Below are 51,509 nucleotides of genomic sequence, written 5' to 3' on the forward strand. Positions count from 1 at the left end.
GAGCATGATCAATCGTCGTCGATCAGGCGTCCGCGGCACACCCGCCAAGGTCAATGCGAACGCTGGTCTTGCGGCCAGCGAAGGGGTAAACTCGGGCAGTATCTCGGATGGCAGTCATGAGAGCGTATATCTGTGCCCGTTTTATGTGACGCCCCCATCCCGGTCAGGATCAGCAGGGCAACGATGATCGTTCCTACCAGGGAGAAGCCCGTCAAGGCCTCCTCGGCGAGCGAGACCCGCTCCATATCACCGGTCGCTGCTTTAGGCATAACCAGCGCGAGGAAGGCTGCAAGCGCGCCGACCCAGGCGCCGGCGGCGAGCAGATGGACGAGATCGGCGACCAGTTGCAGCCAGCCCGGATAGCCTTCGCCAGCCGCGCCATGTCCGCTCCAGGCGAGGGTCGCGAGCGCGAGCGCGCCTGCGAGAGTAGAGGCGATGAAGGCGGGACGTGATTGCCGTCGATACAAGAGGACGCAGAATAGGAGGACAAGGAGCGCGACAAGGCGCGCCTTCAACGCCGCCCCCATGGCCGTCTCATTGATGAGATCACCCAGCAGGGCGAAATCAGGCTGTGTGAGCGGCAGTCCGGACATGGCCGCAGCCTGCACCGCAAAGCCCAACGCAGATAGCAGCAGCCCGAAGCAGGCAAGACAGGCCACCATCGCCCCCATCGGCAGATGCCGCTGCACCGTCCGGCCGCCACCTGGGGCATAGAGCGCGAACAGCGGCAGGCCGAACAAGAGGCCGAGATCGGCGTACAGCGCCCAGCGGATCGCGATGCCTGCTACCTCACTCATTGCCCTATCGCACGATGAAGGCGAGATTGCCCTGGATGCGGTGCGTGTCCATCGAGACGACATGCCAGGTGACCTGATAGGTACCAGCGCCAAGCGGCTTGGCCAGTGTCAGCGCCAACGTCTTGTTACCGCCCTCGACCGCGGTCTTGAAGCCGGTCACCGCCATGCGATGGTTTGGCATGCCGGGCATACCGGTCATCACGATCTCGGCACCAGATAGTCTGGCCATCAGGCCTTCACTGAACGTCAGAGTGATACGCGACGGTGCCGAGACTCTGGCGTTGGCGGCGGGCGTTGAAGACACGAGCTTGGGATGTGCATAGGCCGGAGCCGAAACGCTCAGGCTGACGGCGGCGACAGCTGCGAAAGGCGAAAGGAAGCGCATTCGGGAATTCTCCAGTCATTGACATGAGAGAATACGCAGCTGCAGCCTGCACCCCTCTCAAATTTCTTTTCTGTTCCGAGCCAAGGGCTCGTGGGCCAGAATGCGTATTGTGAAGAGAAGACGGAGAAACACCATGGACCACCTTGACGAAATGCTCGCGAAATTGCGCGATGCCCCAATTGACCCCAGGCTTGCCGGCCTGGACAGCCGCGTCCTGACGGAAATCGCTAGGGTCCAGGCCATGCCGCGCTTGGGCGCAACGACGTTTGGTCTAGCCGCCGCAGTCGCGCTTTTCATCGGCATCGCGGGCTCCGCGGTTCCAATCGGGTCGGCGGACGCGAGCCCGATATCGCCTTTCGATGCGCAGTTGGCGCTCGCGCCCTCGACGCTGCTGGGCTCGCAATGATGCGGGACCGCCGCCGGCTCCTGCTCCTCCTACTGTTGACCTTTACCGCGGCGATCGCCGGGGTGGTGATCGGGCGGATCTATGTGGTCTCGGCACCGCCCGTGGAAAACGAACTGCACGAGCTGCTCCATCGGGATCTCAAACTGGATACGGCTCAGCACGCCCGGCTGGAGTTCATCGAGAAGAATCATGCCATTCGGCGTCAGGCACTTGAAGCCGAGCTGCGCGCCGACAATGCTCGCCTAGCAGAGGCGATTGAGGCGGAACATGGCTATGGCCCTAAAGTCGCGGCGGCAGTGGACCGCTCGCACCAAGCCATGGGCGCGCTGCAGAAGGAAACGCTCGAGCACATCTTTGCAATGCGTGCCGTACTTCGCCCCGATCAGACGCAGAAGTTCGACGACGCCGTAGTGAAAGCGCTGACGGCAAAGTCCGAATGACCATAATTCTCCCCGACTGCTCGGACGGGGAGCTTGCCGCTCTTGCACTCGTCGGCCGGCAGGCCGCTTTCGCCGAACTTGTGCGGCGACACCAAGGCTGGGTATTTCGGCTCGTGCGCAGCCATATAGGTGACGGAGAGGAGGCGCTCGACGTGACCCAGGCGAGCTTCGTCGCCGCCTTCGCCGCACTCAACCGCTATGACGCTGCGCGACCCTTCCAGGTCTGGATGTCCCGGATCGTCATCAACAAATGCCATGACTGGCGGCGCCGGCGCGCGGTCCGGAACTTCTTCTCCATGGCCCTGCCGCTGGGCGAGGCGGATGACGTCGCCGATGAGGCGCCGCTACCCGACCAGGCAATCGGCGCCGAGCAGCAACTGGCAGAGGCGATGAAAGCGATCGCCGCCCTGCCCGCCTCTCTCAAAGACACGCTCATCCTGCGGACGATCGACGAGAAATCGGAAGCCGAAACCGCCGAGATTCTCGGCATCAGCCAGAAGGCAGTCGAGACCCGCCTCTACCGCGCCCGCGCACGCCTCGCGGAAATGTTGAAGAAAGTTTGAGGGGGATGAGGCCACGCTGCGTATTTCCAATAGGTCCGCCCTCTTTCTTAAAGCTGAGACAACCGAATGATTTCTGCTCTCGACCGCCGCCAGTTCCTCCGCGGCGCGGCCCTCGCCGGCGGCGGCGCAGCATTGTCAGCCTGGCTGCCGGCCTGGGCGCAGACGATCTCGCCGGGGATGCGACCGACGCTGCCGACCGTGTCGGGCGAAGACATCACGCTCACCATCGCCCGGCAGTCGATGACCATCGACGGGCGCAAGTTCCGGGCAATCGGCCTCAACGGCACGGTCCCCGCCCCGCTGATCCGGCTGCGCGAGGGCCAGCGCGTGCGGCTCAACGTCATCAATCAGCTGGAGGAGGACAGCTCGATCCACTGGCACGGGCTGATCCTGCCGGCCAATATGGACGGTGTGCCGGGCGTGTCTTTTCCGGGCATCAAGCCGGGCTCGAACTACCTCTACCAGTTCTCCGTCGTGCAAAGCGGCACCTACTGGTACCACAGCCATTCAGGCCTGCAGGAACAGGAAGGCCATTACGGCCCGATCATCATCGATCCCGCCGGTGCCGATCCGGTCGCCTATGACCGCGAGCATGTCATCGTGCTCGCCGATCACAGCGCGCTCTCGCCGCAGGCGATCTTCCGGCGCCTCAAGGTCAACCCCGGCCATTTCAATTTCCAGCGCCAGACCCTGGCCGGGCTCCTGTCGGGCAAGGATCAGCCGCTCAAGGACCGGCTCGACTGGGGCCAGATGCGGATGGACCCGGCCGACATCTCCGATGTGACCGGATCCACCTACACCTATCTCGTCAACGGCCATGGTCCGATGGACAACTGGACCGCGCTCTTCACCCCGGGCGAACGGGTGCGGCTGCGGGTCATCAATGCGTCGGCGATGACCACCTTCAACGTCCGCATCCCCGGCCTGCCGCTGACCATCGTTCAGGCCGACGGGCAGAATGTGGTGCCGGTCACCGTCGACGAGTTCCAGATTGGTGTTGCCGAGACCTACGACGTCGTTGTCAGCCCAGGCGATGACAAGGCCTACACCCTTGTCGGCGAGGCGATCGACCGCTCGGGCATGGCGCGTGCCACGCTCGCGCCGAGGGCCGGCATGGCCGGCGAGGTTCCCCCCTTACGCAAACGGCCGCTCGCCGACATGAAGGACATGGGCATGGACATGTCCTCGATGCCGGACATGGAAGGCATGGACATGTCGGGCGGCGCTATGCGGGGCGTCGATCCGACGGCCGAGAAGAACGCGTCCGCGCGCCTCGCGACCGGCGCGGCGGCAGCGATGGCGACCATGGACAATAGCGCCATGGCAGGCATGGATCATTCGGGGATGGATCATGGATCGATGGCCGGCATGGACCACGGCGCGATGGGCGCCGATGGCCAGATGGCGGGCATGGATCATGGCGGGCACGCGATGGGCTCGATGAAGATGCGCGACTTCTCGAACGCGCCGCAGGTGAAGCGCGACCCGAGCGTCCAGACCATCTCGCCGATGCCCGTAGACCGCACCGGCGAGCCCGGCCAGGGCCTCGCCGACGTCGGCCACAAGGTGCTTGTCTACAGGGACCTGATGGCGCTCGATCGCAATCCGGACGTGCGCGCGCCGAGCCGCAGCATCGACATTCACCTCACCGGCAACATGGAGCGGTTCATGTGGTCGTTCGACGGCGAAAAAATGTCGGACCATCACGAGCCGATCCCCTTCATCGAAGGCGAGCGGGTGCGCGTCAATCTCATCAACGACACGATGATGGGGCATCCGATCCATATTCACGGGCATTTTTTCGAGCTGGTGACGGGGCATGGCGATCACAGCCCACGCAAGCATACGGTGATCGTCCAGCCGGGCGGCAAGGTGACCTGGGACTTCACCGCCGACGCGGTCGGCGACTGGGCCTTCCACTGTCACCTTCTCTACCACATGCATGCAGGGATGATGCGGGTCGTAAGCGTCCGTCCGAAGGGAGATGCCCAATGACCCGCATCCTCACGCCGCTGGTGAGCGCGATCGCCCTTCTCTCCGCCGCGCCCGCCTTTGCCCAGGATCATTCGATGCACGACATGCCCGGCATGGCGCCGCCGGGCGGGGCGCGGCCGGCGCAGGAGAAAAAGAAGGACAAGGCCGCCGCGCCGCGCCCCAAGCCCGCTGCCGGGCCGCGCGCTCAGAAGCCAGCGCCGGACGCCACCTCGGCGATGGACCATTCGCAGCACCAGGCCAGTCCTGCGCCGCAGGGAGATGCCGCCGGTCAACCGCAACCCGCTTCTCCCGCGATGGCGGAGATGCCGGGCATGGACCACTCCCAGCATCAGGACGGCGCGATGCCGGACATGCCCGGGATGGACCATTCGCAGCATGGCGAGACCGCCATGCCCGGAACCTCCGCCATGCCCGGCATGCAAATGACCGGCACGGCGCTTCCGGCCGGCAATGCGCCCCCGCCGCCTCCCCCAAGCGACCACTTCGCCGATCGTGATTTTCCCGGCGGCGAGATGGCGCGCTCGCGCGACATCATGATGAAGGATAGCGGCGGCAACAATTTCGGGCAGGTGCTGCTCAACCTGTTCGAGTATCAGGCGCATAGCGGCCGCGATGGCTATCGCTGGGATGGCGAAGGCTTTTACGGCGGCGACATCAACCGGCTCTGGCTCAAGAGCGAGGGCGAAGGCGAGTTCGGCCGCGGCATCGACAGCGCCGAGGTGCAGGTGCTCTACAGCCGGGCCATCGACCCCTATTTCAATCTTCAGGGCGGTATCCGCCAGGACTTCGGCCGCGGGCCCGACCGCACCTACGCGACGATCGGCGTCGAGGGCCTGGCTCCTGGCATGTTCGAGGTCGAAGGCGCGCTGTTCCTCTCGACCAAGGGCGATGTTCTGGGCCGGGTCGAGGGCTATTACGACCAGCGCATCACCCAGCGCCTGATCCTCCAGCCGCGCGCCGAGGTCAATTTCGCCGCACAGGATATTCCGGAGAACGACATCGGTTCGGGGCTGGTCAACATAGAGCTCGGCGCGCGCCTGCGCTACGAATTCAGCCGCCAGTTCGCGCCTTACATCGGCGTTTCCTATCTGCGCAAAGCCGGAGACACGGCGCGGCTGTCGAGGCTTGCGGGCGAGGACGTCCATGCCACCAGCTTCGTCGCCGGCGTTCGCTTCTGGTTTTAGCATCAGGACGGCTGATGGCGGGGGCGAACAAGAGAGCGGGGCGTTACACTCATACCCAGGTCGGCCGGCGCCGAGCGAAGGAGATACGCCATGGACCATTCGTCCCACATGAACACCCGGAAGATGGGCGCCTATTGGAGCCTTGCCGTTCAGACCGTCATCAGCGGCGTCATCATGTATCTGGTGATGTTCGTCATGATCGACGGGCTCGACAGCTTCTACAACAACCTCAACATGCTCTACATGACGCTGATGATGGTTGCGCCGATGGTGGTGCTGATGATCCTCGCCATGGGGCACATGTTCGCGTCGAAGGCCGCCAACATCGCGCTGATCGCCGCGTCGCTGGTCGCCTTCTTCGGCAGCTTTGCACTCATCCGCACCCAGACCACGATCGGCGACACGGCCTTTCTGCGCTCGATGATCCCGCACCATTCCGGGGCGATCCTGATGTGCCAGGAAGCAAAGCTCAGCGATCCGGAAGTCATCCGGCTTTGCGAATCGATCAAGCGCTCGCAGCGGCAGGAAATCGACGAGATGAAGGCCATACTCGCGCGGCGCTGAGTGGCACGGTCGGGCTACGCCCGGATACGTGCGCCCGGCCAGGTATGTGAGCCGGCCGATGGTCGACACGAGGCGCGGGGCGGACGAGATTGCAAGCGACGTAGCGCGGCTTGCGCCGCTGTTCCTGCGACAGGCTGGCGGCCACGTCCTGACGCTGCTCGATCCTTCCGGGATCGTGCTGAGCTATAATGAAGAAGGCGAGCGTGCCGAATGCTGGCCGCTCGATCGCGTTCTGGGACAGCCCCACGACCTGTTCTACCCGCCTGACGAGATTGCGGCGCGTCGTCCAGGCGCAGACCTGGCGGCCGCCCTTCACGAGGGCACGCTGGAGCGCGAAGCGTGGCGGGTCTGCGAGAACGGCGCGGAATATCTCGCGCGCCTGACGATCAGCGCCCTGTTCGAAGGCGACACACATCGAGGCTTCGCCTGCATCAGCCGCGATGTCACCGACGAGGCGGCGGTCCGCGCATCGATCGAGACCCGCGAGCAGCATCTGCAATCGATTCTGGCGACGGTGCCGGATGCGATGATCATCATCGACGAGACCGGCGCCATCACGTCGTTCAGCGCAGCGGCACAACGCCTGTTCGGCTACAGCGAAGCCGAGCTCGTCGGCCGCAACGTCTCCTGCCTCATGCCCCAGCCCGATCGCGACCGGCATGACGAATATCTCGCGCATTATCTGCAGACCGGCGAGCGCCGGATCATTGGCCTCGGTCGCGTCGTGGTCGGCCAGCGCCGCGACGGCTCGACCTTCCCGATGCAGTTGTCGGTCGGCGAGGCCGGTGAAGAGGGCCAGCGGCTTTTCACAGGGTTCATCCAGGATCTCACCGCCAAGGAGCAGGATGAGCTCAGGCTCAAGGAACTGCAGGCGGAGCTGGTCCATGTCTCCCGGCTGAGCGCGATGGGCACGATGGCCTCGACCCTCGCCCACGAACTCAACCAGCCGCTTGCCGCAGTCGCGCTCTATCTCGAGACGATCCGCGACATGCTCGACGAGCGGGACGACGAACCCTTCGTGTCGCTACGGTCGGTGATGGATGATGCGGCACAGGAAACGCTGCGGGCCGGCCATATCGTCCGGCGCCTGCGCGATTTCGTCGCCCGCGGCGAGGTCGACAAGAGCCTCCACGAGCTGCCGCAGGTCATCGCCGAGGCGAGCCAGCTCGCGCTGGTCGGCGCACGCGAGCGCGGCATACGCAGCTTTTTCGCGGTCGATCCCGCCGCGACGCCGGTCCTCGTCGACAGGGTGCAGATCCAGCAGGTGCTGGTCAACCTGATGCTCAATGCCATCGAGGCGATGGCGGAGTGTCCGGTTCGCGACCTCAAGGTGGCGACCAGGTTGCGCCCTGACGGGCTGATCGAGGTGACCGTGGAGGATACCGGCCCCGGCATCGCCGACGAGGTCCGCGAGCAGCTCTTCACGGCGTTCAACTCGACAAAGGCCGACGGCATGGGCCTCGGCCTCTCGATCTGCCGGACCATCATCGAAGCGCATGGCGGCCGTATCTGGATGGAGCGCCCCGACCGCGGCGGCACGTGCTTTCACTTCACGCTGATCCACGCGCGGGCGAAGGAGGAACATGGGGGATAGACGCATCATTCATCTGGTCGACGACGAGGAGAGCATCCGCAAGGCGGCAAGCTTCGCGCTCAAAACCGCGGGCTATGATGTCATCGCCTACACCTCCGGAGTGGAATTTCTCAGGACAGCGAAGTCCGCTGAAGTAGGCTGCGTTATCTTGGATGTGCGGATGCCTGAAATGGACGGTCTCCAAGTCCAGACCACTATGGCTGCGCGTGGGATCAACATGCCGGTCATCGTCCTGACCGGCCACGGCGATGTGTCGGTAGCTGTGCAGGCTATGAAAGGCGGCGCGATTGACTTTCTCGAAAAGCCCTTCGAGAAGGCTGCCCTGCTCGAGGCCGTGAGGCGCGCTTTCGCTCGTCTCGACGATGTCGACCTTCGCGCGCTGGAATCGTCGGAAGCCGAGGTGCGGGTTGCTGCCTTGACCCCCCGCGAGCAGGAAGTGCTGGAAGGATTGGCGAACGGCTTGCCCAACAAGACGATCGCCTATGATCTGGGTTGCTCATCCCGGACGGTCGAGGTTCACCGCGCCAGCCTCATGGCCAAGCTCGAGGTCCGCAATCTCTCTGAGGCGTTGAGGATCGCCTTTGCTGCCGGGTTCGGTCGCAAGACGTGATAACTGCGCCCTCTACGTAGCGACGAGGATGCCGCATCGTGCGAGCCATTGCCGTGATGCAACAGGTCCTCATGTCGCGCGAGATGTCTTCGTTTTCTGACACACAAGGTGATGGGCGCTACACCATCCTCGTCTCCGACGACGACCCGGGTGTTCGGCGTGCCCTTCAGCTTCTCCTTAGATCCCGTGGCTACTGCGTCTGTAGCTATACAAGTGGTAGCGCGCTTTTGGCCGATTCGCGTGCCAAGCGAGCCAATTGCCTGATTGTTGATTATCGCATGCCGGACATTGATGGCTTTTCGATCCTGCGCCAACTCCGATCGCTGGGCTGGTCCGGATGCTCCATCATGATTTCGGGCTTCCATGACGAGGTTCTCGCCCGCCGCGCTGCCGACGCGGGCTTTGATCACATGATCACTAAACCACTAAGGAGCCGTCTACTCCTCGAGGCAATCGGCCGTCACAGACGCCTCTCGTCGAATGAGTAAATGGACCGCGTCCGACCGCCAACGCTAAAGAGGCCAGGTGGGGACACGAGCACGTCGTTTTTCCAGAGGAAACCAACCCAGCTGCGCCCAAGGGCCTTGCCGCGGCTGGGCTCATTTGTCACAGCAACACATCTTGGATAGTGGTGGACGGTACGATTCATATCGATTTACGCGCTCCCCTTATCCGCCTGACGAATTAGCACCTGAAGAGGGCCGTTTCCAAGCTAGTGGCAGGACCACAAGCAGCAGGAGCGACAGGCCGGCAATGCTCCAGAGGACGAGAGGCTGAGCGCCGGGTGCGGCGAAAGCGAGCGCCACGGGCGCCAGTGCCTGCCCGATGCTGGCAGCCGAATGCTGGAGGCCAAGCCTCACCCCTGAGGCCGCCGCAGAACCGCTGATCCAGAAGCTTGTGACCAATCGCAGGCTCGCCGAGCTCCAACCGGCGACCAGGATGAACACGCTCATATCGGCTATGCTTGATGCGAGTGGAAAGGCAACGAGCGCCGCTGCCAGCAAACCGAGCGTCAATCCGGCAAGACGCCCGGGAACCTTCACTAACCAATCGAGCCTTGCATGAAAGATCTGCGCCGCCAGCATGCCGAATCCGCAAAGACTGAGCATCCAGGCGATCTGCTCGCGGCTCAGCGAGACCGCACTGCGCGTCATCAGGAGATTGACGTGCATAGCGGCAAGCCCGGCCCCCGCAGCGATCGTGATGAGTAATAGGACTCCCGTGGCGCAGACTGTCGGCGGCGGCGGATCTCCTGAGTCGAGGCAGTGCGCACAGCGGCCTGGCAGGCTTACAAGGCAAAGCGACCCCGCGACGGTGCCGATGCTGGCAGCAACGATCATGAGCGGCGCGCCGGGCATGATCGCAACGGAGGCTTCCGCCAAAAGCGGTCCGCCGAGGTCTCCCAAAAATACAGATCCCGTCAACCAGGTGAAACGCCGCGCCTGCTCCCCACGGCTGACCGCGGCGAAACTCGCACTGAGCAGCGCAAGCGGTATGATGGCGGCGGCCGCCATCCCCGCGACCGTGCGCAAAACGTAGAGAGTCGGCAGAGCTACGAGGCCAACTGGTGCAGTCACCATCGCGAGGATAATGAGCGCTGTGCGCAACATGACGCGGTAGTCGACCCGGTCGGCAATCCAGCCCCAAAGCGGTGCCGCCACCAGTGCTGCCAGCGGGTGGACGGCGGTCAAGCTCGCGACATGAAAATCATGCGCTGAGGAAAGCCCGCCGGGATTTGGGTCGACCAGGGTCGGAAGGAAAGCGAGAATGGCCGTCTGCCCTGCCGAGGCCGACACCGCCGCGAGCAGCAACACAATGAAGGAGGATTGACCACGCTTGCCATCGTGTGATTCGCCTTGGGGAACAAGCGGGTCAGCGGTTCGTCGGAGAGCCGGTATCACCACCAAGCGCGCAAGCCGATCACCAGCCGGTGTTCGGATGACCCCTCGCCCCGCAGGCGTCGGAAGCCCGCCGTGCCATCGAACGCACGCTCCCAGACGAAGCCGATATAGGGCGCGAACTTGCGCGACACCTCGTAGCGCAACCGTCCGCTCAGCTCGACATTGCTGAAGCCGCTGCCAAGCTGCCGATCTCTCGACCGCTTCGAATAGATATTGGTCTCTACCTGCGGTGTGAGGATCAACCGATTGGTGAACAGGACCTCATAGGAGGCCTTGGCGCGCGCCGCGAGACGCCCATCGGTTCCTACATAGCCGGTGAGCTGGACGTCGAACCAATAAGGCGCCAGTCCCTCGACGCCGGCGGCCAGCCATGTCGTCGCGCCCTTGCCGAGATCCTGCCTGACCCCGAGCAGCGTGCCCCAGAACGGGTTCTTGCTGTGCCACCACAGCGCCTCGACGCTGCTCTCCGGATCGAGACGTTGGTCGCGGGAGTTCTTGAGGCCCTGGCTGCGCAGCCAGAGCTTGTCATTGTCCTGACCCTTGGTGACGAGCACGGTCCAACCCACGCCCTGACCCTCGTTGCCGCTGGCGAATTCGAGCTCATCGACAAGTATCTTGGGGATCGAGAGCTTGTCGGCCATCTCATAGCCCGGCAGCGTCGAGTTGCGATAGCCGTCGGCATAATCGTCCGAGTTGCGCGCGTCCGGCGGGGCCTTGCCACCCTGCATCGAGCCCATGTCCATCGTGGCGCCGTTACCGGACGCCTTCGTGTCGGTCATATCCATGCCCGGCATGTCCATGCCCGCATGGTCCTGAGAGCCTTGCGCGGAAGGGGTGTGCTGAGCGGGAGTGGCCGTTTGGGCAGGGGTGGCGGCGGGCGACGGGGGCGAGGCATCCTGCGCGAGGGCGGGAGCCGTGATCGCCGGCGCCAGGAAGAGGGCAGCGCCAAGAGCGATGCCGCGCGAGGGGAAAATCCGGATCATGCGACCACCACCTCCCGGAACATGCCGGCCGCCATGTGATAGAGCAGATGGCAGTGGAAGGCCCATCGGCCCATGGCGTCGGCGGTGACGCGGAAGCTCACCCGCTGGGCGGGCTGGACCACGACCGTATGCTTGCGGACCTGGAAGGCGCCGTCCGGGCCTTCGACATCGCTCCACATGCCGTGCAGATGCATCGGATGCGCCATCATCGTGTCGTTGACGAAGGTGACGCGCAGCCGCTCGTTTGGCTTGAAATGAAGCGGCCTGGAATCGTTGAGCTTGATGCCGTCGAGCGACCAGATGAACCGTTCCATATTGCCCGTCAGATGCAGCTCGATGTCGCGCTCGGGCTCGCGCGGGTCGGGATCGCCGCCCGGCGTGCGCAGATCGGCCAGCGTCAGCACGCGCCAGCCGCGCCCGCGCAGCCCGGCGCCGGGATCGTCGAGATTGGTGCGCGGATAGTCGACGCGCATGTCGGTATTGGCGCCATATTCGGTGCGGGCGTGCCGTGCCCTGGCCGGCATCTCGGTCATGCCGTGCCCGGCATGCGCGTCGCCTCCCATTGCGCCCATCGTCGCCATCGCGCCCATCATGTCGACCGGCTCGAGCCAGGTCCGGGCATCGAGCGGCGGCACGGCTGCCGCCATGCCCGGGGCCGGTGCGATCGTGCCACGCGCATAGCCGCTCCGATCGATCGCCTGCGCGAAGATGGTGCGGGCGCCGCCCTCGGGCATGGTGAACTCGACGTCGTAGGTCTCGCCCGGGCCGATCCGGAATTCCTCGACCGTGACCGGCTCGACCGGCTGCCCGTCGGTCGATACGACCGTCAGCTCGACCCCGGGGATCCGCACGTCGAAGAACGTCGCCGTCCCCGCGCCGACGAAGCGCAGGCGCACGCGCTCGCCGGGCGCGGCGATACCGGTCCAGTTGCCGGCGGGCGGCGCGCCGTTCATCAGATAGGTGTAGGTCGCGGCAGAGACATCGCTGTAGTCGGTCGGGTTCATCCGCGAGCTGTTCCACATCCGCCGCCGCTCGAGCGCCTTGCCCAAGCCCATGGTGCCGACATCCTTGAGGAAATCGCCGGCGGTCGGCTGCGCAAAATTATAGTAGCTGCTCTGCTTCTTGAGATTGAGGAAGATCTGCAACGGCGGCTCGTCCGACCAGTCGCTGAGCACGATGCAATAGTCGCGATCGGGCGCCCGCGCCGTCGGCACCTGTTTTGGCTCCACGATGATCGCTCCATAGAGTCCCGTCTGCTCGGCGAGCGTGTGAGCGTGATACCAGTAGGTTCCGCTCTGGCGGACCTCGAAGCGATAGGTGAAGGTCTCGCCCGGCGCGATGCCGGCAAAGCTGATGCCGGGCACGCCGTCCATCTCCGCCGGCACGATGATGCCGTGCCAATGGATGCTCGACATCTCCTTGAGGCCGTTGCGTACGCGCAGCGTGACCGTGTCGCCTTCGCGCAGGCGCAGGACCGGCGCGGGCACGCTGCCGTTCACGGCGGTCGCGATACGGCGTTTGCCGGTGAAGTTGACCGGCAGCTCGGCGATCTCGAGGTCGAACTCGGTCCCGCTCAGCTCAGCGGGCAAGGTTGGTGCGGATCGCGCGAGAAGCGCCGGGGCGAAACCGGCGACCGCGCCGCCGATCGCCAGCCCCTGGACGAAACGGCGCCGCGCGATCGGCCGGATATGTAAGGGAGACATGAACTGTACTTTCGCGAAGTCGGCTTCAGGCGAGGTCGAGGACGATCCGGCCCTCGATGTCGCCATGATGCATGCGGGAGAAGACGTCGTTGATGTTCTCGAGCCTGTCCGCATGGACCGTGGCCTTGACCTTGCCCTCGCCGGCGAACGCCAGTGCCTCGAGCAGATCGAGCCGCGTGCCAACGATCGAGCCGCGCACGGTAATGCCGTTCAGCACGGTGTCGAAGATCGACAACGGGAAGTCGCCCGGCGGCAGGCCGTTGAGCGCGACCGTGCCGCCGCGCCGGACCATGCCGAGCGCCTGCTGGAACGCCTTGGGCGAAACGGCGGTCACCAGCGCCCCGTGCGCGCCGCCAATGGCTTTCTTGAGCGCTGCCGAAGGGTCCTCGTTGCGCGCGTTGACCGTCAGTGTGGCGCCAAGGCGTGTAGCGAGGTCGAGCTTGCTATCGTCGATGTCGACCGCGGCCACATTGAGACCCATGGCTCGGGCATATTGCACCGCCATGTGGCCGAGCCCGCCAATGCCGGAGACGACCACCCACTCGCCGGGTCGGGCCTCGGTGGCCTTCAATCCCTTGTAGACGGTGACGCCCGCGCAGAGGATCGGCGCAATGTCGAGGAAGTCGACATTGTCGGGAAGGTGACCAACATAGTTGGGATCGGCGAGGACATATTCGGCAAAGCTGCCATTGACCGAATAGCCGGTGTTCTGCTGTTCGTGGCAAAGCGTCTCCCAGCCACCCAGGCAATGCACGCAGTGCCCGCAGGCGGTGTAGAGCCAGGGCACACCGACCCGGTCGCCTTCCTTCACATGGGTGACGCCTGCACCGACGGCGGCGACATGCCCGACGCCTTCATGGCCAGGAATGAAGGGCGGGTTGGGCTTGACCGGCCAGTCTCCTTCTGCCGCGTGCAGGTCGGTATGGCACACGCCGGTTGCCGCAATCTTGACCAGGATCTGCCCGGGGCCGACCGCCGGGATCGGCGCCTCCTCGATGACCAGGGGCTTGCCGAATTCGCGGACGACCGCCGCCTTCATGGTTTTCGCCATGTCCGCTTCTCCTTTGAGCGAGGGGTCAGAACAGGCCGAGCGCGTGCTCGTCATAGGAGACGAGCAGGTTCTTGGTCTGCTGATAATGGTCGAGCATCATCCGGTGATTTTCACGCCCGAAGCCCGACGCCTTGTATCCGCCGAAGGCGGCATGGGCGGGGTACTGATGATAGCAGTTGGTCCAGACCCGCCCGGCCTCGATCGCGCGGCCGAGCCGGTAGGCGGTGTTGCCGCTCCGGGTCCAGACGCCCGCGCCAAGACCGTAGGCGGTGTCGTTGGCAAGTGCGATCGCCTCCTCGACCGTCTTGAAGGTGGTGACCGACAGGACGGGACCGAAGATCTCCTCCTGGAAGATGCGCATGTGGTTCTGACCCACGAACACCGTCGGCTGCACGAAATAGCCCTGGTCGAGCGCACCGCCCGGCAGCGCCCTGGCGCCACCGACCAGACACTGCGCGCCCTCGGCCTTGCCGATATCGATATAGCCCAGGATCTTGTGGAGCTGGTCCTCCGACGCCTGCGCGCCGACCTGGACCGAGGGGTCGAGCGGATCGCCCTGGCGGATCGCGGCGACGCGCGCCACGGCGCGCTCGATGAAGCGGTCGAAGATCGACTCATGGATCAGCGCACGCGACGGGCAGGTGCAGACCTCGCCCTTGTTGAACGCGAACAAAGTAAAGCCTTCGAGCGCCTTGTCGAAGAAGGCATCGTCGTCGTCGAGCACGTCCGCCATGAAGATGTTCGGCGACTTGCCGCCAAGCTCCATAGTCTGGGGGATCAGATGGTCGGCGGCCGCATGCATGATCTGCTTGCCGGTGACGGTCTCGCCGGTGAACGAGACCTTGGCGATGCGCGGATTGGCGGCGATCGCCTGGCCGACGGTCCGTCCCGGGCCGGTAACGACATTGAGCACGCCGGGCGGCAGGATGTCGGCGGTGAGCTCGGCGAACATCAGCAAGGTGAGCGGCGTCTGGGATGCGGGTTTGATGACGGTGCAGTTGCCCGCCGCCAGCGCCGGGGCGATCTTCCACGCCGCCATCAGCAGCGGGAAGTTCCACGGGATGATCTGGCCGACGACGCCGAGCGGCTCGCGGAAATGATAGGCGATGGTGTCCGCATCGATCGTCGAGATGCCGCCTTCCTCCGCCCGGATGCAGCCGGCGAAGTAGCGGAAATGGTCGATCGCGAGCGGCACGTCGGCAGCGCGCGTCTCGCGGATCGGCTTGCCATTGTCGATCGTCTCGGCAAGTGCCAGCAACTCCAGATTGTCTTCGAGCCGGTCGGCGACGCGATTGAGAATCCTGGCGCGTTCGGCGGGCGCGATCCTTGCCCATTGATCCTTGGCGGCGTGCGCCGCATCGAGCGCGCGCTCGACATCNATCATAGCGGTGTCGGAAGGAGGCCGCCGCGTTAATGGTCCCGATCGCCTTCTCGAACATAACCTGACTCCATCTCTATCGATGGCCTGACGGAGTAATCTCTTTGCCCGGGCGGCCTATAAGTAAGTTCCGCAGAAGTTAGTCTGGCATCGGTGTCGCGGGCTTTGAGTGTCAGACACGCCAACGGAGCCGATGACTATTCATCGACTCCCGAACCTATTCGCGCACGCCTGATCGGAATTATGCCGAGACACGCTTACTCGGCCGATTCTTGTTTAGGTGAGGGCGGCGCTTGGCATTCCAATTCTGGCATTACGCCCGGATGCGCTTTAGGCTCACCCAATCGCCTTTCTGAAGCGTCCCGTCCCTCACGCGGAAATGAGCGTAATGGTCGTCGAAAATCTGGTCGACTTCGACATGACCGACAAGGCGGCGGTGGCGCGGCGTTGCGTGATAGACTTCGAGTATCTGCCCGATGTGCGCGCCATCGGCCTTGCCCAGGCAGGCCACTGTGCCGCCCGCATCCGTACGGACGATCTTGCCGCGCATGAACAAGCTATGGCCGATACCCTGTGCGAGGAGCGGCGTGCTGCCAAAGAGCAGAAAGCCAACAGCAGCACCGACGCCAAGATGCTTTCGCATCACTGTTTCCTCTCTCACGTTAGTTGCTCGGTCCCGGCTTTGAAAGCTGGGAGCACGGGGCGACGCTGGGCATCGTCAAAGAACTGGCCCGCCGCGGGGCGGCGGCGGGCCCTCAGCCCCGGGGGTGTTTTATCGGGGCTGGAAACTTCACATGTCGCTCATCGGCTTGTCGGCCATGGGCTTGGCGGTCTTCTTCTTCGCGGCCGGCTTGGCCTTCTTCATCGGCATCTTGCAGCAGCCACTCTTCGCCTTACCGGCCATGCCCGAGCCGTTCGATGCAGGCGACCCGCCGGACATGCCGGCCATCCCCGACATGCCCTGTTGATCCTGCTGGGCCGGTTGCCCCGGCTGCTTCTGCGCGCCGGCCTGATGATCCTTCATCATCTGATCGTGCATCTGCTGCCCGCCATGATCCATGCCCTGCTGGTGGGCATGGGCCGGCGCAGTCTGCGCGGGCGCGGGCGTCGACTGGGCGAGAGCGGTGCCGGCGGCGAAGGTTAGCGTCGCGAAGAGGCTGATGGTCGCCGCGCGAAATATCGTCTGTCGCATTGAGGGTCTCCGAGTGTTCGTCCTGTTGCCCGATCGACGTTCCGATCCCGGCAATTCCGAAGCTTCAATGCTGCTAGCGAGACGCAGTCTGTATACGTAACTTACGAATCCGCTTTTGATCGCGACAAGCATGCGCGGGATCGTGCGGGGTGGACCATGGTCCAAGGTCAAGCGAATTCATGATCCCGCTTGATGGCGGCCGGCAGCGAAGTGCAAAAACCAATTGGCCCGCCGTGGGAGAACGGCGGGCCAAAGCTGCGGTTGAACCAGGCCACGGTCGTTGGCCACCCAGCCTCGTGGTCGGAGCTGGCTTAATTGCAGGGTCAGCAACCACCCCGCGACCTATGCAACATGCGGGAGGCTCCGTCCTGGGTCCCCATCTCCCGCATAGCGATCCGATGGTCCTGCATCATCTCACCGTGCATCCGCACTTCGCGGTGTCGCATGCCTTGCATCTGGGCCGTGTCGGACCGAGCCGGCGCCGGCTTCGCCTTGAGCGTCTGTTCAAGGTCGGGCATGCCCGGCGGCATCCCATCGGCGAGAACTGGCCCGGCGCCGACGGCAAGGACGCCAAAGGCTGCGAGCGAAGCGATAATCGCTGCTTTCTTGCGCAAATATGATTCCTTCAAGTCTGAGTTTCAGTGCGACCGGACACATGCCCGGTCGATTCTCGCTCCCCAAGGAGCTTGCCGTTGAGATGGTATCGGCCTGGAGGTGGCAGTATACGTAATTTGCGAAGCTGGCGGTCAGCCTGCAATGTCCGCTTTAGTTCGGCTACTAGCAAAAGCTGGGCGCGGATGACCGAAGACGGCGGCCATCAAAGCCTCCGCCTAGCCCGAGCACTGGGAAGCGACGCCGCCTGCTGCAGTGGCGAACAGCGAAAGGTAAATCGCACGCCGCTTTTGCTTCGGCGCGATCGTGGCAAGGCCCACCGCCGAACCAGCCACTCGGACTGGCCCAGGCTAAATTGTCGGAATAGACGCTCGCTCGGATCGGTGTCGCAGTGATTGAACGCTCGCCTGGCTGATTATTGATCAACTGGCGAGGGCCGCAACCAGCTTAGAAGGGCAATTTTGTCTTCCCAGAGGGGGCGGGCACAAAAGCGATCGGTTCGGGTATTACGGATATTGCCCTCCCGCGCGCCCTTTAAGGGAAGAGCGGCGCTTCGCCTCGGTGGATCTCATCGGGATCGAGAAAAGCGCGTTTGCGTCAGTTTCACGATTGCTCAGGAGGGGCTTCGAAATGACTTTTCTGAGCCGGCGAACTGTCTTGGCGGGCGGAGGCCTCCTGCTGGGGGCGGCATGCACGCGCAGATTTGCGACGCCGGACCAAGCAGGCACGCTGCCCATTCCTCGCCTGTTAGATGCACGCGACCATGGGCAGAGAATTGGACTGAGGGCGCAGGAAGGGGAAACCACTTTCTTCCCAGGGCGGCGGAGCGCCACCATGGGATACAACGGAAGCTATCTCGGCCCGACTCTGCGGGTACATCGCGGGGACGACGTGACGGTGACTGTCAGCAACAATCTGTCTGCTGATACCACGGTTCACTGGCACGGGCTGCTCGTACCGGGAGAGCTGGACGGCAGCCCCCACCAGACCATTAGTCCAGGCGAGACTTGGCGTCCGACGCTGCCGATCCGTCAGCCGGCGGCCACTCTCTTTTATCATTCGCATGCACACGGCCGAACGGCGGAGCAGGTCTATGCAGGCCTAGCGGGATTGCTCTTCGTCACCGACGAGGAAGAGCAAGGTCTCGGTTTGCCTTCGGATTACGGCGTCGACGATCTACCAATCTTGATCCAGGATCGGCAGTTCGTGGATGGCCGTCTGGTGTTACCGGCGGGCATGATGGTGGCGCTGGACGGGAGGCGGGGCAACGTTATTCTCGTAAACGGCGCGTACAACCCGCGAGCAGACGTTCCCAGAAGCTTAGTGCGGCTGCGGCTCGTAAATGGTTCGAATGCCCGGACTTACGATCTTTCGTTCAGCGACGGACGAGCCTTTTATTGGATCGGCACCGAGGGCGGCCTTTTGGAAAAGTCCGTTGAATTGCAGTCCCTCACTCTGGCCTCCGGTCAGCGGGCTGAGATCTTGGTGGACTTCAGCGATGGCAAACCGGTCTCGTTGGTATCGGCTCCGGACCAAAGCACCCTCAGGATGCATGGCATGGGCATGATGCATCGGCACGAGGCTAGCGAAAACAACGCAGGGGATGAAACTGTCCTCACATTTTCACCGCGCTTGGCATCGAGTAAGCGAGGTAGCACCACGCTTCCGCTCCTCCTGGCGTCCCGCGCGGTGCCAGATCCGGCGACGGTCGTCGCACGGCGACGTCTGGTGCTCAACATGAGGCTGGAAGGTATGATGGATAGCGACGAAGAGCCGCTAACGATCAACCACAGGCGATTCGATATTGATCGCATCGATGAGGAAGTCGAGCTTGGCGCCGTCGAGATATGGAAAGTCTCCGGGCAGAAAATGGCCCATCCCTTCCACATTCATGGAGTGCACTTCGACGTGCTACGTCGCGATGGCGAGGAACCAGATCTTCTTGATCAGGGGCCACGTGACACCATCGTCGTGGACGAACCGGTCGAGTTATTAATCCGCTTCGACCAGCCTGCTTCAAAAGCGCCCTTCCTGTTCCATTGCCATATCCTGGAGCACGAGGACGAAGGCATGATGGGTCAGTTTTCCGTGACGTAGTGGGAACAACTCAAGAAGCGAAATCCTGCATATGCCAATAAGGGGGCAATGCTCGACGTGTGACTTCGAACTCCACTCTCGTTTTTGTTCCCTTTTCGGGCTTGGGCCAGAACGTTTCGCACATCTCGATCGAAGGCATTCGATCATCCCGGACACTTGTGCATCACATGACGAACCCTGCGGTTCGTCACGGCCACCAGGCGCCGCGGGCCGCGCTCTATAATGACCATACGCTTGTCGGGCCGTCCCGCGGCCGCTGTCAGTACTCGCGGCAATGAGTAATAGATGGTATCGCCGCGTTCATACCACTTTCCTCCGCCAAGCGGCGTCTGGTCAGGCAATCGGATTTCGCTGTAAGATCCGTTGCGATTAAGAACCCAGGCCATCCCCGACTTACAGCCGGATCGGCCATCAAATGACCAGACACCCGCGAGCTTGGTGGTCGAGGTATCTTCCCTTGCGGGAACGACCCTGGCCGGCGAAGGTAGCGTTGGCACAGTGAGCGCGGCGAAAATCGCCCAGATGGAACACGACCACCGTGTGAAAGTGAGCAGCCGGCATCGATATAACCCGTTAAGCGCGATCGTCATACTGTTCCCTTCCGATCCACACTCACTCCGCTGCGAGCTTCGTTGGTTGCCCTGGGCAGACTATGCCGACCATCTGCCGGTGGTAATGCGTATTTGTCGCTAGACAGAAGAGACGCCTGCGATGGCATCTGATCGCAGATCGCCCAGGACAAGGCAGCCGGCGCAGAACTTGGGATGACGGTGATCGTCTCATGCGCAGTGCAAGCGAGCAACCACATGAGCGGTAACGGGGGTGACGAGTTCGCTTCCGGACGAGGAAAAGGTGACCAGGTGACCTTCATTCTATCCCGACATGTTGGTTTGGACGCTCAAGCCGGGTGCCGAGGCGGAGGCATATAGGCCCGCCCGATGTACTAATCGCAAGCGACCGGTTTTCGGTTCTGATGCTCTTGCGCCCCAGTCAACCGACCGATCGCCATTCGTATATATCACAATTTCGCGGGTCGTTCCCCCCAGATAGGGTCAGAGCAGGTTCGAGTCGTGGAGGGGACGCCAGGCCGAAATGCCGGTTGTTCCCGCTGTCCTAGCCGCCACGAATTCGATGGAGATCCAAGGCAAGAGGAGCATTTGATATCAGCCGCTTCAGCATTTCCAGCTCTGGCGCAGGCGTCCCCCCGACCGCAGTCCGGGATTGTCGCCTGTATCGATTGCTCCGATCATGATGCGTGGATCTACTCACACGCTCGTGCGCTCGCGACAACGCTCGACGTCCCTATTACCCTGCTACAAGTACTTGACGGCGAGGGCTCGACGCGCTCTCGTCCAGACCCGATTGAATGTAACCTCCGGCGGCGCGAAGCCCTGCGCGCCCTCGATCGATGCGCCGCCGCGACCAGCGCACCTCCAACCAAAACCTCCATCGAATTGGCCGAAGGCCAAACCGCGGAGGAAATTTGCCGCTTTGTCCGAGAGTGCGACGACGGCATGGTCGTACTGGGAAGACGAGGCAGGCAAGAGGCCGGTCGCCCGGGCATGGGGGCAACCGTGCACAAGGTGCTCATGCAGACGCCAGCCCCGGTCCTGCTCGTACCGGTAGAGGCCCCGCTTCCGGCAGCGCCCTACAGAAGGGTTGTGGTGCCGCTTGACGGCTCTCGTTGGGCTGAGAGCGTGCTGCCCCTAGCTGTGCGTCTTGCGAAGGCCTCGGAAGCGGAACTCCTGCTCGTCCATGTCGTCCCTACGCCCGAGATGATCGAGGCACGGCCCCTGGAAGTCGAGGACAAGAAGCTTCAACAAGCCCTTATAGAGCGAAATGAGCAAGCAGCACGCAGCTACCTGGATCGAACGAAATCCAACCTCTCGGCGTCCGGTCTACGAATGCGTACGATTTCGATCCGTGGCGAGGATGTACGCGAGGTGCTGTGCGATCTTATTCAGCGCGAGAGGGCCGATATTGCCGTCCTGTCCGCGCGCGGCCACAGCCATCGGCATGTTTCCGACGTACCCTATGGAACGGTCGCCTCCTACCTGATGACGCATTGCAATGTACCAATGCTCGTAACGCCTGCGACAATCCGCTCGGGAAAAGCGCAGATCGCCGTAGGGCATAATTGCCTCCGGCTACCCCTCGCCGCCCAAGCCTGATCATGGCCGATATTGAGGGGACCGACCCTATTTCGGGGGCGGCCGACGAGACCGCCACACGCCATCAGCTGACAGGATTGATCGGTCGCTCAGCGCCTCTTCCCATCTGGGCGCATCTCGACGCCATGAAAGACTGGCTGGCTCGAGCCCGCCAGGCAGCCACGCAAGCCGACCAGCGCGGCAGCGCCGCAGCCGAATGGCTACTCGACAACGACTATCAGATCCAGCGCGCGATCCTGCAAATTGGTGAGGGTCTTCCGAAGGCTTTCTACGCGAAACTTCCCGGTCTTGCTGAAGACGGCCTCAGGCGACCACGCGCCCATCAAGTCGCGCAGTCTCTGCTTCTGGCGTCTCACCTGCAAGTCTCACTGTCCTCGGCTGTCGAATTCGTCGTTCGATATCAGAATAAGATGCCGCTCAGCATAGCTGAAACCTGGGCGATTCCTACGATGCTACGTATCGTTTGTCTTGAAATGATCGTTACGGGTTTCACCCAACTTTTTCCTCAAGTCGCTCCCCCTTTTGCACTAACGAACGCCATGGGCAAGGCGCCTGAGGAGATCCGTAGCGCAGCGCATTACATTTCAACCAGCAACGACAAAGATGGCATCGCCGATGCCATCGACGCATTTCTGCTGCCGCTTGTGGGAGGATCATCATGAAGCGACTGGCCGCTTTCGACCTCGACGGAACGCTCGCGCTCAGCAAGCAGCCGCTCGACGATGAAATGGCGGATCTGCTTACCCGCCTGCTCGACGTGACGATGGTAGCGATCATCTCCGGAGGCGACTGGCCGCAATTCGAGAAACAGGTGGTGTCGCGCATGCCCGCCCGGGCGCGGCTCGACAATTTCATCATCCAGCCGACCACGGGCACCAAGCTCTATCGTCACGCCGACGGCCAATGGACGCGTATCTATGCCGATCTGTTCACCGGCGACGAAAGCCAGCGCATCCGCGAAGCACTGACGAAGGCGGTCGAGCAGGCGGGCTATCCAAACGAGAACATCTGGGGCGAGCAGATCGAGGATCGCGGCAGCCAGATCACATTCTCCGCGCTCGGTCAGGAGGCGCCGCTCGAGGCCAAGGACACGTGGGATCCCGATCACGCCAAGCGCAAGAAATTGCAGGCCCTGCTCCAGCCGTTGCTGCCAGGCTTTGCCATCAATATCGGCGGGGCGACATCGATCGACATCACGCGCGAAGGGATAGACAAGGCCTATGGCCTTAAGCGCCTTTCCGAGCAGACCGGCGTCGCGCTCGACGAGATGATCTTCTTCGGTGACGCGATCTTCCCGGGCGGAAATGATTATCCGGCCAAGCACCTCGGGCTGGATACCGTTCGAGTCCGCGACGTTGCCGAAACCAAGTCGGTGGTTGGCGCGATCGCTGCCTGGCTAGTCTAAAAGCGCTACCGCCGATACCTAACCAGTCCCGCTTTCGCGCCCGTACGACCCAGCTTCGCAGCGGTCCCACATTGTGGAGCCGACGGATCGCTTCAATCGTGCCGGAGCTGCTTGACCCCACTACGCCTGGGCGCGTTCTAGGACACTCAGCTGGCCATGTCCGCCATCATCCGACAGCTGGCGGCGCAATCCTTGCAGGTAGCCGAGCAACGCTTGATCCGCTCGCCCACGACGTGGCTCAGGCATTCCCGCGCACATCGTTCGCAGCCGTCAGCGCAGGCGCGACACAGGATGGTATGGAGGGAGGATTCGCGCAGCATCGAGTTGGCGGTCGCCTGGCACAGTTCCGCACAGTCGTTCAGCATGGCGATCAGCGACGCCGTGGCTGACGCGCCGCCTTGCTTCGTCAGCCAGGCGGCGGTCTCCAGGCACATGCGGTGCGAAGCCACGCAATCGTCGATGCAGTCCGTCATCGACATCGCCATCCCTTCCATTCGATGCTGCTGCGCCGCCGCCGGCCCAGCCTGCGTTCCAGCGGCGGCAAGGCCGGCGCCGGCCATCAGCAATTCGCGTCTCTCGATCATCATGCACCTCCCATCTGCTATCCCTTGAGCGCTGCGCCGCGTCCGGCGGCCTCAGCCGTCATAGGCGACCCATCCAACGCCGCAGCACGCGCCTTCTCCCGCGCCGTCCGGGTTTCCTCCCAAGGCCAGTGGCCGTTGATCTCGACCCCAAGCGAGATGCTCAGGAAGGTCCGCACCAGCACAAGCCCGGCCAGCACGATGAGATCGTCGAGCGTCGGGTTGATCACCAGCGACTTGACGATGTCGCCGGCGACCAGAAATTCCAAACCGAGCAGGATGCTGCGGCCGAGCGCCGAGCGGAACGCGCTATAGGCCTCGGTCCGGTCGCCCGCCCTCGCCCGCCGCGCAAACAGAAAGGTTGCGAGCCCCGCGCCGACGAGGATGGTCAGCGTGCCCGCCAGTTCCAGGCCGATCACCGCAAGCCGGAAGAAGGCGCTCAGCCAGTCGGCCTCAATGGTGATCATACCAGCCTCGCTTGCGGATATTGTTGAAGCTGTCGGTGGCGTGACAGGCATAGCATTGGTCGACGCGCGCTTTCGATCCGGCTGCGCGCTGCGAGACCATGCTGAAATGCTCCATGAAGTGACTGGGCGGCGCCTTGTGGCACTCGGCGCACTGCGTCGAATTGACCGACGGATGGCGATAATTGGCGATCTTCCAGCTGTCGGTCTTGTGGCAGCTCGCGCAGTCGGTGCCGAACAGGCCCTGGTGCGGATCGCGGAACGCATGGCAGCTCGCGCAATTGAGCGCGGTCTCGGGGGTCAGGCTTCGAATGTTTGTCGACATGCCCGCCAACGGCTGCCGCCACTTCGCCATGTCGAGCAAGGCGGCGTGATCCATGCGGATGATGCCGCGCTCTCCCTCATGTTCGACGTGGCAGGAGGTGCACTGCGTCGCTTTCGCGTGGAACTGAGTCGACTGCTTCGTCCCGAAATCCGTGCCTGCATGGCAGGTGAGACAGGTCCGGGTTTCGACGCCCTTGCCCGGCGTGTGACAGGCCGTGCATTGGCCGGCGAAGGACTGGTGCGCGCTCGAGAGCGGGCCGGGCGAGACGAGCTGCGCCACCAGGCCGGCATCCCTCGGCGCGTCCGATCGCATCCGGATCGCGACCGCGGCGACCATCACCAGCAGGGCTGCGATGAAGACGGCGTAGGAAAGACGCTGCCAGCTCATAGCCAGCGCAGCCCGTAATAGATCGCCGCGCCGACGTGGAGCGCGAGCAGCGCGAAGATGAGACAGCCCAGCAGGATGTGCAGGAACCGCCATCGCGCGAACAGGGTGTTGGTCGCCTCTTCGGCGCGGATCGCGAATTCGGTATCGGCCAGCGCCGCGGCGATCCCCGCCTTGTCCTGGGGGTGCTGGCCCGCGGGCGCATCCCCGGCGACGAACAGATAGCGCTTCCAGCCCGACAGCGGCGCGGCTGCGGTATCGGCCTGCGTCGGCGCCGCCGGCTCCTCGAGGAAGGCGGCGCGAAGCGAGGCCAGTTCCGACCTGCGTCCGCGCAGCGCCCGACCAAGCTGGGCAAGCAGGTAACGGCCGATGAAGCCGGTGATGACCGTCATCAGCAGGAGGACGGTCAGAAGCAGTCCGACCGGGCTTTCGAGCTTGTGCGCGGCGTGGACCAGACCCAGGATCGGCGCCAGCACGCCGGCATAGATGTGGATGGCGAGCAGGGTCGGCTTGCTGACGAGCCGGGAGAGCGCCTTGTCGACCCAGGCGATGTGCTTGGCCGCGACATAGGGAAGCGTCAGCAGCATCAGCACGAGCGCTGCGATCCCGATGATCCCGCCAGCGAGGCTACCCGGAAAGCGGGGCGACACATGCACGAGATAGCCGAACGGGAACAGCAGCAGGAACGCGACCAGCAGGCCCACGGCAATGTCGCTGCGTTCGCGCATCAGGCTTCGACCACGAGCGGCGTGCCCGTCCCCTTCGCCTGGCACGCGAGCACATAGCCTTGCGCCTTGTCGGCGGGCGCAAGGCCGGATTCGACCTCCATCGTCACTTCGCCCTGCAGCAGCTTGACCACGCAGGCGCCGCATGTGCCCGCACGGCATGCATAGGGGATCTCGACGCCCGCGCCCTCGGCCGCCTCCAGCACGGTCTCGTCCGCGGGCAAGGCCGCCGACACCCCCGACACGGAGAAGGTCACCGTGCTCGGCGCCACCTCGGCGCTCGGGGCCGGCTTATCCGCTGGCGGGGGCGCGGGCTTGACCTCGAGATCCTCGTGGTCGGCCGGCAGCGAGGCCGGACCGAACGCCTCGGTGTGCAGCTGCGCTTCGGGGACGCCGAGTTCGGCCAGCACGCCGCGCATCGCGCCCATCATCGCCGGCGGGCCGCACATATGGATGCGCCGGCTCGCGATCTCCGGCACCGCGGCCAGGATCATCTCGCGCGTGATCGGCCCTTCGGGGCCCATCCAGACGGTGCCGGGCGCGCGCTGCATCGCGGCGACGACATGGAGGTTGGGAAAACGGCGTTCGAGCCGCTCGAGCTCGTCGCGGAACACGAATTCCTCGGTCGACCGTGCGCCGTAGAAGAAGAAGATATCACCCTTCCACGCGGTGTCGGTGAGATAGCGCAGCACCGACATCATCGGGGTGATGCCGACCCCGCCCGCGATCAGCACGATGCTCTGGGCATCCGTTCCCGTGAAGGTGAAGGCGCCGAACGGTCCGCTGACCTTCAGCAGATCGTCGGCGACGACCTTGTCGTGCAGGTATCGCGAGACCACGCCCTGCTCCTCGCGCTTGACCGTCAGTTCGACATAGGCCCGCTGGGTCGGCGAAGAGGCGATCGTGTAGGAACGGCGCGCGGTCTTGCCCGCTTCGGGCTCTACCTCGACCTGCAGGAACTGGCCCGGCAGGAAGTCGAACGGCAGCCGGTCGGCGGCCGGGTCCGCGAGCCGGAAGGTCAGCACGCTCGGCGTCTCTCGCACGATCTGGACCACGCGCAGCTGCCCCGCCCAGCTTTTGGGCTTGCGCAGCGAAGCCCCACCGGGCGCGGCCGCATTGCTCGGCGCGAGCCCGGCGCTGTCGGCAACGGGGGCAGGCGCGGGCGCAACCCTGGTAGCGGGCTGGGCAGCCTTCGGCTCCGGCTTTGTCAATGTCTTGCCGGTGGGGACACCACCGGCGATCGCCCCGATCCGCCGGAGGCGGAAGATCTGCAGCGCGATCAGCGTGGCGCTCACCAGCCCCAGGAACAGCATGAGAAGCAGGTGCGAGGGCGAGATGCCGAACCAGTGATCGGCATGGCCGGGCGCGGCCTGGTCGATGTCGAGCTGATCGCGCAGCCAGGCAAGCCCGACCTCCCGGGGCGGCTGCAAGCCGCCGATCGCGCCCTGCGCGGCGGTGCCGGACCGGAACAGGTCGGTTCCCTCGCGCAGGCGGCGCGCCGCATCGAGCCGGGCCGAGACCGTGGTTGCACGCGCGCCGTCGGCCGAGGCGGCGTTGATCATCGCTAGGCCCGTGCTTACCCGTTCGCCAGCCTGCGCAGCGACCCGCTGCCTTGCCGCTTCGTCGAGCGCGGGAAAGGCGAGCAGTTGCGAGATGAAGCCGGTCCGGCGCGATTCGTGGCCGTGCTCATTCTCCCCTTCCCCATTGATCATGCGATCCATCATGGGGTTCATCATCTTCGCCATGTCCGACGACCCCGACGATGCCGGTGCGGACATGCCCCCGCCGGCCGGCATGCCTGCGCCATGATGCGCGGCATGATCCTCGCCCTCCTGCGCGCCCGCGCCCGCGGACAGGCTGAGAGCGATTGCGCAGCCGAGGCTCAAGCGTCGAAGGCTGATCCGCCTGGACATCCTCATCCCCTTTTTCAGCGCGCTTACATATCCTTCATCGGCATCGCCGAATTGCCCGGCGCGGGATCGGGTGCCGGCGCGGTCTGGTTGCCGGCCCCGGCGCGCATCGCGTCATGGTCCATCGCCTGACGGTGATGCCGCTCCATCTCGGCCTGGTTGCTCATCGCGTCCATCGACGCCGCGTCTGCAGCGTTGCCGCTGTCGGTCAGGACCGGGGTGGCGGCGACGCTGTTCGCCGCGGGCGGCACCGTCTGGTCGGCCTGGCGGTCGCAGCCCGAAAGCGCGAGCGCCAGCAACAGGCTTCCGCCGACAAGCGGAAGGGCTTTTTTCGCATGGTTGATCATAGCTTGCTCCTTGGCTTGAAAATTGTGTCCGGGCGCCAGGGATGGCGCCCGGACCCGATCATTGCGCGTTGCGCAGGATCTGAAGGCACCGGTCGTGCGAGAGGTTCATCGGGTTGCGCCCCTGCCCCTTCATCTCGCCATGATCATGCGGCGTCTGGAGACCCATATTGCCCTCCATCGCCCGGCAACTCTCGACCTGCGCCGAGGTCGGCCGCGTGGTCACACAGGCGCCCAGAAGCAGCGCCGGCGTGAGGACGGCGATCAAACGCATTTTCGTCATGACAAAACCCCTTTCGCTCGTGATGATCGTTCGTCCTGCGCTGCCTGAAGTTTCTTGTTATGCTGCTGGTCTTTCCGCCGCGCCGTCAGGAAGGCGAGGATCGGGCAATCGGAGACGGGCACTTCGCCCGGGCATTCGTCGGCGAGCATCCGCAGCATGTCGCGGATATCCGACAGGCGCTCGAGCCGGGCTTCGGCGTCAGCGATCTTGGCAAGCGTGATATCGAGCACGGCCTGGGCATGCGCGGTGTCCGACGCCCTGAGCGCCAGCAGCTGCCGGGCCTGTTCGAGTGTGAAACCAAGCTCCTGCGCCGAGCGGATGAAATTGACGCGCTCGAGGTCGGTCGCGTCGTAGAGCCTGTAGCCCGCTGCCGTGCGCGCGGGCTCGCGCAGCAAGCCCATCCGCTCATAATAGCGGATCGTATCCCGCCCCACGCCTGCGGCCGCGGCCAGTTCGCCGATCTTGAAATTGCCCATGTCATCCGCTCGATCATCATGCCGGTTGGACCATGGTCCAGGGTCAAGCGGTTCGCTTTGACCCCGAACGGTCCGTTGCCGCCGCCAGCCCGCTGCCCCGACGTCTCGCGTCAGGGCAGCTTGTGCCGCCGGGCCACCGGCTCGTCAGTTCTTGCGAAGCTCGACGATGTCGTGCTTGGCAGGCGTGCCGTCGGCGACGGACACGTGCGCGAAGTGATCATCGAAGATATGATCGATCGTCACATGGCCGATGAGCTGGCGGTGATAAGTCGGCGCCACGCCTTTGGACGGACCCGGATGGGTCACAACGCGATAGACCTCGAGCTTCTGGCCGACCTCGGCGCCATCGGCCTTGCCGATGCAGACGACCGTGCCGTTGCTGCCCGTGTCAACGATCGAGCCGCGCATGAAGAAGGTATGTCCGATACCCTGAGCGAATGAAGGGACCGCTGCGAGCATCGAGATGCCGGCGAGCGCAACCATGATGGAGTTCTTGATCATCTTGGACTCCTCTGAGAAGTGTTGAACACTGCCGCTCGATCTCTCGAGGGGAAGACTTTGTTTCTTCGCCTTCAGGAGTATGGTCCCTGGTCCAAGCTCGGTATACGTATTGTTCGCAGCGACTGTCGGTTTGAGTAGATCCCCCGGGACCGTCGTTGATTTGTCCGTACCTCGCCAAACGGATGGCACCTGCCGCCTCCTCGGTGGGCGTCGTCCAGCATTGGTTGCAACTGATCTGTCCGGGTGCGCCCACTTGGTTCCGGGCACCTTTTGCAGATGTGGTGGGTTACGCCGTTTCCCCCCAACCGTGAGGGCTCCGCCTTCACGGTGCGTATTACCTAGGGGCAACAAAGGAGACGATGATGAAAAGATCAGGAATGGCGTTCGCTCCCCTCTTACTGCTGGCCGCCGGCCCGGTCCTCGCCCAGGAGGCCATGCACGGCATGGATCATGGCAAGATGGGCCACTCCGACACGGGCATGATGAAACCGACACCCGCCAATCCATACCCGCGTGCCGAAATGGAGATGCATCGTAAGATGATGTCGGCCGTTGGCACCGATGCGACCGAGACCTGGGCCCGCAAGATGATCGAGCATCACCGCGGCGCGATCGCCATGTCACAGATCGTGCTCCGCGAAACGCGCGACGCCAAGGTTCGCGACATGGCCACCAAGAGCTCTGCCGAACAGCGACGCGAAATCGACGAACTGCAAGCCTGGCTGCGTGAGCATGGCAAGCGGACACAGTGACCGAAGCAGGAACTTGAGATTCGAAAGATGAAGAAGCAGGCGATCGCGGCGCTGGCCGCCATCTTCATGGCGACAGCGGCCAGCTCTGCGACGCCGATCCTCGTGCATCGCGATCCCGGCTGTGGCTGCTGCGAAAAGTGGGCCGCGCAGATCCGCGCACAGTTCAAGCGTTCCGTCACGATCGTCGACGACCGCTCGCGATCTTCCTTCCAGCGCTCGCATGGTGTGCCGCTGCGTCTCGCCTCCTGCCACACCGCCGTGATCGACGGCATGGTGTTCGAGGGGCATGTGCCCATCAATGACATCAAGCGGGTTCTGGCAGTGCGCCCGCGCGGGGTGGCTGGCCTTGCCGTTGCGGGAATGCCTTTGGGATCACCGGGCATGGAGATCCCCAGTCAGCCGGCACAGTCCTATCAGGTGGTAGCATTCGGCCCGTCTGGCCAGCGCGTGTTCGCAAGGCACTGAGGGGAAAGCTCCATTTGTAACTTCGGTTCCAGCGCGCTAGAATAGTCGTTCGTGAAACGCCTGCTCGCGCTTCTGCTCGTCATCGGAGCGCTGTCCGGTCTCTTCGGAGCCCAGATGGCGGCCGCGCACAGCGTGCCTGAGGCGGCAGGCGCGCCGCTGGCCAAGGGCATGGATGCGGACTGCATGGCGATGATGGCCAAGCAGCATCCTGCGCCCAGCGAAAAGCCTTGCAAGGGCCTGACGCTCGATTGCATCGCCGCGATGGGGTGCGTGATCCCGCTGGTCGCAGCTGACCTGACAGGCGGCATTGCGCCTGCGCGTCTCTACGACGCGCCCAGCTTCTGGACGACCGATACGATATTGACCGGCAAGGCGGTTGTGCCCGAGCCGGATCCTCCCACCAGCCTTGCCTGATTGAACGAGCACGGGCTGCGCGCATCGATCGATGCGCGCAGCCCGGTTTCCTTCTTTTCAGTCAAAGGTTTTCGTGATGACCAAAATACTTCCGGCCGCCCTTGTGGCGGCCCTCGGTCTCGCCGCGCCTGCGCTTGCAGCCGACGCGAGCCGCACGCCGCAGGGCCATTGGGAATGGCGGGCGGCGCCGCAATATGGTCCGCGGGCGACCGGCCCTGCGCGTGTCCGCATATGGGTGCCCGAGAGCCGGGACATCGCCAGCTGCGATTGCGCGATGATGCAGGCAAGCGCCGCCGACTGCATGCGCGGCGCAGTCAGGTCGGACAAGGGCTAAACCCACTCCGGAGCGGCGCGTCACATGTTGGCGCGCCGCCTCTGTCATGAGGGGATGATATCCATGATCATGATGCCGAGGCGCGCTATGCGACGCCTGTTGCTCTCTCTCGGTGCGACGCTTGCGAGCGCCTGGGCCGTGCCGGTGTCGGCCGGCCCGCTCACCTACGAGCAGGCACTGAGGCTCGCTGCCGCCAATGCGCCAAGCCTCAAGGCGCGCGCGGCGGCGACAGCTGGCGCCCGCTCCTCGGCGGTCGCGGCCGATCGCCTGCCCGATCCGACGCTCGACCTGGGCCTGCAGAACTTCCCGGTGAGCGGCCCCAATGCCGGCAGCTTCACGCGCGACGATTTCACCATGGCGACGATCGGGTTCAGCCAGGCCTTCCCCAATCTCGCCAAGCGCCATGCACGCGCCGCGCGCGCCGCGGCCGATATCGGTGTCGCCGAGGCGGGCGAGCTGGTCGAAGGCCGCAACGTGCGGCTCGAGACCGCGCTCGCATGGATCGATCTCTATTATGGCGAACGCCGGCTCCGGCAGCTCGACCTGCTCGATGCCAGTCTCGACGACCTGCAGAAGACCGTGACCGCACGCCTGGCGTCGGGCAGCGCGCGCCCGAGCCAGGCGCTCGAGCCCGACCAGCTCCGCGCCGCCATCGCCGATCGCCGCGCCGAGATGGCTGCGGTGGTGGCGCAGGCGCGGGCCCGGCTCGCGCGCTATACCGGCGACCCCGACCCGCAGGCGACGGGCGACCCGCCGATACTCGATGTCGATCCGATCCGGCTGCGGGCCGGGATCGATGCGCTTCCCGCCGTGCGCGCGCAGGACGCGCGGATCGCAGTCGCCGAAGCGGACGTGCGCCTCGCGCGCGCCGACAAGCGCTCCGACTGGAAGGTCGGCGTCACCTATGGCCGGCGCGATCCCATGTACGGCGACATGGCCTCGGTCGGCGTGTCGATCGACCTGCCAATGTTCGCCGGCAAGCGCCAGAATCCCAGGATCGCTGCCAGCGAGAGCCTTGTGCAAGGGGGTCGGTTCGACCGCGAGGCGATCCGCCGCGAGCTGGTGGCGCAACTCGACGCCGATCTCGCAGACCATGCCATGCATCTCTCCCGGTTGCGCAATGCCCGCGAGACGCTGGTGCCCCTCGCCAGGCGCCGCGCCGAACTCGACCGCGACAGCTATGCCGCGGGCAAGCTCGACCTGGGAACCGCGCTGCTCTCGACCCTGGCGCTCGCCGAGGCCGAGGTCGAAACGCTCAACCGCGAGGCCGATGTCGCGCGCGACGCGGTCCGTATCAACATCACTTATGGGGAGGAGCGGCCATGACGCTCAAGTCGGACACAGTGCGCTGGGGCGCATCGATCCTTGTCGTCGCGCTGGCCGCCGGTGGCGCGGGCTATTGGGCGGGCCACAGGTCGCCGCAACCGCAGGCCGCCGCGTCCGGCGAGGCGGGCACAGGCTCGGGCAAGGTGCTCTACTGGTACGACCCGATGTTTCCCAACCAGAAGTTCGACAAGCCCGGCAAGTCGCCGTTCATGGATATGCAGCTTGTGCCCAGATATGCCGACGGCGAAAGTGCCGGCGCGGCGCCCGGGGTGACGGTCGATCCCTCCGCGCGCCAGAGCCTCGGCCTGCGCGTGGCCGAGGCCCGCATGGGCAGCCTTGCGAGCACGCTGGAAGTCACCGGCACGGTCGATTTCAACCAGCGCGACATCGCGATCATCCAGGCGCGCTCGGGCGGGTTCGTAAGCCGTGTCTATGCCCGCGCGCCGGGTGACGTGGTCCGCGCCGGCGCCCCGATCGTCGACCTGCTGCTGCCCGAGTGGGGCGGCGCGCAGACCGAGTTCCTGAGCGTCAAGCGGCTCGGCAAGCCCGATCTCACCGCCGCCGCGCGCCAGCGCCTGCGCTTGATGGGCATGTCCGACGGCCTCATCGCCAGCGTCGAGCGGAGCGGCCGGCCGGGCGGCACGGTGACGATCACGACGCCGATCTCCGGGGTGATCCAGACGCTCGACGCCCGGGCCGGCGTGACGCTCGGCATGGGCCAGACGCTCGCCCAGGTGAACGGCCTCGGCACCGTCTGGCTCAACGCCGCGGTGCCCGAGGCGCGGGCGGGCGAAGTCCGCATCGGCCAGAGCGCCAGCGCAACCCTGACCGGCTTTCCGGGCGAGAGCTTCGCCGGCCGGGTGATCGCGATCCTGCCGACGACGCAGGCCGACAGCCGGACGCTCACCGTCCGGATCGAGCTGCCCAACCGTGGCGGCCGGTTGCGGCCCGGCATGTTCGCGAGCGTGGCGCTCGGGGGCAATGCCCGATCCGCCCTGCTGGTGCCGAGCGAAGCGGTGATCCGCACCGGCAAGCGAACGCTCGTCATGCTCGCGGCTGGCGACGGGCGCTACCATCCCGCCGAGGTCCGGATCGGCCGCGATGCGGGCGGCCAGACCGAAGTGCTCGCGGGCCTCGCCCCCGGCCAGAAGGTCGTTGCCTCCGGCCAGTTCCTGATCGATTCGGAAGCGAGCCTTTCGGGAATCGAGGCGCGGCCCATCGGCGGCGGTGCGCCGGCGAATGCCACCAAGCCCGCATCCAGGCCCGCGCTCTACGAAACCGTCGGAAGGATCGAGCGGATTGCTCCCGGTTCGGTGACGCTCAGCCACGAGCCGGTCCCCGCGCTCGGCTGGCCGGCGATGACGATGACCTTCGCGCTGCCCGATCCCGGCATCGTACGCGGCTTCAAGACGGGGGACCACGTGCGCTTCGGCTTCGACCAGCCACCGGCGGGGCCGACCGTGCGGCGCATGACCAAGGTGGCGGGCCAGTGATCGCCCATCTCATCCGCTGGTCGGTGAGGAACCGCTTCTTCGTCGTGCTCGGCATGCTCGCGCTGGTCGGCGCGGGCCTGTGGGCGGTGCGCTCGACCCCGATCGACGCGCTGCCCGATCTTTCCGACGTGCAGGTCGTGATCCGCACTTCCTATCCGGGTCAGGCGCCGCAGATCGTCGAGAACCAGATCACCTATCCGCTCACCACCACCATGCTGTCGGTGCCCGGCGCCAAGACGGTGCGCGGCTATTCCTTCTTCGGCGACAGCTTCGTCTATGTGATCTTCGAGGACGGCACCGATCTCTACTGGGCGCGCAGCCGCGTGCTCGAATATCTCAACCAGGTCCAGGGTCGGTTGCCGGCCAGCGCCCGCAGCGCGCTCGGGCCGGACGCGACCGGGGTCGGCTGGGTCTATGAATATGCGCTGGTCGACCGCACCGGCCGGCACGATCTCTCGCAGCTTCGCGGGTTGCAGGACTGGTTCCTGCGCTACGAGCTGAAGACCGTGACCGGCGTGGCCGAAGTCGCCAGCATCGGCGGCATGGTCAAGCAGTACCAGGTGCTGCTCGATCCGGTGAAGCTCGCGGCCTACGGCGTAACCCACGCCCAGGCAGTGCAGGCGATCAGCCAAGCCAATCAGGAAGCCGGCGGCTCGGTGCTGGAAATGGCCGAGGCCGAATATATGGTCCGCGCCTCGGGCTATCTGAAAACGCTCGACGATTTCCGGGCAATCCCGCTCAAGACTGCGGCGGGCGGCGTGCCCGTCCGGCTCGGCGATGTCGCCACGATCCAGGTCGGCCCCGAGATGCGGCGCGGCATCGCCGAACTGAACGGCGAAGGCGAGGTCGCCGGCGGCGTCGTTATTCTTCGGTCAGGCAAGAACGCCCGTGAGACCATCGCGGCGGTCAAGGACAAGCTCGCCGATCTCAGGAAAAGCCTGCCGCCGGGCGTCGAGGTGGTCACGGTCTATGACCGCTCGCAGCTGATCGATCGCGCGGTCGAGAACCTCACCCGCAAGCTGGTCGAGGAGTTCATCGTCGTCGCATTGGTCTGCGCCCTGTTCCTCTGGCACGTCCGCTCGGCGCTGGTCGCGATCCTGACCTTGCCGCTCGGTGTGCTGGCCGCGTTCGTCGTAATGCGGTTCCAGGGGGTGAACGCCAACATCATGTCGCTGGGCGGCATCGCCATCGCCATCGGCGCGATGGTGGATGCGGCGGTCGTCATGATCGAGAACGCCCACAAGAGGATCGAACGCTGGGAGCAGGATCACCCGGACAGACATCTCGATGGCGAGATGCGCTGGATCGTCGTCACCGAGGCGGCGGCCGAGGTCGGGCCGGCGCTGTTCTTCAGCCTGCTGATCATCACGCTGTCGTTCATTCCGGTCTTCACCCTGGAGGCGCAGGAAGGCCGGCTGTTCGCGCCGCTCGCCTTCACCAAGACCTATGCGATGGGCGCGGCCGCGATCCTGTCGGTGACCCTGGTACCGATCCTGATGGGCTGGCTGATCCGGGGCCGCATTCCGGCCGAGCAGGCCAATCCGGTCAATCGCTGGCTCACCAATATCTACCGGCCCGCGATCGACTGGACGATGAAGCGGCCCAAGGCAGTGCTGCTGATCGCGGCTCTGGTGTTCGCCACCACGGCCTGGCCGCTCAGCCGGCTCGGCGGCGAGTTCATGCCCAATCTCGACGAGGGCGACCTGCTCTACATGCCCTCGGCGCTGCCGGGCCTCTCGGCCGCCAAGGCGAGTGAGCTGCTCCAGCAGACCGACCGCCTGATCAAGACCGTGCCCGAAGTCGAAAGCGTGTTCGGCAAGGCCGGCCGCGCCGAGACCGCGACCGATCCCGCGCCGCTCGAAATGTTCGAGACGACGATCCAGTTCAAGCCCCGCGACCAGTGGCGGTCGGGCATGACGCCCGAACGCCTTGTCGACGAGCTCGATCGCCGGGTGAAGCTTCCGGGTCTCGCCAATATCTGGGTGCCGCCGATCCGCAACCGCATCGACATGCTCGCGACGGGCATCAAGAGCCCGATCGGGGTCAAGGTGTCGGGCAGTGACCTCGCCGAGCTCGACCGCATCGCGCATGATGTCGAGACCGTGGCCAGGAGCGTGCCCGGCGTCAGCTCGGCGCTCGCCGAGCGGCTGACCGGCGGACGCTATGTCGATGTCGACATAGACCGCGCCGCCGCCGCGCGGTTCGGGCTCAACATCGCCGACGTCCAGGCCATCGTCTCCGGCGCGATCGGCGGCGAGACGATCGGCGAGACGGTCGAGGGCCTCGCCCGCTATCCGATCAGCGTGCGCTATCCGCGCGAATTGCGCGACAGCCTCGAAAGGCTGCGGGCGCTACCGATCCTGACGCCCGCGGGCCAGCAGATCACCTTGGGCACCGTGGCAAACGTCTCGATCGCCGAGGGACCGCCGATGCTCAAGACCGAGAATGCCCGGCCTTCGACCTGGGTCTACGTCGATGTGCGCGGGCGCGATCTTGCCTCGGTGGTCGGCGATCTGCAGCGTGCGGTGGCGAAACAGGTCAGGCTCTCGCCTGGGGTCAGCATCGCTTACTCTGGCCAGTTCGAATATCTCGAGCGCGCGGTCGACCGCTTGAAGCTGGTCGTGCCCGCGACGCTGCTGATCATCTTCGTGCTGCTCTACCTCATCTTCGGCCGCTTCGACGAGGCGGCGCTGATCATGGGGACGCTGCCGTTCGCGCTGACCGGCGGCATCTGGACGCTTTATCTGCTGGGGTTCAACCAGTCGGTCGCCACCGGGGTCGGGTTCATCGCGCTCGCCGGCGTCTCCGCCGAGTTCGGGGTGGTGATGCTGATCTATCTCAAGAACGCGCTGGCCGAGCGCGGCGCACATCCGGACGCTGCCGAGGTCGAGGCCGCCGTGCGCGAAGGCGCGCTGCTGCGCGTCCGTCCCAAGGCGATGACGGTGGCGGTGATCCTGGCCGGCCTGCTGCCGATCCTGCTGGGATCAGGCGCGGGTTCGGAGGTCATGAGCCGGATTGCCGCGCCGATGATCGGCGGCATGCTGACCGCGCCCTTGCTCTCAATGTTCGTCCTGCCCGCCGCCTACCTGCTGTTGCGCCGGCCCAAGACCGATCCCATCCCTCAACCCGTTTCATCATGAAGGAGAAGACGATGAACCATGCACGACTGACCATTGCCCTCGGCCTCGCCGCCCTGACTGCCGCGTGCGGCAAGAAGGCGGAGGCCCCCGTTGCGACTGAGACCAACGAGGCGGCGCCCGCCGCGACCATGAGCGGCGACATGGGCAACATGTCGATGGCGCCTGACGCGAACGCCGCGATCAAGGCCAAGGGCCATGGCACCGTCACCGCGATCGACAAGGCGGCAGGCACGATCACGCTCGATCATGGTCCGATCCCGGAGGCCAAGTGGCCCGCGATGACGATGGCGTTCAAGGCCGCGCCGTCGATCACCGATGCGGTCAAGGTCGGCGACAAGGTCGATTTCGACCTCTCGCTCAAGGGCAGCGATGGCGAGGTCACCGCGATCGCAAAGCAGTGATCCGCTAAGTTCGACCGGAAAAAGCTGGTTGCGTCGCCGCTCCCGGGCGGCGACGCCCGTGCCGGCCGTCTGCCTGGCTGTGCGCCCGGTCGACGGTTGCGACCGGCAACGCCCAATGCCAGCGGCGTTTCCCTGCGCGATCACCGACAATTTGAGCACGCTTCGCGGATCGCACATTGAACGTGCAAGCCGCCCTTGCTCGCGATAGCCTGAACGGCAAGGAGCCCAGTTTAGATGACCCAGCCAGTATGACCTTGTTACCCGCGACACATCATGATCTCGTGAGCGAGCTTGTCCGTCGTTGGCGAGACGATCCCGGCGCCACCTATCGCTCCTGGTTTCTGTGGGACGAACGGCTGAAAAACTTCCGCTCCATCCGTCGCGGGCTGCAGCAGGTGGTCGCAGAAATCGAAAGTGGGCGGTTCGGCGTCGCCTATCGCGGCTCGTCACTGGAAACGGTTGTCCACTCGATCGCCGAACAGCGGCAGATCTTCAAGGGCGCCGACCATGCCTGGCTGTGGAAGCCCAAGCTGCGCATTCCAGACATCTACGAAAGCCCGGACAACCAGCGGGCGTTCGGTCGCCTGCTCGACAATTGCTCGTGCTGCGATACCGCCGAGGAGATCATCAGCCACATCCGCAGCATAGACGCGCTCAAGATCAAGGGGCTGGGGCCGGCGGCGGCCAACCTGCTCTATTTCCTTCACCCGACGCTGGTGCCGCCCTTCAATACCGCGATCGTCAAGGGCTACAATGCCGTCACCGGCGCCAAGGTGAAGCTCGGGTCATGGGATCATTTTCTCGCCATGCGCGCCGGCATCCTCGACCTCAACGACCGTTACCGCGAGTTGCTCTCCAACGATCTCGGCGCGATCGGCGGACTGTTGTTCGACATTGGCTCGGGCCGCTATCCCGCGCCACCGCTGGAGGATGACGCAACGGCGGCCGACGACTGGCTCGGCAGATTGGAACATGCCAGAGCGGAGGCAAGCCGGCTCGACAAGACAGCCGCCGCGCAGGGCGAAACCGATCGCACGCACGCCGAAATCCAGGCCTGGCTGCGCGACCTCGGCCATGCCCTCGGTTACGATGTGTGGATCGCCGCCAATGACCGCGGTCGACTTCACGCTGGCTGCCCGCTTGGACAGGGATGCCTCGAGCGCCTTCCAGACGCCATTGCGACCTCTCCCGGAGCGGACTCGATCCGCCTCATCGACGTGTTGTGGCTGGCGAAGGGTGGCGACGGCGTCGCCGCCGCGTTCGAGGTTGAACATTCGACCTCGATCTACTCGGGGATCGTGCGCATGCTCGATCTGGCGCTGTCGGGGAGCGATCTGCACGCTGCCGCCGGGCTATTCCTGGTCGCACCGAATGCGCGCGAGCAGGACGTTCGCGCGCAACTCCGTCGCCCGGCTTTCAGCCGTATTGCCGATCTCGACTTCGCCTATCTGCCCTATGGCGAGCTGGAGAGAAACAGGGACGCGATCGCTCGTTTTGGAACGGGATTGAAGGCCATCAAGGCGATCTCAAGCCCCCTTCCCTGAAACACGGACCATTGTGCCGCTGCTGGCAAGGGCCACCGGCCAGCTCCATAAGCTCATGCCGGTCCGATGAGGTTGCTTGGGGAGCGACGCCCTCCTGCAATCGAGTCGACCAGCGACCCCATCAGCCGATCTTCGCCATCAGCCTGCCCGCTGCGCCCTGCTCTGCAGCAAGGTTGCGATTATAGGCGAGTGGCATTCGCGGTGACTTCCACCGCAATGCATCCATGATCCCAGCCAGATCCTCTCCGCTCGCAAACAGATCCTGGTTCAGCCCGATCCGCGTCGAGTGCGCGCTGATGCCCTTGAGCAGCCGCGCCAGATCCTCGGCTGTGAGGTCGGGCAGAGCGCCACGATCGAACGCGCGCTGGATGATCGAGCGGAAGATCGGCCCGATCGAACCCGGGTGCAGCGCGACGGTGCCGATGTCATATTCGACCCGCGCCTTCACCGCAGGCCTGGGCAGCGTCTTGCGCAGATCCCAGGTCTCCCGCCCCGAGATGCTGTCGATCGGCCGACCGCGCACGGCGGCGCGCGCCTTGTAGCGCCGCACCTGCACCCGCCGGAACAGCGGCCCCGCCGTGATCCCGGCCGCTTCGGTCCAGGCCGCGATCGCCGACACGGTACGCGGGCTGAGATAGGCGGTTGCCCCCTCCCCGTCTTGATCGCCCTTGCTGCGCAGGATCTGCAGCAGCCGCGCCTCGGGATCGATCGCCTCTTCGATATGCTCGATGGCCACGGCTACCAACTCGGACGCACGCAGGCCGGTGTCATAGGCGGCAGACAGCAGCGCGCGATCGCGCAGCCCCGGCAGATCGTTTCCGCAGCTCTCGAGCAGCGCCCGGACGTTGAGACCACGCGCCTTGTCGCGTTCCACGTCGCGCACCGGCCCCTTGAACCGCAGCGGCCTTGCCTGCTTCTGCGCTGCGCCCTTCTCACGGCGCACCGCTTGCAGCCGCAGCTTCACCAGCGGCGCGGGGGTTGGGTCCTTGAGTTCGAGCAACTGATGGATCTTGGCGATCGACGCCTTGTAGCGGGATAGCGAGGCTGGGCGGCTCCCCTTGCCTGCCCGCGAGTCGAGATAGTCGGCCACCGTCTCGGCCGTCGCCGGCAGTGCAATCCGGTTGTTGCGCCTACACCACGCATCGAACGCCTCGACGTCGGACTTGAGCGCACGGATGCTATGGGGCGATGAAGCGGCCTGATAGGCGGCGATCAGGCCCTCGTTGACGGTGATGCGCTCGCCGGCGCGCATCTGCACGATCGTCCACGCAAGGTCGGCCGGCGCCCTGACGGCCGGCAGGACAGCCTCAGGCGGCGCTACGGGGATTTCTGGCCCTTCCCGGGCGGTTTCGGTGCTCACGACGCGCCTCGCTCCTCAGCCGCGCTTGTAGCCCACCTTATAATGAACGATCAAATCCGCTTATGTGATAACTGCAATTATCGAGTGTCCACTTTCGGGAGGTCACGGATGTAGAAACGAACTGCTGACTTTGGTTTCCCGCCATGGCATTGTCGCCATCCTATGACGCGGACAGACAACCTGCGCGCCGACGACAGCCTGCTCCTGCTCGGGCGCCTCGATGGCCGATTGCACGGTAGTCCATGCGCCGACATCTTTCTCGCGCGCTCGCGCCTGGAAGGCGCCACCGTCCTGGCCGGCCTCGCCGGCGTGCCGATCGCGGTGCGCGACCTGCAGGACTGGATCGCCGGCCGCACACCCCCTCCCCGCGCTTCCGAAGGCCTCAACGATCCGATCTCGGTTGCCGCCGTCTTCCACCTTGCGCTCAGCCGCGACGAGGATCTCAAGGATTCGCTCGGCCGCGCCACGCTCAACGTGCTCCGTACGGTACTCGATGACCGCACCGAGGCGAAGGTTTATGCGGCCGAAGACTTGGCGCACTTCGGGCCCATGTGGCGACAGCTGCGAACCGTGGCGGACGCCCCCTTCCCTTCCGGTGACCTCCTCTCTGTCGCCAACCGCATTTTCCAGCTGTTCGCGCTGACCGAACCAGCGGCACCAGGCAGCTGGGATGTCGTCAGCGTCGATGGTCGCGCTCTCGAGCTGCCTCCCCGTGGACGCGATCGAAACTGGCTGATCGCCGCCGCCGTACCGCGGATGCTGTGCCGCGCTGGCTTCACGACCCGCGTGATCCCCTCGTTCATCCTGATGTCCAAGTTTCTGCCCCCCTCCCCCGCCGATCTGGCAGAGACCTTGGCCCAGGCGATCGGTCGGACGGCGCATGCTGGCTTGCGCGACCTCGACGCGATCGAGCGTGCGGCGTCGCGCATCCAGACCGATCTGGCCGTCACGAAGCGGAGCAAGGCCCCTCTCCTTGCCCGCCTGCAGCTTGCCTATCCGGGCCTTCAGCCGGCCGCTGTCGCGCGCCTGTTGAAGGTCACCCCGCAAGGCGCGCGCAAGCTACTCGCCTCACTTGCTCATCCCTCTTGAACCACAGACACCGTGCAATCCAAGCCACAGAACCCTCCGTCCCGGCATCACTTCATCCCGCAGTTCCTCCTCGACCAGTGGAAGGATGGCGACACCCTGCTGCGCTATCGGCGCAATCGGATCGGGGAGATCGAGAGCAGTCCTGCATCACCCAAGAGCGTCTGCTTCGAGCGGGACCTGTACAAGACGATCGGGTTCCCGCCCGAGCATGCCCAGCAGATGGAAACCCTGTTCATGCAGGTGATCGATGACGCTGCGGCCAAGGTTCACGCGCTGCTCCTCGACGGCAAGGTCAACTCGCTCAGCGACGCGCAATGCTCGGATTGGGGCCGGTTCGTCATGTCGCTGTGGTTCCGGACACCGCTGGATATGCGCGGCATGAAGGACGCCGTCGGCGCTCTCGCAAGCGCAGAGGCCGCGAAGTCCGTGCTGCGCGGCGAAGATGGGGCGCTGCCGCCCGAGGCCGTGAGCGCGCTTCAGATGGAAGTCCTGCGCTTGGTCATCGACGACGCGGATCGCGGACGAGCGTTCATCAACATGGACTGGCGCATAATCAAGACGAACAATCGCCGGGAATTGTTCGTCTCCGATTGGCCGCTCGACGTGCCGGTCAGCTTCGCCTGGCTTGGTAGTGCCTCGTCCTATGTCACTCTTCCGATCGGACCGGAGACCCTCTTCGTTGCTGCCGGGTCCACTACGCTGGCAAATCGGATCGTGAGCCTACCCGAGCGAGAACTGATCACGCGGCAGAACCGGTCGACCGTGGGACATGCCCAGGCGTTCGTAGGCGCGAGGACGCGTCAAGCCGGCGACTTCATCCGCGCGAACTTCGGCCTGCGAAGCCGCCACTCCGTGACGCAGAGCACCGCCGACAAATATAAGCGGGACGCCATATAAGGCGGCGACCTCGCCAGACGCCGCGCTCCATCACCCTACGACAGCAGCCCCTCGATCGCCTTCAAAAGCTCGGCGGGCGACGCCTCAGCCTTCGGCGGCACCTTGATCGTCAGCCCCCCTCCCCGCGCCTTCGTATAGCGCAGGATGACCTTGCCCCCCTTGCCGGTGATCTCCTTCTCGGCGGCAGCCTTCACGGCTGGCGCGACAGTCGCCTTCACGAGCCGCTTCGCGACTTCCGGCCCGCTCAGCTTCAAGCCTTTCTGGCTGCGCTCTTCCTCGATGCGTTCAGCCTCTTCGCGCATCTTCGCCAGCGCCTTCGGATCTCCGGTAAGCGGCTTGATGTCACGCGCGACGCGTACCGTGATGTCGTGCGTATCGGAGAACGCCGCGACAACTGGTTCGGGCAAGCGCGCAACGTCGAGAAGCCGGCTCAGCCACGACTTGGAAAGGTTTAAATGCTCGGCCATCTGCGACTGCGAGCCCTCGTAGAACTCCGCGAGCGCCACCGTATATTCCTTGGCCCGCTCCCAATCCGAGATGTCCTTACGCGAGCGGTTCTCGACATCTGAAACCCGGAACGCCTCCTCGTCCGTGACACTCTGGATCGTCACCAGATACTCGAACTCCGGGTGGTGATGCGCTCGCAGCCATTTCACCGTCCACCAACGGCGGACGCCGGCGATGATCTCGAAGTCGAAGTTCGGGTCATCTTTCAGACGCCGAACGATAGCGGGGATCCGTTGCTTCTTGGCGGAGAGGAAGGAGTCGATGAGATCGCGGCAGCTATCTTCGTTCAAATGATCCAGATCGCGATTGTGCATCCGCCATGGGCGGCACCGCTCCGGATCGACCCACTCCGTCCGGTCGGCGACCGTTTTCCCCGTCGCGATGCGCGCGAGCGTCTGGCTGCGACTTGCCATGATGCCGTCCGCAGGGGTCGCCTTATCGAGGTTCTCCTCGTCGTCGAGCCCCTCTGTGAACATCGAGCCGAAGCCCTTGTTGCCCTTGCTCATCGGCCCGTTTCTCCTTCTCTCTTGCCCTCGCCGACGGGTGCCAACAGGCCAGAGTTGCCACGTGGCAACTGCGCCGCCCCCAGGCGCTTGCACTGACGTTCCTGCCGTGTGCGATCTGACATGGTATTCCTACCTAACATATTGCTTCTATTGGGTTCTTCCACTTTGTTGTCACGTGGCAACTCGGTGATCCGGCTTCGTCTCACTCCCCGATTGCCCGTGCTCGCCGACGTGAGAAATATCGGAGTTGCCACGTGGCAACTCTCCCTAAATTCGGGCCCCTGCCCTGCTCGCCCAGGTGCGCAGAACGTCCTGCTCAATATCCTGGCAAACGTCGCTGAGATGCTTCATGCAGCGGTTGTAGACCTCGTGCGACGTGACGGGCTTGTCGAGTTCGAAAACGGTTTTCATCCTGGAGCTGGCATTGTCGATTTCGGCGCTGGTGACCATCACCGACTGCGTCATTGAGCCACCGAAGACCTGCCGCATCATCGACAGTATCTCCCGGTGCATCGACTTGCTCTCGTCCACGCGGCTGCCGACCAGCCGGATGAAGTTGTAGGCCGGCCTTCCCCGCCCCGCGAGTTGCTCGAGCTGCTTCATCGTCGTTCGCGTCATGTCGATGAAAGATACCGTCGAGGCGAAGTCGACAAGGCTCGGCGGCACCGGAATGACCATGCAGTTAGCGGCCTGGAGCACAGCCATCGACACCATGCCCAATGCCGGCGGCGGGTCCATGATCACGACGTCATAGTCATCGACCACCTCATCAATGGCCTGCGCGATCAGGTCGATGATCTCCATGTTCTGATTTCGCGCCATGTGCCCGGCGATCTCATACTCGAGATTATAAAGTCGCAGGTTCGACGGGATCAGGTGGAGGTTGTGAAAGTGCGTCTTGCGGATAATCTTGCGAACGCCAAGCAGCTCCGGATTGTGAAAATGCCCGTAAAGCGTGTCTTCCTCGTCGAGGTCCACGTCGGGGCGATAGCCGAACATCATGGTTGAAGACGCCTGGCTGTCGCAGTCGATGAACAGGACCCGGTAGCCCTTGATGGCAAAATGCTGGGCGAGATGCAGCGCGATCGTCGACTTGCCGACGCCCCCCTTGAAGTTGCAGACCGAGATGATCGCCGGGGTATCGGTTGGCTCGCGCCAGGGACGCGTTCCAAACACCTCGCGCATATGATCAAGCTCTTCGAGCGTATACTGCAGCCTATGCCCGGAGCCCGTCCGCCCTCGAGCGGGGAGGCGGCCGTCGCGCTCCGCTTCCCGGACAGCAGATGCCGTCCGCCCGACCAGTGCAGCAGCTTTCGAAATCGGGAAGGTCGGACCCTTCTTCTGACCGGTTTCGGGATCAACCGCGCTGTCACGAATGCGCTTGAGGATCGTCAACGACTTTCTGTGGAGCACGTCCAGACCACCTTCGATGAGGTCGTCCGGCTGTGCTAGGGAGGGGTCGGTAGCCATCTCAGTCCGCTTCTGTGGGTTTGATGCGCCATGATAGCCACGTTGGCAGTTTCGAGCAAGGAAATGGCCACCAGACTTACAAGTTGACCGATGATCTCCGAGCCCCTTGCGCATGTGCGCGCTTTCTGGCCAATCGGCGGCGGCTGCGACCGATGATCTCCGTGCCTTTGCGTGTTGCTGCAAAGTCTGGCGCTGGGATTGTGGCGACAAACGGCTACCTGTGGATAACCACCGATGATCTCGGTACTTTGCGATGATCTCGGTGCGTATCAGCGATGATCTCGGTGCGAGCCGACCGATGATCTCAGAGCCCATACCTATTACTAGAATCACCCTATAAAAAACCGATTCGCGAATCGTTTTGATTTTTCGATTTTGGGTGAAGGAGGGCAGGGGGAGGGCGCAGAACGGCACCGACATCATCGGTGTTTCTGCAACTCTCGCGGCCTTTTCCCCTCCCAAACTGCCAACGGGGTTGATTTCACGCCTCAAACCTGTTGAGACATGCCCATCACAGCCCCCGGTCGATTCGGGGGGAAGGGCAGACCATGAATGGGGATCAGCATAGGCCGCTGGGGCATCAGTACGCACTAGCCATGCTCAACGGCGGCGAGGAGAGCGTCCGCAAGCTCGCCACCACCGCCGGCACCCAGCTCACCTTGGACGCATTCCTGCGCGTCCAGGACGAAGAACCGGTTCCTGCCTTCCTCCACTCCGCGCTTTGTGCGATGTCGCTGCCAACCAAGCGGCCCAAGGACGACACTCAGCCCATCGTCCGTGAGGACGGCAAATATGCGCTGGCCATCAATCCCAGGCCAGTGCTTCAGAATGTCGACGGCAAGTCCGTCATGCGAAGCCTTGGTGTGCCTTATGGCGCCTATCCACGCGTTGCCCTGATCTACCTCCTCTCTCAGGCGGTCATGAAGCAATCGCGGGACGTTTATCTTGGCCGCAATTTCACCGAGTGGATGCGCCGCCTTGGCTACCAGACCGTGTCTTATGGACCACGCGGGACGGCCAACCTGATGCGAGAGCAGGTGGATCGGCTGCTGGCGTGCGAGTGGCAGATCCGCTGGGACGGCACCGACACGGAAGACAACGCCTTCGCTGTCCGGGACGTCAAGATTTCCAACGAATATGCCGGTTCGCTCGACAAGAACGGCTCATTCGCGCGCGAAATCCGTATGTCCGAGGCGTTCTACTCGCACCTCATCGACCATGCCGTGCCACTCAATGAGATCGCCATCCGCGAGCTCAAGGGTACGCCAACGGCGCTCGATCTCTACACTTACCTTGCCTACCGACTCCCGCGGATTGGATCCGACAAGGGCCAGGTTATCTCATGGGACCAGCTCGCCAAGCACCTTGGCAACGAGGCCGACAGCAAGCGCTTCCGACAGACCGTCCGCGAAACCATGCAGATCGTGTCGGCGGTCTATCCCAACGCAAATGTCGATCTCTCCGGGCGGAAGGTCATTCTTCATCCGTCACCGGCACCGCTGGAGCGCAAGCTCGTGGGGCCGCACCTTCGACTCGTCGGGGGCGAGGCTCCGAAAACGGCACCGAGATCATCGGTCAAACCGGCCCATGCAGCGAAGTCCGCGCCCGCGAAGGACGATGCGCCGACTCTTCCGTTCCCCGCCGGGTCTCTCTCATACGGCACGCGTGAGGCCGTCTTCCGCCAGATCGCGCTGACCAAGGGCCATCCGTGGTCAGTGGATGACATGGCGGCTGCATTCCGCAAGGGATGCCCCGATTTTAGCCGGCCGCGCACCGATTCAGAGTGGCTGCGGATCTGGGAGAAGTTCGTCGTCGCCTATGCTGAACGCCGCGCGAATCGAAGCGACGACTAACCGATGATCTCCGAGCCGTTCGCGTTGAGGCGAGCGCAGGCTGAATCTGTCTCCAAGTCTCAGACCGACCGAAAAGAGGAAAGGAGGGGCCGAGCGTGTAAGCAGGAGGTAGAATTATGCCGCTTACAGCCAGACGGCCATCGCAGGAGATAGTCGACATTGTCGGGGCCCTGGGCGGCACGTGGAGCGGCAATGTCGCGATGTGCCGCTGTCCCGCACACAGCGATCGCGATCCAAGCTTGTCGATTCGGCAAGGGGATCGCGGCATTCTCGTCACCTGTTTCGCAGGATGCTCGCGCGAAGACGTCCTGCGTGAACTGCGCCTTGTTCGCCCGGGTCGCCATTATCCGCCACCCGCCTTGGCGGACTCGCCGCGGCCGATGAACGTCGAAAGAATCTGGAATGAGGCGGTCGACGTTCCGGGCACCCTTGCCGAGCGCTACCTCCAGTGCCGGAACCTCCTCCCACCACCACGCGATCTTCGCTTCCATCCGCGTTGCCCTTACCTGCCCAAGCCGAAGACGATCTTCGAACCCGCTCTCCTGGTAGCGGTGCGCGAGGGAAACCGTCTGGTCGCAATTCAACGCATATTCCTGAACCCCGACACCGCCCATTACACGCGCAAGGTCATGCTTGGCGCCCCGGGGCACGGCGCTTGGCGGGGCGGGGCAGGGGGCAACACCCTTGCCATCGCCGAGGGCTTTGAGACGGCCGACGCTTTCGCGCGCCTGAGCAACCTCCCGTGCTGGGCTTCACTCGGCGCACGTCGGCTCAACCAGCTCGTCATTCCGCCCACGGTCACAACGCTCCTGGTCGCCGAGGACAACGATTCCGAAGGGCACAGGGCAGCCGAAAGTGCCCAAGCGCATTACGCCCGGTCGGGCCTCATCATCGAACGCGCGCCCCCGCCGCCAATCTACAAGGATTGGGCAAAGGCGCTCGATGCCCGAGCGCAGCAGAGCCGCGTCTAGGCGCGAAGCGCCGGAGGAGAGGGGAGGGGGATCGAAAGGGTGTCGCTGCCGAGGGTGCAGCCCACTCTGGAGACCACACCCATGTCCGATCTCTTCGAAGCGGCCGCCCAGGCTGAGCGCGAGGCCGTGCGCCTCCTTCTACCCCGTCTGCGCTCCGACGAGGCCATTCAGCGTCGTCACCTCAACGACGCGATGACCAAGGCCTTCGGCGGTTCTGATGCCGACGGTCGCTGGACACAACGCGCCAGCTTTGAACTCCTCGAGCATGCCCTTGCCATCCATCTTCAGTCGAGCGCCCAAAAAATTGCGGCGTTCGGCGACGTCCGCGCGCTGATCGATTTGTCCGATCGCCTGCCCACTCAGACGGTTCGCAGCGAGGATCAGATCGAATGGCAGCAATTCTCGACACCTGTCGACATCGCTGCGGTTATGACGCTTCTCGCCAACGTCCAGCCCGACGACATCGTGCTCGAGCCGAGCGCGGGTAACGGCCTATTGGTCGCGCAGCTCCGTCACGTCGAATCGCTCCATCTGAACGAGCTCGATCCGCTCCGCCGTGGCCGATTGAAGGCGGCTTTCCCCTCAGCATCGATCACCGGGCACGATGGTGCGACCATCAATTCCACCCTCGCAAGCGTCGATCGACCAACCCTCATCCTGATGAACCCGCCCTTTTCGAGGTCGGTCGGCCGCGGCGCCGACGACTATGCCGCAGTCCGTCATCTGCAAGCGGCGCTGCGCCGTCTTCAACCGGGCGGCCGGCTCGTTGCCATCATGCCCGATTGGTTTGGCCCGAGCGCACGCATGCGTGAGCAATATGAGACGATCCTGCGCGACGTGAGCGTCCTGGCGGCCGTCCGTCTCGAGAAGTGCTACCTGAAGCATGGGACTTCGATCGCCGTGCGGTTGTTTGTCATCGACAAGGTCCCCGGCCGGTCGCCCCCCGCGCTCATCCAGCGTTCGTCCGTTGCCGAGCTGCTCGATATCCTGATCATCCCCGAACGATCGTCGGCGAAGCCCGATCGCGGAGCGTCGGCGCCGAAGCGCTCAGGTGGAGTTTCGCTCTTCCGGGCCGTCAAAAGCAGCCGTCCGGCGCCCCGCGCCTACCATGCCCCGGCACGCAACCACGTGCTCCCCGTCGAATATGCGAAACTTGAGACGCCGGCGCCGCTGCTCGAGCAGAGCGGCGTCTATCTTCCATATCGACCGAGCCGTATCAGCTTCGCGAGCGCTGGCGAGCATCCAACGCCGCTCGTCGAATCTGTCGCCATGGGCTCGATCCCGGCGCCGGTCCCAGAGTATGTGCCGGCGCTGCCCGAGCGCACCGTCGCCGAGCGGCTGCTCTCCGCCTCCCAACTCGAGACGGTCGTCTACGCGGGGCATGCCTGGACCCAGTGGATCCCAGGCACTTTCAGACCCGACAAGGAGGGTGTCGGCCTCGTGCTGGCCGAAGACGGCCATTCCTATCGTAAGGGCTTCTTCCTGGGCGACGGCACGGGGGCGGGGAAGGGTCGTCAAATCGCGGCCTGCATCCTCGACAACTGGCTCCAGGGCCGCCGCCGCAACATCTGGGTCTCGAAGAATGCGCCGCTCCTCGAAGACGCGCGACGCGACTGGACGGCCCTTGGCGGCCTTAACGGCGACATTCAGCCCATCTCCAACTGGAAGATCGATGAGCCGATCAGCCTCGACCAGGGCGTGCTGTTCGTCAGCTATCCGACGCTGCGTTCGATGCGTGGTGACTACGGTCGCCTGAAGCAGCTGGTTGACTGGGCCGGGGCCGATTTTGACGGTGTCATCGCCTTCGACGAGGCCCACGAGATGGGCGGCGTTGCGGGTGGGGAGGGCGCTCTCGGCACCAAGGATGGATCCCAGCAGGGAATCTGCGGCGTGCTCCTCCAGAACCAATTGCCCGCGGCCCGCGTCCTCTATGCTTCAGCCACCGGCGCCTCTGTCGTCAACAACCTCGCTTATGCGGTCCGACTGGGGCTCTGGGGCCCAGGGACCGCCTTCCCCGACCGGGAGCAGTTCATCAGCAGCATCAGCAAAGGCGGGATCGCCGCGATGGAGCTGGTCGCGCGCGATCTCAAGGCCACCGGCCTCTACATGGCCCGCGCACTGAGCTTCGCAGGTGTCGAATATGACATTCTGCGCCATGAGCTGACCGCCGCGCAGATCGAGATCTACGACACCTATGCGGACGCGTGGAGCATCTTATGCGCAGCTGCGCATAAGATGCTTTATCGCGAGGAAGCGATAATGCGCAGGAACGTGGCGTAGGTCCGCAATACTGCGGAACGTTTCGCCACGTCCTTGGCATTATTTCACAGGGTGTCGAGCCACTCCATCAGGCTGGCATCCCGTTTCCACAAAGGTGGCACGTTGCTTGCGGCCGGCGCACCCACTTGTTCCAGCGCCTTTCGCTTCGTCTCGAGATTGGCCTGTGCGTAGTGGTTGGTCGTGTCGAGACTGACGTGTCCCAGCCAACTACGGATGACGGTGATGTCAACCCCGGCGGCGACGAGATGAACGGCTGTCGCGTGGCGGAAGCTGTGTGGCGTCACATGCTTTGACCGAAGCGACGGCACCGATTTGGTTGCTTCCTCAACATAGGCGGCGAGTTTGAACCGCACTCCCGAGGCCCCGAGTGGTTCACCGTATCGATTGACGAAGATTCGCTCGTCTGGCGCACGCGGTTGGCGTTCCAGCAGTTTGCTGAGCAATGTCACAGTTTCCGGCCATAGTGGACAGATCCGTTCCTTACGTCCCTTGCCGTAGAGGCGAGCGCAGTTCGGCGCATCGAAGCGGATCGCGTTGGAACACAGATCGAGGGCTTCTTGGATTCGCGCGCCACTATTATACAGGAACGAGAGCAACGCATGGTCGCGCATCCCCTCCAGGGTCGTCCGGTCAGGCTGAGCGAGGATCGCCTCGACCTCTCCCGGCTCAAGATAGCAGGGTGCAGATGTCGGTTCGCGCTTGAGCGGGACGGTCAAGACCTCGGCGCATTGCGCGACGTACTCCGGATCCTTATCCGCCACGAAGCTGAAGAAGCTGCGGATGGCGGCCAGTCGGCAGTTCCGCGTGCCGATCGTGGCATTGCGCCCATGTTCGGTATGATGGAGGAACGCGCGCACCTCGCCGGCCGAGACGTCGGTCAGCGTGAGCCGTGCGACCCCGCCGCCTTTTCGCTCCGCGACGAACCGCAGCAACAGCCGCCAGGTGTCGCGATAGGAGCGGATCGTGTGGATCGACGCACTGCGCTGCTCGGCCAGCCATTCCTGGAAGAACGCCCGTAACAACGCGGGGAGCGGATTGCCCTTCGTCATGGCCGCACCTCCATGGCGAGACATCGCGCGCCAACGGTACGGAACCGCTCGCTTGCTTCCTGCAGCAGATCCTGCGTGACGGTGATGTAGACCAGCGTTGAGTTGATGTCCCGGTGGCCCATATAGGTGGAGAGGAAGCGTAGTTTGTCCTGCGGATTGATACCGGATCGGTACCATTGGACGATCCGGTTCACGACCATCGAATGGCGTAGGTCATGAGTGCGCGGCCCCACCCGTCCTGACGCGGGCTTGAACCCGGCGCGTCGCATGACGTTGGCTATCATCGTTGAGACCGTCACCGGAGTATAACGAGCGTTCAAGTGCCCGTTCCAGAAGAGCCCGGACTGAGTATCTTGCGGCGCACCGACGCGCCGCCTTGCATCGATATATACGCGCAATTCGCCCATGACGCTGCTGGTGAGCGGCAAGACCCTGGTCTTGTAGAACTTCGTTTCGCGGATCGTAATCGTGTCCGATTGTAGATCGACGTCGCCCAGATCGAGCCCTGTGTTGATTTCCACTGAGAAGTGACCCGGGTAGGGCGTAAATTTCCGCTGAGAATTGACCCATGTTGAACTCGTCCCTGGCTTTGACAAGCGAGGGTATATGGAGTGTTGGACATGGCGTTATTGAG

The 51,509-nt window shown here is 64.3% G+C and carries 49 protein-coding genes and 2 pseudogenes; 28 read left to right on the plus strand and 23 right to left on the minus strand.

All coding sequences use genetic code 11. From position 1 onward, the window contains the following. Window positions 1–50 precede the first annotated feature (50 nt). Both ACFQ24_RS02970 and copC read right to left on the minus strand, forming a co-directional pair. Window positions 51–797, minus strand: coding sequence for a copper resistance protein CopD (locus tag ACFQ24_RS02970; RefSeq protein ID WP_241229476.1), 747 nt, complete (start codon window positions 795–797; stop codon window positions 51–53). Window positions 798–801: 4 nt separating this feature from the next. Then, window positions 802–1,182 (minus strand): copper homeostasis periplasmic binding protein CopC, encoded by a 381-nt coding sequence (gene copC / locus ACFQ24_RS02975; RefSeq protein WP_037486754.1) that lies wholly within the window; start codon window positions 1,180–1,182, stop codon window positions 802–804. Window positions 1,183–1,315: 133 nt separating this feature from the next. Here copC and ACFQ24_RS02980 point away from each other — a divergent pair, with 133 nt between their 5' ends. The 9 genes from ACFQ24_RS02980 (at window position 1,316) to ACFQ24_RS03020 (ending at window position 9,026) form a co-directional block, all read left to right on the plus strand. Continuing rightward, window positions 1,316–1,588 carry a hypothetical protein gene (locus tag ACFQ24_RS02980; protein WP_007406377.1) on the plus strand — a complete coding sequence of 91 codons (273 nt, stop codon included), beginning with the start codon at window positions 1,316–1,318 and terminating at the stop codon, window positions 1,586–1,588. Next, window positions 1,588–2,028: a periplasmic heavy metal sensor gene (locus ACFQ24_RS02985; RefSeq protein ID WP_380909082.1), complete on the plus strand. Its 441-nt coding sequence runs from the start codon at window positions 1,588–1,590 to the stop codon at window positions 2,026–2,028. The genes ACFQ24_RS02980 and ACFQ24_RS02985 overlap by 1 nt, the downstream gene beginning before the upstream one ends. Further along, on the plus strand, window positions 2,025–2,591 hold the full coding sequence (locus ACFQ24_RS02990) for an RNA polymerase sigma factor (protein WP_037486755.1): 567 nt from the start codon (window positions 2,025–2,027) through the stop codon (window positions 2,589–2,591). The genes ACFQ24_RS02985 and ACFQ24_RS02990 overlap by 4 nt, the downstream gene beginning before the upstream one ends. 66 nt (window positions 2,592–2,657) lie before the next feature. After that, on the plus strand, window positions 2,658–4,586 hold the full coding sequence (locus ACFQ24_RS02995) for a copper resistance system multicopper oxidase (protein ID WP_380909058.1): 1,929 nt from the start codon (window positions 2,658–2,660) through the stop codon (window positions 4,584–4,586). Next, entirely contained in the window at window positions 4,583–5,770 is a 1,188-nt protein-coding gene (locus ACFQ24_RS03000; protein ID WP_004212733.1) for a copper resistance protein B, read from the plus strand. The genes ACFQ24_RS02995 and ACFQ24_RS03000 overlap by 4 nt, the downstream gene beginning before the upstream one ends. 90 nt (window positions 5,771–5,860) lie before the next feature. Beyond that, entirely contained in the window at window positions 5,861–6,334 is a 474-nt protein-coding gene (locus tag ACFQ24_RS03005) for a DUF305 domain-containing protein (protein ID WP_007406421.1), read from the plus strand. 58 nt (window positions 6,335–6,392) lie between these two features. Continuing rightward, entirely contained in the window at window positions 6,393–7,928 is a 1,536-nt protein-coding gene (locus ACFQ24_RS03010) for a PAS domain-containing sensor histidine kinase (protein WP_093067913.1), read from the plus strand. Beyond that, the gene (locus ACFQ24_RS03015) at window positions 7,918–8,538 is read left to right on the plus strand and encodes a response regulator transcription factor (RefSeq protein WP_037486757.1); all 621 of its coding nucleotides are present in this window, start codon (window positions 7,918–7,920) and stop codon (window positions 8,536–8,538) included. Before ACFQ24_RS03010 ends, ACFQ24_RS03015 begins: the two co-directional genes overlap by 11 nt. An 83-nt stretch (window positions 8,539–8,621) precedes the next feature. After that, complete coding sequence (locus tag ACFQ24_RS03020) at window positions 8,622–9,026, plus strand: response regulator (protein WP_037486787.1); 405 nt, start codon at window positions 8,622–8,624, stop codon at window positions 9,024–9,026. Between the two features lie 180 nt (window positions 9,027–9,206). Here the strand turns inward: ACFQ24_RS03020 and ACFQ24_RS03025 are convergent, their stop codons facing one another. The 7 genes and pseudogenes from ACFQ24_RS03025 to ACFQ24_RS03055 all read right to left on the minus strand — a co-directional run bounded on the left by ACFQ24_RS03025 (window position 9,207) and on the right by ACFQ24_RS03055 (window position 16,746). Continuing rightward, on the minus strand, window positions 9,207–10,442 hold the full coding sequence (locus ACFQ24_RS03025; protein ID WP_231746511.1) for an MFS transporter: 1,236 nt from the start codon (window positions 10,440–10,442) through the stop codon (window positions 9,207–9,209). Then, window positions 10,436–11,422, minus strand: a complete 987-nt coding sequence (locus tag ACFQ24_RS03030) for a copper resistance protein B (protein ID WP_170172290.1) — start codon at window positions 11,420–11,422, stop codon at window positions 10,436–10,438. The genes ACFQ24_RS03025 and ACFQ24_RS03030 overlap by 7 nt, the downstream gene beginning before the upstream one ends. After that, the gene (locus ACFQ24_RS03035; protein WP_015449263.1) at window positions 11,419–13,125 is read right to left on the minus strand and encodes a copper resistance system multicopper oxidase; all 1,707 of its coding nucleotides are present in this window, start codon (window positions 13,123–13,125) and stop codon (window positions 11,419–11,421) included. Before ACFQ24_RS03035 ends, ACFQ24_RS03030 begins: the two co-directional genes overlap by 4 nt. Window positions 13,126–13,150: 25 nt before the next feature. After that, window positions 13,151–14,176, minus strand: coding sequence for an alcohol dehydrogenase AdhP (gene adhP / locus ACFQ24_RS03040; RefSeq protein WP_037569599.1), 1,026 nt, complete (start codon window positions 14,174–14,176; stop codon window positions 13,151–13,153). Window positions 14,177–14,201: 25 nt separating this feature from the next. Beyond that, window positions 14,202–15,615 (minus strand): annotated as a pseudogene (locus tag ACFQ24_RS03045) (aldehyde dehydrogenase family protein). Window positions 15,616–15,867: 252 nt separating this feature from the next. Further along, entirely contained in the window at window positions 15,868–16,197 is a 330-nt protein-coding gene (locus ACFQ24_RS03050; RefSeq protein ID WP_062788787.1) for a hypothetical protein, read from the minus strand. 147 nt (window positions 16,198–16,344) lie between these two features. Continuing rightward, complete coding sequence (locus tag ACFQ24_RS03055) at window positions 16,345–16,746, minus strand: hypothetical protein (RefSeq protein ID WP_047169239.1); 402 nt, start codon at window positions 16,744–16,746, stop codon at window positions 16,345–16,347. A gap of 398 nt (window positions 16,747–17,144) precedes the next feature. Between ACFQ24_RS03055 and ACFQ24_RS03060 the strand changes: the two genes are divergently transcribed. The 5 genes from ACFQ24_RS03060 to ACFQ24_RS03080 all read left to right on the plus strand — a co-directional run bounded on the left by ACFQ24_RS03060 (window position 17,145) and on the right by ACFQ24_RS03080 (window position 23,031). Next, window positions 17,145–17,366: a hypothetical protein gene (locus tag ACFQ24_RS03060; RefSeq protein ID WP_170172292.1), complete on the plus strand. Its 222-nt coding sequence runs from the start codon at window positions 17,145–17,147 to the stop codon at window positions 17,364–17,366. Between the two features lie 622 nt (window positions 17,367–17,988). Continuing rightward, a complete protein-coding gene (locus tag ACFQ24_RS03065) occupies window positions 17,989–19,455 on the plus strand; it encodes a multicopper oxidase family protein (protein WP_380909065.1) in 1,467 nt (488 codons plus the stop codon). 1,070 nt (window positions 19,456–20,525) lie between these two features. Further along, complete coding sequence (locus tag ACFQ24_RS03070) at window positions 20,526–21,626, plus strand: universal stress protein (RefSeq protein ID WP_093067922.1); 1,101 nt, start codon at window positions 20,526–20,528, stop codon at window positions 21,624–21,626. 2 nt (window positions 21,627–21,628) lie between these two features. Further along, entirely contained in the window at window positions 21,629–22,288 is a 660-nt protein-coding gene (locus tag ACFQ24_RS03075; RefSeq protein WP_093067927.1) for an HAD hydrolase family protein, read from the plus strand. Then, on the plus strand, window positions 22,285–23,031 hold the full coding sequence (locus tag ACFQ24_RS03080; protein WP_062788722.1) for an HAD-IIB family hydrolase: 747 nt from the start codon (window positions 22,285–22,287) through the stop codon (window positions 23,029–23,031). Before ACFQ24_RS03075 ends, ACFQ24_RS03080 begins: the two co-directional genes overlap by 4 nt. Window positions 23,032–23,177: 146 nt before the next feature. On the opposite strand, the gene ACFQ24_RS03085 is transcribed toward ACFQ24_RS03080, so the two are convergent. The 9 genes from ACFQ24_RS03085 to ACFQ24_RS03125 form a co-directional block, all read right to left on the minus strand. Next, window positions 23,178–23,618: a four-helix bundle copper-binding protein gene (locus ACFQ24_RS03085; protein ID WP_093067929.1), complete on the minus strand. Its 441-nt coding sequence runs from the start codon at window positions 23,616–23,618 to the stop codon at window positions 23,178–23,180. Window positions 23,619–23,632: 14 nt separating this feature from the next. Further along, entirely contained in the window at window positions 23,633–24,079 is a 447-nt protein-coding gene (locus tag ACFQ24_RS03090) for a DUF1622 domain-containing protein (RefSeq protein WP_380909068.1), read from the minus strand. Next, window positions 24,066–24,788, minus strand: a complete 723-nt coding sequence (locus tag ACFQ24_RS03095) for a hypothetical protein (protein WP_043150670.1) — start codon at window positions 24,786–24,788, stop codon at window positions 24,066–24,068. Before ACFQ24_RS03095 ends, ACFQ24_RS03090 begins: the two co-directional genes overlap by 14 nt. Then, entirely contained in the window at window positions 24,785–25,513 is a 729-nt protein-coding gene (locus tag ACFQ24_RS03100; protein WP_086491593.1) for a hypothetical protein, read from the minus strand. The genes ACFQ24_RS03095 and ACFQ24_RS03100 overlap by 4 nt, the downstream gene beginning before the upstream one ends. Continuing rightward, window positions 25,513–27,423: a 2Fe-2S iron-sulfur cluster-binding protein gene (locus tag ACFQ24_RS03105; RefSeq protein ID WP_380909071.1), complete on the minus strand. Its 1,911-nt coding sequence runs from the start codon at window positions 27,421–27,423 to the stop codon at window positions 25,513–25,515. The genes ACFQ24_RS03100 and ACFQ24_RS03105 overlap by 1 nt, the downstream gene beginning before the upstream one ends. A gap of 23 nt (window positions 27,424–27,446) precedes the next feature. After that, window positions 27,447–27,767 (minus strand): hypothetical protein, encoded by a 321-nt coding sequence (locus ACFQ24_RS03110; protein WP_004212659.1) that lies wholly within the window; start codon window positions 27,765–27,767, stop codon window positions 27,447–27,449. Window positions 27,768–27,825: 58 nt separating this feature from the next. Next, window positions 27,826–28,047, minus strand: coding sequence for a hypothetical protein (locus tag ACFQ24_RS03115; protein ID WP_062345065.1), 222 nt, complete (start codon window positions 28,045–28,047; stop codon window positions 27,826–27,828). After that, window positions 28,044–28,523, minus strand: coding sequence for a heavy metal-responsive transcriptional regulator (locus ACFQ24_RS03120; RefSeq protein ID WP_170172206.1), 480 nt, complete (start codon window positions 28,521–28,523; stop codon window positions 28,044–28,046). The genes ACFQ24_RS03115 and ACFQ24_RS03120 overlap by 4 nt, the downstream gene beginning before the upstream one ends. Window positions 28,524–28,667: 144 nt before the next feature. Next, window positions 28,668–29,024 (minus strand): hypothetical protein, encoded by a 357-nt coding sequence (locus tag ACFQ24_RS03125; RefSeq protein WP_170172205.1) that lies wholly within the window; start codon window positions 29,022–29,024, stop codon window positions 28,668–28,670. A 377-nt stretch (window positions 29,025–29,401) separates the two neighbouring features. On the opposite strand from ACFQ24_RS03125, the gene ACFQ24_RS03130 reads away from it, so the two are divergent. The 9 genes from ACFQ24_RS03130 (at window position 29,402) to ACFQ24_RS03170 (ending at window position 38,893) form a co-directional block, all read left to right on the plus strand. Then, entirely contained in the window at window positions 29,402–29,776 is a 375-nt protein-coding gene (locus ACFQ24_RS03130; protein ID WP_093067936.1) for a DUF305 domain-containing protein, read from the plus strand. A gap of 27 nt (window positions 29,777–29,803) precedes the next feature. Beyond that, window positions 29,804–30,241 carry a DUF411 domain-containing protein gene (locus ACFQ24_RS03135; protein WP_066708094.1) on the plus strand — a complete coding sequence of 146 codons (438 nt, stop codon included), beginning with the start codon at window positions 29,804–29,806 and terminating at the stop codon, window positions 30,239–30,241. A 51-nt stretch (window positions 30,242–30,292) separates the two neighbouring features. Continuing rightward, entirely contained in the window at window positions 30,293–30,655 is a 363-nt protein-coding gene (locus tag ACFQ24_RS03140) for a hypothetical protein (protein WP_066708097.1), read from the plus strand. Window positions 30,656–30,731: 76 nt separating this feature from the next. Continuing rightward, window positions 30,732–30,989, plus strand: a complete 258-nt coding sequence (locus tag ACFQ24_RS03145) for a hypothetical protein (RefSeq protein WP_093067939.1) — start codon at window positions 30,732–30,734, stop codon at window positions 30,987–30,989. Window positions 30,990–31,052: 63 nt separating this feature from the next. Next, window positions 31,053–32,315 carry a TolC family protein gene (locus ACFQ24_RS03150; protein ID WP_093067977.1) on the plus strand — a complete coding sequence of 421 codons (1,263 nt, stop codon included), beginning with the start codon at window positions 31,053–31,055 and terminating at the stop codon, window positions 32,313–32,315. Continuing rightward, on the plus strand, window positions 32,312–33,808 hold the full coding sequence (locus ACFQ24_RS03155; RefSeq protein ID WP_093067941.1) for an efflux RND transporter periplasmic adaptor subunit: 1,497 nt from the start codon (window positions 32,312–32,314) through the stop codon (window positions 33,806–33,808). The genes ACFQ24_RS03150 and ACFQ24_RS03155 overlap by 4 nt, the downstream gene beginning before the upstream one ends. Beyond that, window positions 33,805–36,948, plus strand: a complete 3,144-nt coding sequence (locus ACFQ24_RS03160; protein ID WP_064312588.1) for an efflux RND transporter permease subunit — start codon at window positions 33,805–33,807, stop codon at window positions 36,946–36,948. The genes ACFQ24_RS03155 and ACFQ24_RS03160 overlap by 4 nt, the downstream gene beginning before the upstream one ends. Further along, entirely contained in the window at window positions 36,945–37,349 is a 405-nt protein-coding gene (locus ACFQ24_RS03165; RefSeq protein ID WP_007406376.1) for a copper-binding protein, read from the plus strand. The genes ACFQ24_RS03160 and ACFQ24_RS03165 overlap by 4 nt, the downstream gene beginning before the upstream one ends. Window positions 37,350–37,630: 281 nt before the next feature. Beyond that, complete coding sequence (locus tag ACFQ24_RS03170) at window positions 37,631–38,893, plus strand: hypothetical protein (RefSeq protein WP_007683327.1); 1,263 nt, start codon at window positions 37,631–37,633, stop codon at window positions 38,891–38,893. Between the two features lie 121 nt (window positions 38,894–39,014). On the opposite strand, the gene ACFQ24_RS03175 is transcribed toward ACFQ24_RS03170, so the two are convergent. Beyond that, on the minus strand, window positions 39,015–40,253 hold the full coding sequence (locus ACFQ24_RS03175) for a hypothetical protein (RefSeq protein ID WP_004212862.1): 1,239 nt from the start codon (window positions 40,251–40,253) through the stop codon (window positions 39,015–39,017). A gap of 162 nt (window positions 40,254–40,415) precedes the next feature. Here ACFQ24_RS03175 and ACFQ24_RS03180 point away from each other — a divergent pair, with 162 nt between their 5' ends. Both ACFQ24_RS03180 and ACFQ24_RS03185 read left to right on the plus strand, forming a co-directional pair. After that, entirely contained in the window at window positions 40,416–41,342 is a 927-nt protein-coding gene (locus tag ACFQ24_RS03180; protein ID WP_007406383.1) for a hypothetical protein, read from the plus strand. Window positions 41,343–41,354: 12 nt separating this feature from the next. Further along, window positions 41,355–42,239: a DUF4238 domain-containing protein gene (locus tag ACFQ24_RS03185; protein ID WP_037456194.1), complete on the plus strand. Its 885-nt coding sequence runs from the start codon at window positions 41,355–41,357 to the stop codon at window positions 42,237–42,239. Between the two features lie 35 nt (window positions 42,240–42,274). Here the strand turns inward: ACFQ24_RS03185 and ACFQ24_RS03190 are convergent, their stop codons facing one another. Together ACFQ24_RS03190 and ACFQ24_RS03195 are read right to left on the minus strand one after the other, a co-directional pair. After that, entirely contained in the window at window positions 42,275–43,252 is a 978-nt protein-coding gene (locus ACFQ24_RS03190) for a ParB/RepB/Spo0J family partition protein (protein WP_007406427.1), read from the minus strand. Window positions 43,253–43,519: 267 nt separating this feature from the next. Continuing rightward, entirely contained in the window at window positions 43,520–44,722 is a 1,203-nt protein-coding gene (locus ACFQ24_RS03195; RefSeq protein WP_380909077.1) for an AAA family ATPase, read from the minus strand. A gap of 548 nt (window positions 44,723–45,270) precedes the next feature. Here ACFQ24_RS03195 and ACFQ24_RS03200 point away from each other — a divergent pair. The 3 genes and pseudogenes from ACFQ24_RS03200 to ACFQ24_RS03210 form a co-directional block, all read left to right on the plus strand. Beyond that, window positions 45,271–46,575, plus strand: a complete 1,305-nt coding sequence (locus ACFQ24_RS03200; protein ID WP_037456189.1) for a replication protein RepA — start codon at window positions 45,271–45,273, stop codon at window positions 46,573–46,575. Between the two features lie 116 nt (window positions 46,576–46,691). Next, a complete protein-coding gene (locus ACFQ24_RS03205) occupies window positions 46,692–47,546 on the plus strand; it encodes a DUF7146 domain-containing protein (RefSeq protein ID WP_037569604.1) in 855 nt (284 codons plus the stop codon). A gap of 81 nt (window positions 47,547–47,627) precedes the next feature. Beyond that, a pseudogene (locus tag ACFQ24_RS03210) lies at window positions 47,628–49,763 on the plus strand (strawberry notch-like NTP hydrolase domain-containing protein); the annotation flags it as partial. Between the two features lie 107 nt (window positions 49,764–49,870). On the opposite strand, the gene ACFQ24_RS03215 reads toward ACFQ24_RS03210, so the two are convergent. Further along, window positions 49,871–50,875: a tyrosine-type recombinase/integrase gene (locus ACFQ24_RS03215; RefSeq protein ID WP_380909080.1), complete on the minus strand. Its 1,005-nt coding sequence runs from the start codon at window positions 50,873–50,875 to the stop codon at window positions 49,871–49,873. Continuing rightward, a complete protein-coding gene (locus ACFQ24_RS03220; RefSeq protein ID WP_449325441.1) occupies window positions 50,872–51,396 on the minus strand; it encodes a tyrosine-type recombinase/integrase in 525 nt (174 codons plus the stop codon). The genes ACFQ24_RS03215 and ACFQ24_RS03220 overlap by 4 nt, the downstream gene beginning before the upstream one ends. Window positions 51,397–51,509: the final 113 nt, after the last annotated feature.

The organism is Sphingobium olei, assembly GCF_042678845.1.
In the GTDB taxonomy this organism is placed as follows: Bacteria; Pseudomonadota; Alphaproteobacteria; order Sphingomonadales; family Sphingomonadaceae; genus Sphingobium; species Sphingobium olei.

Excerpts from the sequence above, each read along its gene's own strand:
- ACFQ24_RS02970 (WP_241229476.1), bottom strand. The coding sequence starts at position 797 with ATGAGTGAGGTAGCAGGCATCGCGATCCGCTGGGCGCTGTACGCCGAT.
- copC (WP_037486754.1), bottom strand. The coding sequence starts at position 1,182 with ATGCGCTTCCTTTCGCCTTTCGCAGCTGTCGCCGCCGTCAGCCTGAGC.
- ACFQ24_RS02980 (WP_007406377.1), top strand. The coding sequence starts at position 1,316 with ATGGACCACCTTGACGAAATGCTCGCGAAATTGCGCGATGCCCCAATT.
- ACFQ24_RS02985 (WP_380909082.1), top strand. The coding sequence starts at position 1,588 with ATGCGGGACCGCCGCCGGCTCCTGCTCCTCCTACTGTTGACCTTTACC.
- ACFQ24_RS02990 (WP_037486755.1), top strand. The coding sequence starts at position 2,025 with ATGACCATAATTCTCCCCGACTGCTCGGACGGGGAGCTTGCCGCTCTT.
- ACFQ24_RS02995 (WP_380909058.1), top strand. The coding sequence starts at position 2,658 with ATGATTTCTGCTCTCGACCGCCGCCAGTTCCTCCGCGGCGCGGCCCTC.
- ACFQ24_RS03000 (WP_004212733.1), top strand. The coding sequence starts at position 4,583 with ATGACCCGCATCCTCACGCCGCTGGTGAGCGCGATCGCCCTTCTCTCC.
- ACFQ24_RS03005 (WP_007406421.1), top strand. The coding sequence starts at position 5,861 with ATGGACCATTCGTCCCACATGAACACCCGGAAGATGGGCGCCTATTGG.
- ACFQ24_RS03010 (WP_093067913.1), top strand. The coding sequence starts at position 6,393 with ATGGTCGACACGAGGCGCGGGGCGGACGAGATTGCAAGCGACGTAGCG.
- ACFQ24_RS03015 (WP_037486757.1), top strand. The coding sequence starts at position 7,918 with ATGGGGGATAGACGCATCATTCATCTGGTCGACGACGAGGAGAGCATC.
- ACFQ24_RS03020 (WP_037486787.1), top strand. The coding sequence starts at position 8,622 with ATGTCTTCGTTTTCTGACACACAAGGTGATGGGCGCTACACCATCCTC.
- ACFQ24_RS03030 (WP_170172290.1), bottom strand. The coding sequence starts at position 11,422 with ATGATCCGGATTTTCCCCTCGCGCGGCATCGCTCTTGGCGCTGCCCTC.
- ACFQ24_RS03035 (WP_015449263.1), bottom strand. The coding sequence starts at position 13,125 with ATGTCTCCCTTACATATCCGGCCGATCGCGCGGCGCCGTTTCGTCCAG.
- adhP (WP_037569599.1), bottom strand. The coding sequence starts at position 14,176 with ATGGCGAAAACCATGAAGGCGGCGGTCGTCCGCGAATTCGGCAAGCCC.
- ACFQ24_RS03050 (WP_062788787.1), bottom strand. The coding sequence starts at position 16,197 with ATGCGAAAGCATCTTGGCGTCGGTGCTGCTGTTGGCTTTCTGCTCTTT.
- ACFQ24_RS03055 (WP_047169239.1), bottom strand. The coding sequence starts at position 16,746 with ATGCGACAGACGATATTTCGCGCGGCGACCATCAGCCTCTTCGCGACG.
- ACFQ24_RS03060 (WP_170172292.1), top strand. The coding sequence starts at position 17,145 with ATGGTCCTGCATCATCTCACCGTGCATCCGCACTTCGCGGTGTCGCAT.
- ACFQ24_RS03065 (WP_380909065.1), top strand. The coding sequence starts at position 17,989 with ATGACTTTTCTGAGCCGGCGAACTGTCTTGGCGGGCGGAGGCCTCCTG.
- ACFQ24_RS03075 (WP_093067927.1), top strand. The coding sequence starts at position 21,629 with ATGGCCGATATTGAGGGGACCGACCCTATTTCGGGGGCGGCCGACGAG.
- ACFQ24_RS03080 (WP_062788722.1), top strand. The coding sequence starts at position 22,285 with ATGAAGCGACTGGCCGCTTTCGACCTCGACGGAACGCTCGCGCTCAGC.
- ACFQ24_RS03085 (WP_093067929.1), bottom strand. The coding sequence starts at position 23,618 with ATGATGATCGAGAGACGCGAATTGCTGATGGCCGGCGCCGGCCTTGCC.
- ACFQ24_RS03090 (WP_380909068.1), bottom strand. The coding sequence starts at position 24,079 with ATGATCACCATTGAGGCCGACTGGCTGAGCGCCTTCTTCCGGCTTGCG.
- ACFQ24_RS03095 (WP_043150670.1), bottom strand. The coding sequence starts at position 24,788 with ATGAGCTGGCAGCGTCTTTCCTACGCCGTCTTCATCGCAGCCCTGCTG.
- ACFQ24_RS03100 (WP_086491593.1), bottom strand. The coding sequence starts at position 25,513 with ATGCGCGAACGCAGCGACATTGCCGTGGGCCTGCTGGTCGCGTTCCTG.
- ACFQ24_RS03105 (WP_380909071.1), bottom strand. The coding sequence starts at position 27,423 with ATGTCCAGGCGGATCAGCCTTCGACGCTTGAGCCTCGGCTGCGCAATC.
- ACFQ24_RS03110 (WP_004212659.1), bottom strand. The coding sequence starts at position 27,767 with ATGATCAACCATGCGAAAAAAGCCCTTCCGCTTGTCGGCGGAAGCCTG.
- ACFQ24_RS03115 (WP_062345065.1), bottom strand. The coding sequence starts at position 28,047 with ATGACGAAAATGCGTTTGATCGCCGTCCTCACGCCGGCGCTGCTTCTG.
- ACFQ24_RS03120 (WP_170172206.1), bottom strand. The coding sequence starts at position 28,523 with ATGGGCAATTTCAAGATCGGCGAACTGGCCGCGGCCGCAGGCGTGGGG.
- ACFQ24_RS03125 (WP_170172205.1), bottom strand. The coding sequence starts at position 29,024 with ATGATCAAGAACTCCATCATGGTTGCGCTCGCCGGCATCTCGATGCTC.
- ACFQ24_RS03130 (WP_093067936.1), top strand. The coding sequence starts at position 29,402 with ATGGCGTTCGCTCCCCTCTTACTGCTGGCCGCCGGCCCGGTCCTCGCC.
- ACFQ24_RS03135 (WP_066708094.1), top strand. The coding sequence starts at position 29,804 with ATGAAGAAGCAGGCGATCGCGGCGCTGGCCGCCATCTTCATGGCGACA.
- ACFQ24_RS03145 (WP_093067939.1), top strand. The coding sequence starts at position 30,732 with ATGACCAAAATACTTCCGGCCGCCCTTGTGGCGGCCCTCGGTCTCGCC.
- ACFQ24_RS03150 (WP_093067977.1), top strand. The coding sequence starts at position 31,053 with ATGATCATGATGCCGAGGCGCGCTATGCGACGCCTGTTGCTCTCTCTC.
- ACFQ24_RS03155 (WP_093067941.1), top strand. The coding sequence starts at position 32,312 with ATGACGCTCAAGTCGGACACAGTGCGCTGGGGCGCATCGATCCTTGTC.
- ACFQ24_RS03165 (WP_007406376.1), top strand. The coding sequence starts at position 36,945 with ATGAAGGAGAAGACGATGAACCATGCACGACTGACCATTGCCCTCGGC.
- ACFQ24_RS03180 (WP_007406383.1), top strand. The coding sequence starts at position 40,416 with ATGACGCGGACAGACAACCTGCGCGCCGACGACAGCCTGCTCCTGCTC.
- ACFQ24_RS03190 (WP_007406427.1), bottom strand. The coding sequence starts at position 43,252 with ATGAGCAAGGGCAACAAGGGCTTCGGCTCGATGTTCACAGAGGGGCTC.
- ACFQ24_RS03195 (WP_380909077.1), bottom strand. The coding sequence starts at position 44,722 with ATGGCTACCGACCCCTCCCTAGCACAGCCGGACGACCTCATCGAAGGT.
- ACFQ24_RS03200 (WP_037456189.1), top strand. The coding sequence starts at position 45,271 with ATGAATGGGGATCAGCATAGGCCGCTGGGGCATCAGTACGCACTAGCC.
- ACFQ24_RS03205 (WP_037569604.1), top strand. The coding sequence starts at position 46,692 with ATGCCGCTTACAGCCAGACGGCCATCGCAGGAGATAGTCGACATTGTC.
- ACFQ24_RS03215 (WP_380909080.1), bottom strand. The coding sequence starts at position 50,875 with ATGACGAAGGGCAATCCGCTCCCCGCGTTGTTACGGGCGTTCTTCCAG.